This window comes from Mesorhizobium sp. M0048 (genome assembly GCF_040323405.1).
GTDB lineage: Bacteria > Pseudomonadota > Alphaproteobacteria > Rhizobiales > Rhizobiaceae > Mesorhizobium.
The window spans coordinates 53,419-111,089 of record NZ_JAMYUV010000003.1 but is presented as its reverse complement, the minus strand read 5'-3'; the positions used below and the strand labels follow the sequence as shown (position 1 = coordinate 111,089).

Sequence of the window (57,671 nt, the reverse complement as noted above, 5' to 3'; positions counted from 1 at the left end):
CGTCGACGCCGATCGCGCTGCGCAGGTTCTGCAGCAGGGAGGTCGAGCCGCCGATGCCGGCCAGTTGTCCGGCAGCCTCGGCAAGCTGAGCGATCTGCAGCGGCGACAGGTTCGACATCGAACGGCCGAAGATCAGCTGCGCCAGCACCTCGTCCTCCGGCAGCGCCGGTACCGAGGAGAAGGTGAATTTCGGGTTGGTCGCCTCGCCCGACACCACGATGGTCACGGTGGCGCTGGTCGTCTTCGATTGCGCCGTGAGATTGAGGTAGGGCACCAGAGAGCCGGAAAAGCCGACCGTGCCTTCGGTGAAGGTCAGCCGCTTGGCAAGGATCGTCAGCCGACCGCGCCGCAAGGTGAAGGTGCCGACCGCCTGGGGTGACGATGCCGGGCCGGTCAGCCGCAACGACCCGCCGAGTTCGGCGTCGACGCCCCTGCCCTGGATGAAGATCTGGCTCGGCGCATTGACCGTGACGTCGAGAATGAGGCCGCTGCCGCCGCCACCGCTGCTTGCAGCGGCCGGGCGCAACGCCTTGTCCTGCGCACGCACGGCGGCCGGCGCATTCTTGTGCTTGACGTTGAGCTCGGCCAGCGAGCCGGGCAGTTTTTCGGGTACGGTGATGACGGTCTTGGCCAGGTTGACGGTACCGGAAATCATCGGCGCGGAGGTGAGCGGCCCCTTAACGGTCAGGTCGCCGCCAAGATTGGCGGTGACTACCTTGCCGTCGGTATAGCGGCCGTCGACAAGCTTGATCGACAGATCGGCCGGAAAACCCTTAGCCGGATCGATGCCGACGGTGCCGCTGGCCGAAAGGCTGCCGCGCGTCGACAGCGTGCCGGTCAGTCGATTGATCCTTGCCACGCCGCCACCGACGGCGACATCGGCAGTGATGTCGTTGATCGCAAGCCCCGAACGCGCGTCGAGCAGGCGGGCGCCTGACGTGCGGACCGTGCCTGAGATCACCGGCGACGTCGCCGGGCCGCGTACCTGTATATCGACGTCGGCCGTGCCGCTCAGGGACAAGCCTTGCGCGGCGAGTGTCCTGGTGAGGAATGCGAACGGCACCTTGCCGGAAAAGTTGAGATCAAGGGTGGGCGCGCCTGATGTCGTCATCGTGCCGCCGCCCTTGAGACCGAGGCCGGCGGCATCGCTCATGTTGGCGTCGAAGGTCAGTCTGTTGCCCGAATACGTACCTGAGGATAAAACGCCCATGGCGCCGAAGCCTGCACCACGGGTCTGCGACGTCTGAACGCCTGCTGCATCGATCTTGAAAGCAACGGCCGGATTGGCCGGCGCACCCGTCACCTTCACCGTGCCCGAGATGGAACCGGCGGCATCGAGGCCCGGCGAAAAACTGTTGGCTATCGAGATCGGGACGCGGGCCAGCGTCGCGTTGAGGTCGAGCGCCTGCCCAGCTTTGCCCGTGACCGTCGCCGTGCCGCCGCCGAGGTTGAGCACCAGCCTGTCGAGGCTGGGCACTCCATTCGCGATGTTGATGGTCGAGGCCTGGGCGATAGCCGCCTTGATGCCGCGGATGGTCGCCTCGCCGGAGGCAAGTTCGACCGTCGTCGTGCCGTTGACCGCCTTGACCCGCCCACCGGCTTTCAGCGGAATATCCTTGACGGTGGCGCCACCGGAAAAACCGGTCCATTCGCCGTCGCGCTTGAGATCGACGTCGACGCCACGGATAACCGTGCCGCCGGAGGTCACGCTGTCGGCACGGATTTTGCCCGAGATCACCGGTGCCGCCAGATAGTTGGCGATCAGCGCATCGATGCTCACGGCCTTGGCCGAGACATCGCCGCGCGAGATCGAGCCCGTCATCGCCTTGACGGCGACCTGCGGCACGGCGCCCGCCTTGGAGAAGGCGATCGTGCCGCGCACATCGCCGTCGGCCTTTTCCAGTGCCAGGGCAGCAAGCGGACCGATATCGGGCAGGTCGAGCGCTACCGTGCCGACCGGGACGAAGGCATCGTCGAGCGCCAGGTCGCCGGAAATACGGTTCTTGCCCAGCGACAGCAAAAGCCCATTGATGGCGCGTTTGCCGTCCGATGTCGCCAGCACGGCGCTGCCCTGCAGCGGTTGACCCGCGACGTTTCCGGTGAGTTGCACATTCGCAGCCGGGTTGGCGGCATCAGCCTTGCCGGTGGCAGTGAGCTTCAGGCCAGTGATCTCGCGCGCCGCGACCGAAAGCCTGTCGCTGTTGACAGTCAGGGACAGATCCGGCGCAGTGCTGGCGCCTTGCGCATTCAGCGCGAAAGAGATGGCGCCTTTGGCGTCCTTGGATACCAGCGAGACGTCGCCCAGCGCGCCTTTGACGTCGGCGCTGAGCTTGTTGGCGGCAAGGCTCGCCTGCCCGTCTGCCGTTAGCGAACCGGACGACAGCCTGACGGCGTTGGCGGTGACATTGCCGTTGGCGTCTCGCTTCAGCGCGGCACTGAGTTGTGTTCGCGCGGCGAGCACGCCACGTACCGCCGCCGGCAGCGCCGCCGACGCGGCATCCGCCTTGAGATTTAGATCGATGGCGCCGTCGGCCAGCGAGACCCGCCCGTTGAAGCCGCTGTTCAACGCGTCGCTGGTCACTGTGCCGCTATCGATGATGACAGCGTCGGCGGCAAGGCTGCCGGCGAGTTTGGCAGTGACCTTGCCGGCGATCAGCGGTGCGACTGTCGGATTGTCGATGCCGATTTTTTCAGCGGTCACGGTGCCGGAGATCGGCCCGCTCCGGGCTTTCACGTCGAAGCGATCGGAGTGCAGCGCCAGCGTGATGCCCTCGACCTTAGCCAGATTGGTGGCGGCCGATGGCAGCGTCGCGGAGATGTCGAGCTTCGGCTGCGTGCCCTGCCCGGCCGCCTTTAGCGATATCGCCTGCAGCTCGAGCTTGATCGGACTTGCCTTGCTGCCGAACGACAGCGGCAGGCTCGGACCGGTCGAGGCGAGGTCGAGCGAGAAATCGCTGGCGCCGTTCGGATTGATGGTGCCGGCTGCCTTGCCGGAGATTTTCTCGCCGGCAAGCGTCGCCTGCTCGATGGCCAGGCCGCTGACCGAGGAGAAGCGGCCTGCCGCATCGAGATCGAGCGGCCCGAGCCCGGCCCGCCGGGTCTGGTTGGTTTCGGCGCCGCTGAGCCGGGCGTTGAAACGGACGTCGGGGGCAGCCGACGATCCCGTGACCTGCGCGGTGCCGCTGAGCGCGCCCACGGCATCGAGACCCGGTGAAAAATCATTGGCAAGCGCTGCCGGCACCGCCGACAAGGTGGCAGCGAGATCGAGCGTCTGGCCAGCCGTACCCGACACGGCAACCGAACCGCCGCCGACACCGAGCGCCAGGTTCTCAATGCTCACCATGCCATTGGCGATTGTCAGCGCCGACGGCTGTGCGATCGCTGCCTTGATGCCGCGGATGATTGCCTCGCCCGAGGCAAGCTCGATGCTGGTGATGCCGTTCGCGATCCTGACCCGCCCGGCCGCGCTGGCCGGAATGCCGGCGACCGTGGCGCCGCCGCTAAAGCCGGTCCAGTCGCCGTTGCGCTTCAGGTCGACATCGATGCCGCTGATCACCGTGGTTCCGGAAGTGATCATGTCGGCCTTGACTTTGCCGGCGATCGCCGGGGCTTTGAGATAATTGGCGACCAGCGCGTTGACGGCGATTGTCTTGGCCGCCAGTTCGCCGCGCGAAATCGCGGTGCTCGTCGCATCGATCGCGACCGTCGGTGCTCCATTGTCGTTGGCGAAGCGGATCGTGCCACGCACGTCGCCGGCTAGCGTTTGGCCGGCAAGTCTGGCCAGCGGGGCAATATCGGCGGCATCGAGGGCCAACGTGCCGAGCGGCAGCAGGTTGTCGTCGAGCCCGAGGTCGCCGGAGACCTTGTTGTCGGCCAGCGAGACGGCAAGTCCATTGATGGAGCGCTTTCCGTCGGTCGTGACCAGCGATGCCTTGAGGTCGAGCGGCTGGTCGTCGACCGAGCCGGTCAGCGAGACATCGGCGGCGGGACTGGCGATATCGGCCTTGCCGCGCGCGCTCAGCTTGATCTGCTTCACCGCATGGCCGGACGCCGTCAGGCTGTCGCTGCTGGCCGAAACCGAGAAGTCCGGCGCGGTGCGCGCACCGCTTGCGGTCAGCGCGAAATCGACTGCGCCGCCGACCTTCGCGCCAACCAGCGGCGACAGCACCGACACGTCGCCGAGCGTTCCTTTGATATCGGCTCGGATATCGGTGCCCTGCGCGCTGGCGGTGCCGCTGGCGTTGAGCGTGCCGGAGGTGAGCTGCAGTGCATTGGCGGCAAACGCACCGTCCGGGTCGCGGGTCGCGGTTGCGGAAAACTGCACGCGCTGGCCGAGAACCGAACTGATCTGCGGCGGCAGCGCCGTCGAAGCCGCGTCGGCATTCATCTTGAGCGTCATCGACAGATCGGCCAGCACCACGGTGGCCGTTACGGACGCATTGAGCGCGTCGCTGCGCAGCGTGCCTTGGTCGACGACGACCTGGTCCTTGCTGACGGAGCCGGCGAGACCGGCGCTGACCCTGCCCGTTATCAGCGGCGCCAACGTCGCAACGTCGGTGTTCAGGCCGGCCGCCGTCAGCTTGATGGTGACAGGCCCGCTACGGTTCTGGATGTCGAAACCATCCGAATGCACTTGCCCGATCAGGTCGTCCACCCGCGTGCCGCCCGCCACCACCGAGACCAGCGACGCGCCGATATCGACCATCGGCGCCTTGCCATCGCCGAAAGCGCGGGCCGTGGCGTCCTTGATCGCCACGGTTATCGGCTGCGCCTCGCTGCCGAGACTAAGCACGATCGGCGGCCCCTTTGCGGCGAGCTTAACGGAAAGATCGCTGGCACCGTTCGGATCGACAGTGCCGGCGGCCGTCGCGTGCACGGCATCGCTGTCGATATTGGCGCGCTCCACGTCGACGCCGCCGGCCGCGGTCGCTGTGCCGGCGAGGTCGAAGCTGGTCTTGCCGGCAAACAGCGGCTTCAGATTTTCGGGCAGGAAGCGCTCGAACTCGCCGTCACCCTTGGCCTCGACATAATGACCCTTGTTCGTGAGCTGATGACGACCGGTAAGCTGGGTGACGATCCGGCGATCGACGACAAAGGTCCCGATGCCATTCCAGTTGGCGAGCGGTCCGGTGCCGGAAACGACAATCTCGACCGGCGGCGCGCCCGGCAGCTTGAGCAGGTTGGCGATGATGCCGCCGGCCGGCTCGGATGCCCTCAAGTCGAGGTCGAGCTTGTTGTCGGCCGGCGCGAATTGGGCTTTGGCGTCGACCGTGCCTTGCTTGCCGTCATGGCGAACGATGTTGAGATTGGTCTCGATAGCCAACGGCGAGGCATCCGCCTTGAGCGCTCCCTTGGCTGCGAGCTCGGCAACACCGCTGCCGGCCAGAGCCTGCCCGAGTGCGATTTCGGGAAGGTCGAGCTGCTTGACATCGATGGAAACCGGCAGCGTGGTCGCCCCGCTTTGGCGCGGCTGTGTATTGGCCATCGGCAGCCTTGCCAACTCGATACGCTCGGCCCCAATGCGATCGGCGCTGAAGCTCTTCGACAGGAGTGCCAGCGGCGACCAGTCGACGGCCACCTTGCGCGCCACCATCCAGGCGCCTTCGCGATCCTCCAGAACGACATGATCGACCCTCAGCGCGCCCGACCAGATACCGTCGATGCCGACGACAGTGACCTTGCGATCACTGGTCGAGGCCATGGTCGAGATGATGCCGGCAAGGTTTTCGCGGCCGCGCTCGGTCTTGGTCAGCACGACGAGCGCCCCCACCGCCGCTGCCACGACGATGAGCAGCGTGTAGAAAAGGATACGAAGGATGCGCCTGAATATTGCCATCAGAATGCCTGGCCGATGCCGGCATAAATGCCGAAATGAGGATCGTCGGGGCCGCGGTTGAGCGGCACTGCCGCGTCGATGCGGAGCGGCCCGAACGCCGTCAGATAGCGCAAGCCTACACCCGCGCCGACCTTCATGTCCGAAAAATCGGGAACCTGCCTCGTCGACACCGTGCCGGCATCGACGAACGGCACAACGCCGATCTTGTCGGTGACGGCGATGCGCATCTCGACCGAGGTCTCGAAGAAGGAAAGCCCTCCGATCGGCTCTCCATTGCTGTCCTTCGGGCCGATGCCTTGATAAGCATAGCCGCGCACCGAACCGCCGCCGCCTGAGTAGAAGCGGCGATCTGCCGGAACATCTTGAAGACTGGCGCCGATGATAGAGCCGATGGCGACACGTTCGGCGAAAACGAATTTCGAGGCCGAATCGAGCGACTGGTAGGCCGACCCCTCGCCCTTCAGCTTGACAAAGGCAGCCCCGCTCAAAATGTCGTAGCTCGGCTCGGCATAGGCCAGCACCCTGAAGCCCCGGGTCGGATTGAGCTTGCTGTCGCGATTGTCGTAGACATATTGCAGTGGAATGCTGGCGATCAGATAGGTGTGCTTGCCGAAAGCGTCGTGGATCCTCGAATAATCCAGCGCGACTTGCGCGGAAACCGTCTGCTTCTTGTCGAGTTCGTAGGATAGGCCGGTACTGCCCTTGACCGAGAAATGGTCATAGGCGTCGGGGTGCTCCAGCACAGCATTGACGCTGGCAATGAATTTCGACGCCGGCCCGACCACGCCCGGCTTTTCGAACATGACGCCGGCATTGTAATTGAGCTGGGTCAAGTCGTTGCTGCCGATGCCGCTGATCTTGCCGTCGATGCGCAGCTTTTCGGCGCGGCCAAACAGATTGCGATGCCCCCAATAGCCTTCGAGGCCCAGCCCTTCGGTGTTTGAGAAGCTGCCGCCAATGCCGAAATAGCGCGGCTTGCGTTCGCTGACCTGGACACCGATCGGGACATTGCCCTCGGCGTCGAGGGCGTCGGCTTCCTTCACCGTCACGCTGTTGAAGACCTCGAGGCCGAGCAGCCGGTCGCGTGCATCGTCGATCTCATCGGGCGAATACTGGCGGCCACGCTTCAGACCGGTCATATATTCGGTGAAGTCGCGGTCGACCTTTTCGGTACCCTCGACAGTGGTGTCGCCATAGCCGGCGACCGGGCCGGCCGCGACGGTGAGCGTCACGTCGAGCGTCGAACCGGTGTGCTCGGCGACGATCTCGCGGCCCGTCACCTTGGCCAGCGGCCTGCCTTCTTGCTTGAGTGCCCGCACGATCGCCGCCTCGGCCTTGAGCACGGCGCCCGAACTGGCGTCACCGCCGGCGATCAGACCGAAATCGGCACTTGCCAGCCCCGCTGCATCGCCTTTCAGTCTGATGTTGCCAAGCGTGAATTTCGGCCCGGCCGCTATGCTTATCACCACCGGAATCGGCTGCGGGCCGGAAAACTCGGCATCGGGCGGCAGATCGTCGAGCGGCTTGCCCTGAATAGTGATGGTGACGACCCCCTCGTAGCGGGCGTCCGCGTAGAGCGCGGCGACAAGTTGCTCACGGTCGCTGCGCGCCTTGGCCAAAAGACCCAGCGAACCTGATACCGGGTGTTCCTCGTCGGCTTTCAGCGCCGAGGCGTTTTCGAGCTTCTCGGCGAGATCCTTGTCGGCGTCGGGCGTCTCGATCGTCACGGCATAACGCAGCGGGTCAACGATGTCGGCATCTTCGTCCTTCGACGATCCCCATAGCTTGATGCCGAAAATCTCGAAGGCTGCCGCATTTCCGGTCTCGACAATAAGTACCGCCGAGCACAGCAAGGCGAAAAGCAGGGCGCGCGAAAGCGCGCGCCGTTGCGCGGTTCCTCCCGACATCTGCCTTTCATACGCCGGCATTACGCTCCTAGCCTAGCTCGCAAACCTAAAATTGGAATGAAGTTCTGAAGCACTCGTAAAGGGGCCACAATCCAATTGCTGAAATAGACAGGGCTTGGAACTCACACCTTCTGCGTCGCCGCAAGAAAGCGTGATCCCCTGTCCTATGGAGCTACTACCGGTCATCGGCCGGAAAGCAAACCGTTGGCAGGCGGATCCTGCCGCGTCCTGATGTTGACAAGCGCCACTGAAGCTTGAAGATTTCTGGACGTCAGCACTTGTCTGGAGGGGTTTATGGCAATGCGCGCGGCTCGTGGTCTATCGATTCTTTTCCTTCTCTTTTTTGCCTGGAGCGGTGTCGCGCAAGCGGCCGAAGCCCGGCGGGTGGTGACATCGGACAATTCCGACTATTTCGGTTTCGATCTCAGATCCGACCAGAATGTCAGCCTCGACCAGTGCAAGACCACCTGCCTCGGCGACCCGGCCTGCCGCGCCTTCACCTACAACCTCAAGGCCAAATGGTGCTTTCTTAAATCCGATTACAACTCGTTGAAACCCTTCAGCGGCGCCGTCGCCGGCAAGGTCGTCAACATCGATGGCGATCCCGACATCGGCGCGCCACCCGAACTCGCCTTCTTCCCGAACTGGATGGCAGACCAGGCCCAGCAATACCGCAACAAGCTCACTGGCCCGACCTACACCAAGCCGACCGAGGGGCTGACGGCGCTGAGGGCCGCCGCCGAACAGTCGGCGCTGACGGGCGATCATCGCGCGGCCATGCACAAATACGAGGCGGCGGTTTCGGCGTTGCCTGATGACGGCCAGCTCTGGCTCGAGCTGGCGCGCGAAACGCTTGCCGTCCATCCGACCGCCAACAGTTCGGAGCCGTCGACGCTGCCGGCGAACGCCACTTCCGCCGCCTTCAATGCCTACAAATTGCTGCGCACCACCAGGACGCGCGCCGACGTGCTGGCGCTGCTCGGGGACGGCCTTGATCGCCGCGATCTCTACAGGCCGGCCCTGCAGGCCTACGAGGCGAGCCTCGCTCTCGTCAATTCGCCGGCAGTCAGGGCCGCCTACCAGGATCTCAAGGCCCGCAAGGGCTTCCGCGTCATCGATCATACCGTCGATGCCGACACCAGCGCGCCACGCATCTGCGCGCAGTTCTCCGAGGAGCTGGTCAAGACCGGCGTCGACTACTCGCAGTTCGTTACTGTCGACAACGCCGCTCCCAAGGGCGTCGAAGCCAAGGACAAGCAGATCTGCGTCGAAGGGCTCGAGCACGGCCAACATTATGACGTGACCTTCCGCGCCGGCCTGCCGGCCGCCATTGGCGAGGTCACCGCGGCACCGGTGGTTCTATCGATATATGTGCAGGACCGCGCGCCTTCGGCCCGCTTCACCGGCGACAGCTTCGTGCTGCCCGCCGGCGCACGCCGCGGCATACCGGTCGTCACCGTCAACATGAATGCCGCCGAAATGAAGCTCTTCCGCATCGGCGACCGCTCGCTGGCCCAACTTCTGTCGGGATATCAGTTCCTGCGCCAGCTTGACGGCTACGACATTTCGAACATCTCCGAACAGATGGGCGAGCCGGTCTGGCAGGGCCAGCTCGACATCGCCAACGACCTCAACAAGGAAGTCACCACCTCCTTCCCAATCGATGAGGCGTTGCCGAAGCGCAAGCCCGGCGTCTATGTGCTGACCGCACAAGCCGTCGACGATCGCAGCGACGACTATGATTCGCACGCCACGCAATGGTTCGTCGTCTCCGATATCGGCCTGTCGACCTATACCGGACAGGATGGACTGAACGTCTTTGCGCGTTCGCTCGCAACCGCCAAGCCGATTGCCGGCGCCGAGCTGACGCTGCTGGCCAGGAACAATGAAATCCTCGGCACCGCGACCACCGACGCGGAAGGGCGGGCGGTGTTCAATCCCGGCCTGACGCGCGGCGACAGCGGCATGGCGCCGGCCGTGCTGATGGCCAAACAGGGCGACGACGATTTCGTCTTCCTCGATATGGGCCGCGCCGGCTTCGACCTGTCCGACCGTGGCGTCGCCGGACGGCCGGCACCTGGCGCGCTCGACGTCTATGCCTGGACCGAGCGCGGCATCTACCGCGCCGGCGAAGATGTCCATGTCGCGGCTCTTGCCCGCGACAGTGCCGCCAAGGCGGTCGAGAACCTGCCGCTGACCTTCATCTTCTCGCGGCCCGACGGCGTCGAGGACCGCCGCATCGTCAGCGACGGCGCGTCGGCCGGTGGTCACGCGGTCGACCTGCCGCTGGAACCCAACGCCATGCGCGGCACCTGGACGGTGGCGATCCATACCGATCCCAAGCAGGCGGCGGTTGCCAGCCAGATGTTCCTGGTCGAGGACTTCGTACCGGACCGCATCGAGTTCGACCTGTCCTCCGACAAGCAGGAGATCGCCCAGGGCGAGACCGCCAACATTACCGTCGACGGCCGCTTTCTCTACGGCGCGCCGGCCGCGGGCCTCGCGCTCGAAGGCGAATTGACGCTGTCGACCGCCCGCGATTGGGACCGCTTCAAAGGCTATTCCTTCGGTCTCGCCGACGAACAGTCGGCTGAACCGACAGTGACGCCCTTCACTGGCCTGCCGGTGGTCGGCGAGGACGGCAAGGCGACCTTCCCGGTCTCCGTCGATCAATTGCCATCCACCACCAAGCTGGTCGATGCCAAGATCACGGTCAGGATGCGTGAAACCGGCGGCCGTGCCGTCGAGCGCTCGCTGAATATCGGCATCCGCCCGCAGGGCCACATGATCGGCATCCGCCCGGATTTCGACGGAGACGAGGTGCCGCAAGGCGGCACGGCCAAGTTCAGCCTGGTCGCCGTCGACCCAGACGGCAAGCGTGAGGCGCTGAAGGGCGCACAGTGGTCGTTGGTCAAGGTCGAGCGCAGCTACCAGTGGTATCGCTCGAGCAACTCCTGGAACTATGAGCCGGTCACCTTCACCAAGGCGGTGGCCAACGGCCAGGTCGACCTGAGCGCCGATGGCGAGGCTACGGTGTCGCTGCCGGTCGACTGGGGCCGCTACCGGCTCGAGATCGAGACAGCGGATCCGGAAGGCCCGGCCACCAGCTATGAGTTCGACGCCGGCTGGTATGTCAGTTCCACCACCACCGAAACGCCCGACGGCCTCGAGATCGCCCTCGACAAGGATACCTATGCGGCGGGTGAAGTGGCCAAGCTCAAAGTGTCGCCGCACTTTGCCGGCGAGTTGCTCGTCACCATCGGCGCCGACAAGCTCCTGAAGACCGTCACCGCCAGCGTGCCGGCCGGCGGCAGCACTGTCGACATCCCGGTCGGCGACGACTGGGGCGCCGGCGCCTACGTCACGGCAACGCTATTCAGGCCGGGCGATGCGCAAGAGACACGCATGCCGGCGCGCGCCATCGGCGTCAAATGGCTGAAGCTCGATCCCGGCTCGCGGAAGCTTGCGGTCAGCTTGGCGACGCCGGGCAAGACCATGCCGCGCCAGCAGCTGTCGATCCCGGTCGCCGTTGCCGGCGTGCAGCCCGGCACCAACGCCTATGTCATGGTCGCGGCCGTCGACGTCGGCATCCTCAACCTGACCAACTACAAGGTACCGGATCCGGAGAACTGGTTCTTCGGGCAGCGCATGCTCGGTCTCGAGGTTCGCGACATCTATGGCCGGCTGATCGACGGCTCGCTGGGCACAACCGGTAAGCTGCGCACCGGCGGCGACGGCGCCAACATGCAATCGCAAGGCAGTCCGCCGACCGAAAAGCTGGTCGCCTTCTTCTCCGGCCCGGTCCAGCTCGACGCCGACGGCAAGGCGCGGATCGACTTCGACATTCCGCAGTTCAACGGCACCGTGCGCGTCATGGCCGTCGCCTGGACCAAGGAAGCGGTCGGCCATGCCCAGTCCGACGTCATCGTGCGTGATCCGGTGGTAATCACCGCCGGCCTGCCGCGCTTCCTGGCGCCCGGCGATTCCGCCCTCATGCGGCTCGACGTCGCCGACACCGACGGCCCCGCAGGCGACTACAAGCTGACCGTCAACACGACAGGCGACCTGTCAACCGGCAATGCCGCCTTGCCTGAAAAGCTGACGCTCGCCAAAGGCAAGCGGCAGACACTGACCGTGCCGTTGATTGCGCAGACCGCAGGCAACGCCTCGATCACCATCAGGCTTGCGCATGCCGACGGCACCGCCGTCGAGCAGACGCTCTATGTGCCGGTGCGCCCGGCGCAACTGCCGGTGACCACCCGCATGGTCGTCGACCTCAAGGGCAATGGCGGCGCGCTGCGCGTCGAGAAGGAACTGCTGGCGGCAAGCCTGCTCGATGGCGCTTCGGTCAGCGTCGGCGTTTCGCAGGCGGCTGCCTTCGACGTGCCGTCGCTGCTGATGACGCTCGACCGCTATCCCTATGGTTGCGCCGAACAGACCACCAGCCGCGCCATGCCGCTTCTCTACGTCAACGACATGGCTTCCGGCATCGGCATGGCCAGCGACCCCGATCTGCATGGCCGCGTCCAGGACGCCATCTACAAGGTGCTGAGCTACCAGGCATCGGCCGGCAGCTTCGGCCTGTGGGGTCCGGGTTCCGGCGATCTGTGGCTCGACGCCTATGTCACCGATTTCCTGACCCGGGCGCGCGAGCAGAAATACGACGTGCCGGCCTTGGCGATGAACCAGGCGCTGAGCAATCTGCAGAACGCGATCGGCTACGATCAGGACGTCCAGGATCGTGGCAGCGAGATCGCCTACGCGCTCTATGTGCTTGCCCGCAACAAGAAGGCCTCGGTCGGCGATCTGCGTTATTATGCCGACACCCAGCTCGAGGCCTTTACCAGCCCGATGGCCGTCGCCCAGCTGGCGGCGTCTCTCGCGCTCTACGGTGACACGCAGCGCTCGGAGGCAACCTTCCAGGCCGCGCTGCAACTGGCCAAGTCGACACCCGAATATGACTATTACCGATCCGACTATGGCTCGCCGCTGCGTGACGGCGCGGCGATCCTGGCGCTTGCCGCGGAAAGCAAGCCGGTTCCGACCATCGTGCCGGCGCTGATCCAGTTGGTGACCAGGGAACGCGCCGACGCTAGGTGGACCAGCACGCAGGACGAGTCCTGGATGCTGCTGGCGGCCCGGGCGCTGAAGGCCGGCAATGATTCGATCGCGCTGACCGTCAACGGCGCACCGCATGCCGGCGGCTATTCGGACCAGATCGCCGGTGGCGACCTGGCCGACAGTCCGCTGACCATCGTTAATACCGGCAGAAATCCGCTGCAGGCGGTCGTCACCACTGTGGCCTCCCCGATCCAGCCTCTGCCGGCCGGCGGCAACGGCTTTACCATCAGCCGTACCTACTACAAGCTCGACGGCACAGAGGCCAACGTGACGGAGGTCAAGCAGAACGAACGCTATGTCGTCGTGCTCAAGGTTTACGAGCAGAACACCTGGCCTTCGCGGCTGCTGATCACCGACCTGTTGCCGGCCGGCTTCGAGATCGACAATCCGGGCCTGGTCTCCAGCGCTCAGTTGACGAACTTCTCCTGGCTGGCTCAGACCGATGCCGCCCATCTCGAATTCCGCGACGACCGTTTCGTCGCGGCGTTCAATCCCAACGACGGCGACGGCGACCGCAACATCACGCTCGCCTACGTCGTGCGCGCGGTGACGCCGGGCACCTATGCCCACCCGGCGGCAACGATCCAGGACATGTACCGGCCGCAATATTCGGCCCGCACCGCCACCGGCATGATGGAGGTCAAGGCGCCGTAAGGCAAAAAAGGGCGGATAGGAATATGGCGATGGCACCGTCGCAAAGGATTTCGCCAATCTTCAGCGTTGCAGAAAGGGAGCCGAGGTCGCGGCCGGCTCTCCCTTCTCCCCTTGTGGGAGAAGGTGGCCTCGCGAAGCGAGGTCGGATGAGGGGTGTTCCAGCTTGGCACCAATAGCGCTCTGGCCAGCACTCCTCAACCGTCTCGGCGCTGCGCGCCAATCCACGTTCTCCCACAAGGGGAGAAGGGAGAAGGGCGGTGCCGTGCTCTCCAGAAGATTCCTCCGCCGAACTGCCATCACCGCCGCCGCTTGCGCCGGCCTCGTGGCCATTTCCGCCGTCGCCCTCTGGCAGCTCGACCGCGCATTTCCGCCGCCGCTGCCGGCTGCTTTGACGGTCTCGACCGAGGTGCAGGACCGAGACGGCCAACTGCTGCGCGCCTTCGCCACGCCGGACGGCTACTGGCGGCTCGCTACCAGCCTGGACCAGATCGACAAGCAGTTCGTCGACATGCTGGTCACCTATGAGGACAAGCGTTTCTGGGGTCACCAAGGCATAGATGTGCTGGCACTGGCGCGTGCCGCCGGCCAGTTCGCGACCAGCGGCCATATCGTCTCCGGCGGTTCGACGCTCTCGATGCAGCTCGCCCGCCTGATCGAACCACGCGACAGCCGCAGCCTCGGCTCGAAGATCAAGCAGATGCTGCGCGCCCTGCAAATCGAACGGCGGCTTTCCAAACGCGAGATCCTCGAACGCTATCTGACGCTGGCGCCCTATGGCGGCAATCTCGAAGGTGTGCGCGCCGCTTCGCTCGCCTATTTCGGCAAGGAGCCGAAACGGCTGACGGTCTCGGAGGCCGCCCTGCTCGTCGCCTTGCCGCAATTGCCGGAAAAGCGACGCCCTGATCGCAATCTCGAGATTGCCCACGCTGCCCGCGACAGGGTGCTGACCCGCATGGTCTCGGCAGGCCTGCTCGGCGAACGTGAGGCCGCGCGTGCCGCGCTCGAGGATGTGTCGGGGCTGCGGCGCACCTTGCCTGCGCTCGCTGCCCATGCGGCCTATGCAATGCTGCCCAAGGCCATCCCCGGCCAGAAGCTGCAACTGACGATCCGCAAGAGTGTCCAGGAAGGGCTGGAGCAGGTGGCGAAAGATGCAGCCGCCAGGCTCGGCCCTCGCCTCTCGGTGGCCATGGTGCTGGCCGATGCCCGCACCGGCGATATCCTTGGCGAGGTCGGCTCTGCCGATTTCTTCGATGCCACCCGTTCGGGCTGGATCGACATGACCAAAGTCGTCCGCTCGCCTGGCTCGACGCTGAAGCCGTTCATCTACGGCCTCGCCTTCGAGCAAGGCCTTGTGGCGCAGGAGATGCTGATCGAGGACAGCCCAACCGATTTCTCCGGCTACCGGCCGAAGAACTTCGACATGGGCTATCAGGGCGATGTCAGCATCAGGCAGGCGCTGCAATTGTCGCTCAACGTTCCGGCAATCCGCGTGCTCGACGCGGTCGGCCCGGCCCGGCTGATGGCGCGCTTTCGCCAGGCCGATGTGATCCCTGTACTGCCCGTCAACGAGGCGCCTGGCCTGGCAATCGGCCTCGGTGGCGTCGGGATGACACTGCGCGACCTGGTTCAGCTCTATGCCGGCCTTGCCAATGGCGGCAAGGCACACACGCTGCGTGACGGCACCGAGCCGGAGAATGCCGAACGCTCGACCACAACCATTCTCGACGGACAGGCGACCTGGCAGATCACCGACATCCTGTCAGGCGTCAAGCCGCCTCAGGGTGCCGCCCAACGCGGCATCGCTTACAAGACCGGCACCTCCTACGGCTATCGCGACGCCTGGTCGGTCGGCTTTGACGGCCGCTATGTGCTCGGCGTATGGGTCGGCCGCCCCGACGCCGGCGCGGTGCCCGGCCTGTCCGGCTACATCTCGGCGGCGCCCATCCTGTTCGAAGGCTTTGTCCGTTCCGGCCTGGCCGCCGTACCACTGCCAAGCCAGCCGTCCGGCGTCCGGCGTCCGAAACGCGAGGAGCTGCCGGTGACGCTGACGCGCTTCGGCGCCGGCACCGATGGGCTGGTGCAGGCGACGCCGACCGAGCCTGCGCCAACCATCATCTTTCCGCCAGACGGCGCCCGCGTCGACCTCGGCACTTCCTCGGCCGACGCCTCGCCGCTGGTTCTCAAGCTGCAGGGCGGCCGCGCACCGTTCCGCTGGCTGGCCAACGGCAAGCCGCTGGTCGGCATCGACCGGCGGCGCACCGCAACCTGGCAGCCGGACGGCGCCGGCTATTCGACCCTGACCGTGATCGACGCGGCGGGACGCGCGGCCAGCGTAAAGGTTTTTGTCGAGTGAAAATTTCCCTTGAATAGATTCCGGCAGGTGATTCAAGGGATTGGGGTTTACGCCTTGCTTTCCGCCGCCGGTATTTCCTCGGCCTTTGCTGACACCCTCCCCGCCGGCTTTGTTCGGCTGGCCGACATCGATCCCAGTATCCGGCAGGATATCCGCTATGCCGGCCTCGAAAATTTCCTGCATCGCAAGGTAAGCGGCTACGATGCGCCGGTATGCGTCCTCACCAGGCAAGCGGCGCAAGCGCTTTCGGCAGTGCAGAAAGCGATTGCTGCCGAAGGGCTGACGCTGGTCGTGTTCGACTGCTACCGCCCTGCGCGGGCTGTCTCCGACATGAGTGAATGGACAAAAACGGGCGGGCCACCGGACCCGCAATGGTATCCAAAGGTCAAGCGCAAGGATCTCATCGCCAAGGGTTATATCGGCGAACTGTCCACCCATTCGCGCGGATCGACGGTCGATGTCGCGATCGCCCGGGTCAACCATAAAAAACAGGCCGGCCGCACGAGCGCTCCGAAACCGGCCTGCGGCGCGACCGATGCCGACACGCTCGATTTCGGCACCGGTTTCGACTGTTTCGATCCGGCGAGCGAAACGGCTCACCGAGCGATAGACGATGAAGCCGCGGCTAACCGCAAAAGACTTGTCGAGGCGATGCGCGCCGGCGGCTTCAAGAATTACCCACGCGAATGGTGGCACTTCACGCTGGAAAACGAGCCGTTTCCAAGAGAGCGCTTCAACTTTCCCGTTACCGGCGAATAAGCTGCCGAAACCTCGTTCGGACGAGACGCAGCCATTGCCGAAGAGCTGGCCGTCTCTAGTTAATCGCGTCGGGAGCGCGATCATGGTCCATGCGGGAAAATAGTTCCTCGCATCGCCGAAACCAGGCGAAAAATTGCTTCAATGAGCCAAAAAAGGCAACATTGATTGCATCTAAATTCTATCAATTCGGTAGATTTGGCGCGAGTTCAACGGAGGCGGAAATGACCAAACCTCATTTCAGGAAACTGCTCGGCGCACTGGTCGCCACATCCGTCCAGTTCGGCACGCTCGGTTTCGCGTTTGCCGACACCACCATTCTCAACGTGTCCTATGATCCGACGCGTGAGCTCTATAAGCAATTCGATGAGGCCTTCATTGCCCACTGGAAGGCAGAGACAGGCGAGACGGTCACCGTCCAGCAGTCACATGGCGGATCCGGCGCGCAGGCTCGCGCCGTGATCGACGGCCTCGACGCCGACGTGGTGACGCTGGCGCTCGAAGGCGATATCAACGCCATCGTTTCGAAAGCGAAGAAGATCAATCCAGACTGGCGGACGAAATTCGAAAACAATTCGGCGCCCTACACCTCGACCATCATCTTTCTCGTCCGCAAGGGAAACCCCAAGGGCATCCATGACTGGGGCGATCTGGTCAAGGACGACGTCCAAGTGATCACGCCGAATCCCAAGACCTCCGGTGGCGCGCGCTGGAACTACCTCGCCGCCTGGGCCTATGCCAGCTCCAAGGATGGCGGCGACGAGGCCAAGACCAAGGAATTCGTCGGCAATCTCTATGCGCATGTCCCGGTTCTCGACACCGGTGCGCGCGGCGCCACCGTGACCTTCGCGCAAAAAGGGCTGGGCGACGTGCTGCTCGCCTGGGAAAACGAGGCCTATCTGGCGCTCGATGAGTTCGGCGCCGACAATTTCGATATCGTCTACCCGCCGACCTCGATCCTGGCCGAGCCGCCGGTCGCCGTGGTCGACGCCAATGTCGACGCCAAAGGCACACGCAAAGTTGCCGAAGCCTATCTGAGCTATCTCTATTCCAAGGAAGGCCAGACGCTCATCGCCAAGAACCATTATCGCCCTTCGAAGCCCGACCTGGTGCCGGCGGAGGACTTGGCCAAGCTGCCTGAGATCAAGCTGATCACCATCGACGACCCGCTTTTTGGCGGCTGGAAGAAGGCACAGCCTTATCATTTCGGCGATGGTGGTATATTCGACCAGATCTACAAGCCGGCCCAGTAGCATTTAGATCAGGACGACATGACCACAGCACCCGCCAAGGCGGGGTGGCGGTTCAGACAGCCGAGCGTCATTCCGGGTTTCGGATTGACGCTCGGCTTCTCGCTTGCCTACCTCACCCTCATCATCCTCATTCCCCTGTCCGGGCTGATCTGGCGCTCGGCGGCGCTCGGCTGGACCGACTTTTGGGCGATCGTCACCGACCGCCGCACCATCAACGCGCTTGAGATCAGCTTCGGCACCGCCTTCATTGCCGCCGCTGTCAACGTCGTCTTCGGCACGATCGTCGCGTGGGTACTGGTGCGCTACAGCTTTCCCGGCCGCCGCATCGTCGATGCCATGGTCGACCTGCCCTTCGCGCTGCCGACAGCGGTCGCCGGCATTGCGCTGACCACGCTCTACGCACCGAACGGCTGGATCGGAAGCCTTCTGACGCCGCTCGGCATCAAGGTCGCCTACACGCCGCTTGGCATCGTAATTGCGCTGATCTTCATCGGCCTGCCCTTCGTCGTCCGCACCGTGCAGCCGATCATGGAGGAGATCGACAAGGAGGTAGAGGAAGTGGCCGCCACGCTCGGCGCCAATCGCTTCCAGATCATCAGCCGCGTTCTGCTTCCCGGACTGGCGCCGGCCATCGTCACCGGTTTCGCGCTGGCCTTCGCGCGCGGCGTCGGCGAGTACGGTTCCGTCATCTTCATCGCCGGCAATCTGCCCTATAAATCTGAAATCGCACCGCTTCTGATCGTCATCCGGCTGGAGGAATATAATTACGCGGCGGCGACCGCGATCGCGGCGATCATGCTGGCACTGTCCTTCGTCATGCTGCTGGTCATCAACCTGGTGCAGACCTGGAGCCGCAAGCGCTATGGCTGACCCGGAGATCAAATCCTACGCGCCGCACCATGAAAGCCAGTCGCCGGCGGTGACCGAAAGCCGCACGGCGAGAACCGTGCTGATGGCCGTAACGTTTGCGTTCCTTGCCATCTTCCTGCTCTTGCCGCTGATCATCGTCTTCAAGGAAGCTTTCGCCAAGGGCATCGAGGCCTACACACAGGCGCTAGGCGAACCGGATACGCGCTCGGCGATCCGCCTGACGCTTCTGGTCGCGGCGATCTCGGTGCCGCTCAACATCGTCTTCGGCATTTCCGCCGCCTGGGCCATCGCCAAGTTCGAATTCAAGGGCAAGGCGTTCCTGACCACGCTGATCGACCTGCCCTTTTCCGTCTCGCCGGTCATTTCGGGGCTTGTCTACGTGCTCTTGTTCGGCGCGCAAGGCCTGCTCGGCGCCTGGCTCAAGGCGCATGGCATCGTCATCCTGTTTGCGGTGCCGGGCATCGTGCTGGCCACGATCTTCGTCACCTTCCCCTTCGTCGCCCGAGAATTGATCCCGCTGATGCAGGAACAGGGCAATGGCGACGAGGAGGCTGCCCTGTCGCTCGGGGCCAATGGCTGGCAGGCGTTCTGGTACGTGACGTTGCCCAACGTCAAGTGGGGATTGCTCTACGGCGTGTTGCTGTGCAATGCCCGCGCCATGGGTGAGTTCGGCGCGGTTTCGGTGGTGTCCGGCCACATACGCGGGCTGACCAACACCATGCCGCTGCATGTCGAAATCCTTTATAACGAGTACAATGCCGCCGCCGCCTTTGCCGTCGCTTCGCTGCTTGCCGGCCTGGCGCTCGTCACGCTGGTCTTGAAAACACTTCTCGAGATGCGCTACGGCGCCGAGATCGCCGCGACGCGCGGACACTGACAAATGCATGTCGCCCAAAAGTGTGTAGCGGTTTTTGGACAACGACATGCATAAAACAAAGATTTGATGTCGCCCAAAAGTGGGAACCTGTTTTGGGATAACGGCATGCATCAACTACAAAAGGGATTTGCATGGAAGTTCGCGTTGCCAACGTGCGCAAGGAGTTTGAGCGGTTTCCGGCCCTCCGCGACGTTTCGCTCGACATCAAGTCGGGAGAACTGATCGCCCTGCTGGGACCTTCCGGTTCCGGCAAGACGACGCTGCTCAGGCTGATTGCCGGCTTGGAGCGGCCGACCCGCGGAAAGATCTTCTTCGGCGAAGAGGATGCCTCTCAAAAGTCGATTCAGGAGCGCAATGTCGGCTTCGTCTTCCAGCACTACGCGCTGTTTCGCCATATGACGGTCGCCGACAATATCGGCTTCGGACTCAAGGTCCGGCACGGGCCGTCACGCCCGTCGGCGAAGGAAATCCGCCGCCGCGCCTCGGAACTCCTCAACCTCGTTCAGCTTTCCGGTCTGGAAAAACGCTATCCGGCACAGCTTTCGGGCGGCCAGCGCCAGCGCGTGGCGCTGGCCCGCGCCATGGCGATCGAACCGGCCGTGCTCTTGCTCGACGAGCCGTTCGGCGCGCTCGATGCGCAGGTGCGCCGCGAACTGCGCCGCTGGCTGCGCGAGATCCACGACGCCACCGGCCACACCACGGTCTTCGTCACCCATGACCAGGAAGAGGCGCTGGAGCTTGCCGACCGCGTCGTAGTGATGAGCCAGGGCCGCATCGAGCAGGTCGGCACCGCCGACGAAATCTACGACACTCCGAACTCGCCCTTCGTCTACGGCTTCATCGGCGAATCGAGTTCGATTCCGGTCAAGGTCGAGGACGGCCAGGTCTGGATCGCCGACCGGCCGATCGGGCTTTCCGCGCCGCACGCACCGCAAGGCGAAGCGACGCTGTTCTTTCGCCCGCACGACGTCGATCTGGTGGAAGAATGCAACGGCTGCATCGCCGGCACGGTCGCCGCCAGCCGCCGCGTCGCCGGCACCAGGCGGGTCGAGCTCGAAATCGGCGGCGAACGTCAGCGGGTCGAGATCGAATTGCCCGTCGATCATCCGGCGGCGCAGAAAAGTCGAGTGGCTTTTAGGCCGCGGCGCTGGAAGCTTTTTCCGGCTGCTTGATCCTCTATCAGGCGCTACACCAGCCAGTTCTCGACCTTCAGGCCTTTGATCCGGTTGAACTCCCCGGTGTTGGCGGTCACCAGGGTAGTTCCAAGCGCACGGGCGTGGGCAGCAATAAAAAGGTCATTTTGGCCGATGGTCTGGCCCCTGCCTTCCAGTTCTGCGCGAATCGCGCCGTACTCGGCATCCACCGGCACATCGAGCGGCAAGACGGGAATCTCAGCCAGCAATTCCTCGACCTTCTTGTGCAACTTGGCTGATCTTTTCTTGACGCAACGCCGACGGCATCGGCGCCGCTGCCAAGCTGTCCTGAGACTCTGCTTGAAAGAAAAAACTAGAAATCGCCCACAGCGGGAATATTTCTTCTATCGACAACGTGGAGCGGCCGCTCTGCGTGCCTCGTCGCGCACGATGCCTTGCCGCTATGGTCCGGCATTAAGCTCATGGCATTGGAGCCTGTTTTCATGAAGCGATTTTTGCTTGGCGTCGCCACATTGGCCGGCCTGGTCCTCGCATCCTCCCAAGCCTGGCCGGCCGACAGATTGCTGAACGCCTCTTACGATGTCGGTCGCGAACTGTTTGCGCAGGTCAACAAGGCGTTCGTCGCCGGCCACCCTGGCGTCACCATCGATCAGTCGCATGCCGGAACCTCGGCACAAGCACGCGCCATCGCCGAAGGCCTCGGCGCCGACGTGGTCACGTTCAACCAGGTCATCGACATCGACTTCCTGGTCAAGAAGGGTCTTATCTCCGCCGACTGGCAGAAGGACTTTCCCGACAACGCCTCGCCTTTCTATTCGCTGCCCTCCTTCCTGGTGCGCGCCGGCAATCCGAAGCACATCAAGGATTGGAACGATCTCGTCCGCGACGACGTCCAGGTGATCTTCCCCAATCCGAAAACCTCCGGCAATGCGCGCTACACCTATCTCGCGGCCACCGCCTACGCCAAGGAAGCCTTCAAGGGCGACGATGCCAAGGTGAAGGAGTTTGTGACGAAGCTGTTCAACAACGTGCCGATCTTCGACACCGGCGGACGCGCCGCGACCACCACTTTCGTGCAGCGCGAAATCGGCGACGTGCTGATCACCTTCGAGTCGGAAACGCGCGGCGTCCGAAAGGAGTATGGCGAGGACAAGTTCGAACAGGTGACGCCTTCGGTCAGCCTGTTGGCCGAATTCCCGGTGGCGATCGTCGACACCGTTGCAGACGAGCATGGCACGCGCGATCTCGCCAAGACCTATCTCGACTTCCTCTATACGCCGGAGGGCCAGGACATCGCCGCCCGCAACGGCCTGCGGGCCCGGGACGCGGCGGTCGCCGCCAAATACAAGGCTGAGTTTCCCGACGTCCGCCTGCTGACGGTGGAGGACGTCTTCGGCGGCTGGGCCAAGGTCCAGGCCGAGCACTTTGCAGCGGGCGGCCTGCTCGACCAGACTTATGGCAGCCGCTGAGGCGATCTTCCAACTTTGACAGAAGCCGGCTTTGCCGGCTTCTTTGCTTTCGCGCCGCGAACGGTGATTTCTGGCACTTTCCGGGCGCATTCCGTCCAAAACGTTACAAAGAATCAACGCGTTTGTGCCTACCGTGAGAACGGACGGCTTGTTTTCGCGAACGGCTTCGCGTGATCAAACCGTCATGATTTGCACACAAACAACCGCCAGACGCGGGTGGTTGGGGCTTTATGGGTTGGTTCGGGCATGCTTACCAAAAAAGGCAAATACGGCCTCAAGGCCCTCGTGCATCTGTCGGGCCTGCCGGTTGGCCAGCTCGCATTCGTCAATGACATTGCGGTCGCCAACAACATCCCGAAGAAATTCCTCGATGCCATCCTGGGCGAGTTGCGCAACGCCGGCTTCGTCCAGAGCCGCAAGGGCAAGGAAGGCGGCTACCGCCTCGCCGGGCCGGCTTCCGAGATCAAGATCGGCCATGTCGTGCGCGTCCTCGACGGGCCGCTGGCGCCGATCCCCTGCGCCAGCCGCACGCAATACCAGCGTTGCGAGGATTGCGACGAGGCGACCTGCCAGGTCCGGCACATGATGCTGGAGGTGCGCCAGGCGATCGCGGAGGTGCTGGACAACCGTAGCCTCGCCGCCATGCGCGATGCCGACAATGACGATTTCCCGGTCGAACTGACGTCGCAGATCTAGCGCGCGAGCAGGCTCAAGGCGGTCCCCACGGTATCGGCGACCGGACGCGTGCCATCCAAGGTCATTGCCGCCTCGTCCGCCGCTGGCGCCTCAAGCGTGGCGAACTGGCTGTCGACCAGGCTTGCCGGCATGAAATGACCCTTGCGATTGCCGACGCGCTTTTTTGCCGTTGCCGGGTCGATCTCTAAATAGACGAAAACGATATCAGGGCAAAAGCCGCGCAGTCGATCGCGATAGCTGCGCTTCAGCGCCGAGCAGGCGGCGACTACACCTTGCCCGCTTGCGACCGACGCGGCCATGCGCTGGCCGATCGCGTCCAGCCAGCCCTCGCGCAGCGCGTCGGTAAGCGGCTGCCCGCTCGCCATGCGCGCGACGTTTTCGGGCGGATGCAGCCTGTCGCCTTCGATAAAGAGGGCGCCCAATGCCGCTGCAAGCGCTTCGCCGACGACCGACTTGCCGCAGCCGGCAACGCCCATCACCACGATGGCGGGTGTCGCTCGTCCAGTGCTCGCCGGCTTATATGCCACGTCCTTCCCAGTCATGCAGGTCAGCGGCTTGCCGGCGCGCGGCCATAGAGCAGCAGCATGGCGACGATGACGACGCCATAGATGATCTGCCGTCCCGCCTCCGGCATCTGCATGACGGAAAGAATGGATTGCAAAAGCGTGATCAGGATCACGCCAGCGACGGTGCCGAGATAGGAACCGCGCCCACCGAGGATCGAGGTGCCGCCGAGCACCACCGCTGCTATCGACGGCAGAAGATAGGCGTCGCCCATCGACTGTGCCGCCTTGGAGGCATAGCCGGCCAAAAGCACGCCGCCGAAGGCGGAGAGCCCGCCCGAAACCGCAAAGGCGATCATTACCACGCGCCTTGTGTCGATGCCGGAAAGATAGGCGGCACGCTCGCGATTGCCGATGCCATAGACGGTGCGGCCGAAGCCGGTGCGGGTCAGCACGAACACCATTGCGGCGCCGATCAGTGCCCAGATGAGCACGGCGTTGGGCACGCCAGGAACGGCAAAGCCGGTCGCCAGATAGCGCATCGCACCGGTCGCCGAATCCTGCGGCGAGAAACCGCCCGTGTAGACCACCATCAGCCCCTGCGCGACGGCGTTGGTGGCAAGCGTGATGATCATCGAGGGAATGCGCAGATAGGCGACGCCGATGCCGTTGACGATGCCGATCAGAACACCGCAGAAGATGCCGAACGGAATGGCAAGCGCCACACCGACCGGCCCATAAGCGGCCGCGGCGCAGGCCATCATCGCGCCGGCCGCCACCGACCAGGGTACCGACAGGTCGATCTGGCCGAGCAGGATGACCAGCATCATGCCGGTGGCGATGACGCCGAGAAACGACGCCACCTTGAGCTGCTGCAAAAGGTATTCAGGCGACAGGAAGCTGCGCGAATAGAGGCTGCCGAGGAACAGCAGCAGCACGATACAGGCGAACGCCGTCAGCACCGCAGGGTCGGCGCGGCGGAGGAATTTCGGCATGCGGCCGGCGAGACCACTCACAGTCGTTTCGCTCACAGGAACCACTCCAGCCGGTTGCGGACCCGAAACAGGGCGAACGCGCCGAGGCTGACCGCGATCAGCAGAATGACGCCCTGGAACAGGGGCTGCCAGAGCGGATCGAAATCGAAGACGAACAGCAGGTCGCCGATGGTGCGGAAGGCAAGCGCGCCGAAGATCGCGCCGATGGCGCTGCCCTTGCCGCCGAACAGCGACACGCCGCCAAGCACAACCGCGGCAATCGAAAACAGCGTATAGGCGTTGCCGCTGGCATAGGCCGCATCACCGGTATAGGTGAAGAACGTCAGGAACAGCCCGCCGATCGCGGCAAGCAGACCGGCAAGCGCATAGGCGGCGAACTTTCCACGCCGGATCGGCACGCCGGACATGTAGGCCGCCATCTCCGAGGAGCCGGCTGCATAAGCGGCGCGGCCTAGCACCGACCGGCTGAACGGCACCCAGACCACGAGCACGACCGCCAGCAGCGTCACCAGACTCGCCGGCACAAAACCAAACAGGCGCCCGGTCAGCGCATCGGCGAGCCCTTCATTGACCGAGCCGCCGGGAAACGGCCGAAGCAGCAGCGCGATGCCGAAATAGACCGCGCCGGTGGCGATGGTGGCGACGATCGGCTGCAGGCGTCCATAGATGACGATGGCGCCGTTGATTGCCCCGCACAGCAGCCCGGTGCCGAGCACGGCGAGGACGCCGAAGGCGGTCTCGATGCCGGTGCCGACGACCAGCCACGAGGCCAGGCAGTTGGTCAGCGTGAAGATCATGCCGACCGAGAGATCGATGCCGGCGGTGATCACCACCAGCGTTTGCGCCATGGCGACGAAGGCGAGCAGCACGCCCTTGTTCGAGGCCGTCTGTACGACGTTGGCGGTGAAGCCCGCCGGATGGTTCGAGGTGTAGATGACGAACATGACAACGAAGATGCCGAACGCCAGCAGCGTTCCGCGCTGTTCGGCAAGCCAGTAGCGCCAATCCTTCACGCGTCCGCTCCTTGCCTTGGCATCTCTTCGTGAATGTTGAGCGCGCTGGCGATCAGCGCCCGCTCGGTGATTTCGGCGCCGACCAGTTCACGCTTGACCGCGCCGTCATAGAGCACCAGCACGCGGTCGCAGCAGCCGATCAGCTCGTCATAATCGGTCGAATAGAAGAGGATCGCCGCACCCTGCTCGGCAAGCTTGCGCATCAACTGGTAAAGCTCCTGCTTGGTGCCGACATCGATGCCCCGCGTCGGGTCGTTGAGCAGGATGATGCGCGGCTGCCGCATCAGCCATTTGGCGATGACGACCTTCTGCTGGTTGCCGCCGGATAGCGCGCCGACCGGAATGTCGAGCCCGGCGGTCTTGATCGCCAGGAGACCGACCATATCGTCGATCAGCCGCTGCTCGGCGGCGCGATCGATGATGCCGGCCCTGGACAGCCGGTCAAGGGCGGCGAAGGAGAGGTTTTCGCGCACCGTCATCGGCAGCATCAACCCTTCGGTCTTGCGGTCCTCCGGGATCAGCGCCATGCCGATCCGGTCATCGCGCGCCGCAGCCGGACTGGCGATCGCCACCGGCCTGCCGTCGATCAGTATCTGGCCTGACAGGCCGCGCAGCACACCGAAGAAGGCGAGCAGCAATTCGCGCTGGCCCTGGCCGTCGAGGCCGCCAAGCCCGACCACCTCGCCCGCCCCGACCGACAGCGAGACATCGTGCAGCCGATCCGTCCATGACAGGCTGCGCGCCTCGAGAACCGGCGTGGCTGCGGCAGCCGCCCGCGCGGGCTTGGGCGGAAAGATGTGGCTGTATTCGCGCCCGATCATCAGCTCGACAACTTCATTGTCGCTCTTGGTGCCGGCGGCGTAGCTGGCGACATTGCGGCCATTGCGGAACACCGTGCACTGGTCGGCCAGCTCGGCGATCTCGTTCATGCGGTGCGAGATGTAGAGCAGCGCCAGCCCTTCCGAACGCAACCGCTTCAACACGGCAAAAACCCTGGCGACGTCAGCCGCGGTCAGCGCCGAGGTCGCCTCGTCGAGGATCAGGATGCGCGGCTTGCGCGCCAGTGCCTTGGCGATCTCGACCATCTGCCTTCTTGAAAGAGGAAGATCCTTGACCAGCGCCAGCGGATGGATATCGGAAGCGCCGGCGCGAGCCAGGGCTTCTTCGGCGATGCGGCGCTGCGCCTTGCGGTCGATCATGCCGAAACGCTTCGGCGGATCGGAAATGACGATGTTGTCGGCGACGCTGAGTTCGGGGACGAGCGACAGTTCCTGGAAGATGCAGACGATGCCGGCCTGGTTGGCAGCGGCCGGCGAAGCGAAGGTAACTTCGCTTCCGTCCAGCATCATGCGGCCCTCGTCGGGCGCAACGACCCCCGCCATGACCTTGATCAGCGTCGATTTGCCGGCGCCGTTCTCGCCGAGAATGGCGTGGATGCTGCCTGGAGTGACCGACAGTTCGGCCTTCTCCAGCGCCCGCACGCCGCCATAGCGCTTGGATATGCCTTCCATGCGGAAGAGCGGAACCGCACCGTCCATCGGCCCTCCCCAGGCGCTTGGCAATCAGGATGTCGAGCGCCGACGCCGCGGGATTCCCGCGGCGTCGGGCTGTCGGAGTTTACTGGTTTTCCTTGCTCTGGCCCATGATTTCCTGCGCCGTGAAATTGATGCCGCAGGTCGGGAAGGAATTGCCGACGAAGAAATTGTCGGACTGATCGGGGAAGAAATCCTGGCCTGCCTTGAAGTTCGGATCCTCGACGATCGCCAGCGGCAGCTTGACCGCTTGCGGCACGACCTGGCCTTCAAGTGCTGCAATCGCCGTCTTGATGGCGACCGCGACCTGAGCCGGGCCGGTGCCGGCCGACGAGCATTTCAGGCCGTCAGCGGCGAACTTGGCGCAGAATTTGCGGAAGCCGTTCTCCGTCTCGCCGCCGAACGGCACGAACGGATGCTTGGCATCGATCATCGCCTGCACGATGCCGGTATCGCCGCCCTGTCCGGTAATGCCGTCGAAGGGGCCGTTGGTGGCAATGGCATCGGCCGTAGCCTTTTGAGCAACGCCGTCATCCCACTTGCCGACGACCTCGGTGACATCCCATTTCTTGCCGGAAGCGTCGAGAACCTCGTGGATGCCGTTATGGCGATCGGTGTCGACGGACGTGCCGGCGACGCCGCGCACTTCCAGCACCTTGCCGCCGTTCGGCACGTGCTTGACCAGCCAGTTGGCCCACAATTCGCCAAGGCCTTTCTGGTCGACATTGACGTTGATGGCATCCTTGGTGTCGAGGATGTTGTCGAAGGCGACCAGCACCACGCCGGCTTCCTTGGCCCGCTTGATGACCGGACCGAATGCGGTCGGGTTCTGGGCGTTGACGACAATCGCGTCATAGCCGGAATCGATGAAATTGTTGATTGCCGAAATCTGGGCCGGCACGTCCTCGCCGGTCGAGACCACCTTGAATTCCTTGAGCTTGGCCGCGACCTCCGGCTGCGCTGCATAGGCCTTTGCCGTCTGCACCATCTGGATGCGCCATGTGTTGGCGATATAGCCGTTGGCCAGAGCGATGCGGTACGGGCCGTCTTTCTTGGGGAACTTGAAGAACTGCGTATCGGCCGACCAGGGCGCGAAGCAGTCAGGCTCGGCCGATGGCCCCTTGACGATTTCAGGATCGGCGATCGCCGACGAGCTCAGCATGACGAAAGCAGTGGCGGCAACGATTCCGCCAACGAGTGACTTGATCATCGATATTCCTCCCAGTTGCAGTTTTGTTTGTTGTTACGCCGATGAATTTGCGCGTTTCCGGCCCGGCACCTCCCGCCGTATCCGTCGCGCGTTCAGGTGGCCGAATGCCGACCCGATCCCCTCCTTTGCTGCCCGGCTAGTCCCGCAAAAACTATCATATTATACATAATAAACAAGCATGAGCTGTCGCTTATGTATAATAAACAGCCTCCCATCGTCGGGGCGAAGTACCGCCCGGCGATAACTGGTAGCGCTACCATGACGTAGTGTAAAGCGCCATTGCGTCGAAGCTCGCTTCAGCGCGCCGTGCTCTCACGTCGCTTGAGTTCGAAGCCAAGGTCGACGACCCGCTGCTCTGGCCTGTTGCCTTCGATCGCCGCAAGCGCCATGGCGACCGCCCGCCGGCCGATCTCGTAGCGGTAGGTCCGAACGCTGGTGACCGACGGAAAGGCCACCTCCATCATGTCGAGATCGTTGAAGCCAACGATGCCGATCGTCTTCGGCACGGCGATCGAAGCGCGGTGGCATTCGAACAGCACGCCAAGGGCGATATCGTCATTGTTACAGAACACCCCATCGAGGCTCGGCACCTTGGCCAGCGCGTCGCGGAACAATTCGCGGCCGAGGGTGACGCTGGAGGGCACCGGCGTCGTGGTGGTGAGCCTCGGATCGAACAGGCCGGCCGCCTCCATCGCCGCGCGATAGCCGGCAAGCCGCCGCTGCGAACGCGGATCCATGCGCGCACCGATGAAGCCGATCCGGCGATAGCCTGCCTCGATCAGATGTTCCGCAGCCGCCTTGCCGCCCTCGAAATGCGAGAAGCCGACCATCATGTCGACCGGATCGGGCCCGGTCTCCATCACCTGCACCACCGGACAGCCTGCCGTTTCCAGCAGTTTTCGCGAGGCCAGCGTCTGGTCGATGCCGGCCACGATCAGCGCCGCCGGGCGTTGCGGGCCAAACACCTGCAGCAGCCGCTCTTCCTCGAGGCCGGAATAGTGGGTGTTGCCTAGCTGAATCCGGAAAGGGCCGTCCGACAGGCTGTCGTAGATGCCGCGCACCACTTCGGCAAAGACGTTGTTGGTAAGCGACGGCACCAGAACGCCAAAGACCTCGGCGCGCGCCGAAGCCAGCGCCCGCGCATTCGGGTCGGGCACATAGCCGAGTTCGTTCACGGCCGACTCGATCTGGCGGCGCAGATCTTCCGAGACACGCCCCGGCTCACGCAGGGCGCGCGACACGGTAATGGCGCCGACGCCGGCCTTGCGGGCGACATCGGCGATGGTCGGGCGGCCGCCGCCGCGGCGCGAGCGCGGCTTGATCACCGTACTGGTCCCGAAGCCGGGCAACCGCCCAGACGCGACCGTGAGACGATGTTCAGGGTCTTTGCCACTGCTGCCTTGCCAACCTGGCCCGTTGCCACACCTTGTCTGGCGTCGCGCAGCCTTCGGCTATTGTCAAGCGACGGCCGGAGAGACTGTATCCGTACCGCTGTGCTTCAGGCCGCCACAGCAGCGCTGCGCCGGGCCTTCCACAGCAGCAGCACCATGGCCAAAATATTCAGCAGGTTCCAGGCAATGCCGTTGAGGAACGCGGCGGCATAGGAGCCGGTCAGATCGTAGATCCAGCCCGACATCCAGCCGCCGATCGCCATGCCGAAGATGGTCGCCATCATGACGATGCCGACGCGCTGGCCAGCCTCCTTGGCTGGCATATATTCGCGCACGATGATCGCATAACAGGGCACGATGCCGCCTTGCGACAGGCCGAAGACCAGCGAGACGACATAAAGCGAGGCAAGCCCGTCGAACGGGATATAGAACAACAGCGACAGGCATTGCAGCACCGAGCCGATCAGCAGGGTTTTCACGCCGCCGATGCGATCGGCAAGGAAACCCGAGCCAAGCCGGCTGACGACGCCCGCCGCCAGCATGATCGACAGCATATCGGCGCCATGCGCCACGCCGTAGCCGAGATCCATGCAATAGGCGACGATATGGACTTGCGGCATCGACATCGCCACGCAGCAGCCGAGCCCGGCCACGATGAGCAGCGCCTGCAAGGCCGCCGGCGACAGGGAGATCGGCTGGACCACGCGGCTGCCCGGCGATCCCGGAGCCGCCTGGGGCGGTGCGCCGCGCCGGAGCAGCAGGATCAAGGGCACCATGGTGACCAGGCAGACGACGCCGATCGCGGCATAGGTGAAGCGCCAGCCTTCGGTCTGCATGACATAGGGCATCGCCGTCGGCCAGATCGCTCCGGCGAGATAGTTGCCGGACGCGGCAGCCGTCACCGCGACGCCGCGGCGACGGTTAAACCAATGCGAGATATCGGCGATCAAAGGGCCGAAGATCGCCGACGAGCCGACGCCGATCAACAGGCCCTGGACGAGGGTGAACTGCAGGATCGAACTGGTCAACGACGCCAGCATGAAGCCGGCGCCAAGTGTAATCGCGGCAATCAGCGCCGGGATCCAATACCCCATGCGGTCGATGGCGCGGCCGAACAGCACATTGCCCGCGGCAAAGCCGACCATGGTCGCGGTGTAGGGCATCGAGGCAGCGGCGCGATCGACGCCGAATTCTGCCTGCACGGCAGGCAGCACCACGACCACCGCCCACATGCCGACCCCGCCGATCGTTGCCAGCAGCATCGAGACGCCGAGCCGTATCCAGGCATAGGCACTGTCGATGCCGGAACTTCCTGCCTGGCTTGAGACGATTGGGGTCAAGAGCGTTTCCTGTCCGCAGTTCTTGAATCGGCGGTTCTGACCACTATCGGCGCATTCGCATCGCCGAGCAGCGCCACGACAGGCAAATCCGTGGCTCCAGCGATTCGGGCCGAAGTGGAACAGGGGTGCGCCATAAGGCGTTTTCCGGCAACGACCTAGTGGAAGGAGTTTGCCATGACCGCGCAACGGAAATGGTCCGCCGACGTCACCGAGCACAGTGACGCGCTGGACCTCGAGGAACATATCTTCGAATCCCACGATCCAAGGAAAATCGCCGCCTCGTTGAAGCGATCGGCCGAGCACAGCGACCGACGCAAGGCAGGGCCGTTTCAATCCGCCATGTCGATGCTGAATTTCTACATCAACCGCGCCGGCAAGAACCTGCCGGCGGCGCAGAAGGAAGTGCTGGAGGACGCAAAGGATGAACTGCGCGTCCTTTTTGGCCGCCCAAAGGAAGACTAGAATCGGTCACCATTAATTGGTTCTGCCAAATTCGGCTGAACTGGACCTAGTGACAGGGCCTCTTTGTCGCCAGTCTGCAGGCTCGGCTTGTCTTCCCAAGCCCGCAAAAGCCTGGCGTCATGACGGTCAAGATCGGCATCAATCCCATCACCTGGAGCAATGACGACGTTCCGGCGCTTGGCGGGGATACGTCCTTGGAGACTTGCCTGTCGGAAACGGCGCTGGCCGGCTACCGCGGCACCGAACTCGGCGGCAAATTTCCGCGCCAGGCTGAAGTGCTTGGGCCGCTCCTGTCTTCCTATGGCCTGGAACTCGTTTCCGGCTGGTATGATGGCCGCATTCTCGACCGCACGGTCGACGAGGAATTCGCGGCGATCACCCCACATCTTCAGCTGTTGCGCGACCTTGGCGCCAGGATCGTCGTCTACGCCGACACCTCGCGCGGTCGCCATGACGGCATTTTCGCACCGATCTCCGAGCGTCCGCGCCTCGCCGACAGGGACTGGCCGTCCTATGGCAAGAAACTGACCGCCCTCGCCGACCGCATGGCTGCATTCGGGGTCGGCATGGCCTTCCACCACCACATGGGCACCATCGTCGAGACGGACGATGAAGTCGACAGGCTGATGGCGGCGACGGGCCGAAGCGTCGGCCTTTTGTTCGATACCGGCCACTGCCTGTTTTCGGGCGGCGACCCGCAATCGCTGCTGCAACGGCATCTCGACCGTATCGTGCATTTCCATTGCAAGGACGTTCGCAGGGCGGTGCTGGAACGGGCACGCCGCGAGGACATGAGCTTCATGGCGGCGGTAATGGACGGCATTTTTACCGTGCCCGGCGACGGCTCGGTCGATTTCCTGTCATTGCTGAAACCCCTCGCTGCGCGCGGCTATGAAGGCTGGCTCGTTGTCGAAGCCGAGCAGGATCCGGCCAAGGCGCATCCGCTGACCTATGCCAGCAAAGGCTATTTCTCGCTGCTCGCCACCGCCCGCGAGGCCGGCTTCGAAGTGGCGACTCGGAAGGCAGGCTGACCGGCCCGCATTGCGAGCCGGAGGAACATAATGGGCGCGCGCCTCGATGGGGTTAGCGACGCGAAAGCGCCCGGCGATCCGCGCCGCCTTGCTCCCTGCGCGGCGCGGATCGCAGAATCCCGGCTCTGGATTAAAACCCCGACTTTCAAGCTTGAGGCCGGCCGGAAGCCGTGCCTTGATGCAACCGAGGAGGAGCGACATGGCTTTCGAAGCTGCGCTTGGCATGGAACGGCTTTGCACCATCCGGGAGATTGCCGAGAAGGCGGAACTTGGCGCCGCCACCGTGCATCGCGCGCTGAAGAACAGCCGCGAGATCCGCCCCGAAACCAGGCGACTGGTGCTCGACACTGTCTGCCGGCTCAACGAGGAAAAGATCGCCCGCGCCGCCCGGTCCGTCGGGGGATAGTGCCGTGGCCGACCACATGCGCCTTTCCCTCGACATCATGTCGGTCGACCGTGCTTCGGAAGAACCGATGCATCGTCAGATCTACGGCGCCTTGCGACGCTTCATCCTTGACGGCCAGATCCCGCAGAACACGCTGCTGCCGTCGACGCGCTCGCTGGCCGAAGATCTGAAGGTCGGGCGCAACACGGTCATCGCCGCCTATGACCAGCTCCTTGCCGAAGGTTTTATCGAGGCGCGTGCCGGATCGGGCACCTGGGTGGCGCCGATCCAGCAGAACCGCCCCTTGGCATCCCTGCGCGCCGGACTGGCAGCGCCGCAAAAGCTGTCGCGGCGCGGTCAGACCATCGTCAACGGCCCGCAACCGCCGCGTAATGCCGGCGTCATCAATTTCCATCCGGGCGTGCCTGAAACGGCATCGTTTCCGTTCACCATCTGGTCAAGCCTTCTGGTGCGCAATGCACGCAGCCGCGACGAGAGCCTGCTTGGTTATCTCTCCTTTGCCGGCCACCCCGGCCTGCGTCAGGCCATTGCCTCGACCATCGGCCTGTCGCGCGGCATCAGCTGCACCGCCGACCAGGTGATCATCGTCACCGGTGCGCAAGCAGCACTCGATCTCGTCTCGCGCGTGCTGATGGACGAAGGCGACCATGTCTGGATGGAGGAGCCCGGCTATCTCGGCGCCAAGAGCGCCTTTCTCGCCAGCGGCGCCAGGCTGGCACCGTTGAAGGTCGACCGGCGCGGCTGGCATCTTGCCGATCCGGAGCTGCCGCCGCCGCGGCTGATCTATGTGACGCCATCCTGCCAGTGGCCGTTCGGCACCATCATGCGCATCGAGGAGCGATTGCAGTTGCTCGACATCGCCGAACGCAACGGCGCCTGGATCGTCGAGGATGACTATGACGGCGAATACCGGTTCCGCGGCCGGCCGGTGCCGGCGCTGCGCGGGCTCGATCATGCCGACCGCGTCGTCTATATCGGCAGCTTCGGCAAGACGCTGATCCCGGCGCTGCGCATCGGTTATCTGATCGTGCCGCGCGAATTGTCGGTGCCCTTCGACCGGGCGGTGAGCATCACCGGTCAGTTCGCGCCGCTGATCCTGCAGGCAACGGTCAACGACTTCATCACCCAGGGCTATTTCGCCACGCATCTCAAACGCATGCGCCGGCTCTATGCGCGCCGGCAGGCGAACTTCGTCAAGCTATGCCAGGAGCATCTGGCCGAATGGCTGACCGTCACGGAAAACGATTCCGGCATGCAGCTGCTGGCGAGCTTCGTCAGGCCCTATAAGGACAGCGACGTGGTTGCCGCGGCCGTCAAGGAAGGGCTCGACGTCCAGGGCATCTCGATCAACTACCATTCCACAGAACCCGAGCACGGCCTGTTGCTCGGCTATGCAGCGATGGACGAACGCCAGATCCTGCGCGCCGTGCTGGCGCTGCGCGCCGCGTTTCTAAGATTGGACAGAAGCTAGAGCCGGCTCTCCATCTCGTTCACCGCGGGGTTGAGTCAATCGCCCGCAGTGATTAGGAAGGTGGGGCGTCGGTCCTTGTTTTTCGGCGTTCGCGCAAAGCGCGCTTCCCAAGGCCGAACCACCCCGAAAACCAGAAGCATGCCCACCGCCGGTACGGCGGGCACGCATTCATCTGAACCATGAGGATTGCCATGAGAACCGCATCCTGTGCCTGTGGGCAACTGAGTATCTCCTGTAACGGAGAGCCGCAACTGGTCGCACAGTGCCACTGCCTCGACTGCCAGAAACGGACCGGCAGCACATACGGCGTCGCCGCCTTCTTTGCGCGCGACAAGGTAGAAGCCGAAGGCGACGCCAGTACCTACAGGCGATCGGCTCGGAGCGGCCATCACGTCATTTTCCATTTCTGCCCGGGCTGCGGCTCGAGCGTCTTCTGGGAGCCCGAGCGAAAGCCTGAATGGATCGCCGTCGCGGTCGGCTGCTTCGCCGATCCCGCCTTTCCGGCCCCGGCGCATGTTGGGTGGGAAGAACGGCGTCATCCCTGGGTTTCCGGTTAGCGACGCCAACCCGCCAGGGCAGCGCTTTATCTTACTGGTTGATCTCGGGTTCAACGAGCTTCGCCAGATTTCGCAGCGACTCCTGCCAGCCGAGATAGCAGGCCTCAACCGGGATGGCGTCTGGAATACCTGCCTGCGTGATATTCACTTCGGTGCCGACCGACACTTTCTTCAATGTCACGGTCACCTCGATCTCGCCGGCCAGGTTGGGGTCGTCGAAGCGGTCGGTGTAGCGCAGCTGCTCATTGGGGACGAGCTCGACATATTCGCCGCCGAACGAGTGGCTGTCGCCGGTGGTGAAGTTGCGGAAGGACATTTTGAACGTACCGCCGACTTTCGCCTCGAAGTGATGAACCGTGCAGGTGAAGCCGTCCGGCGGAAGCCATTTCGCAAGTGCATCTGCTTCGAGGAACGCGCGGTAGACTTTCTCCGGGCTTGTTGTCAGAACGCGGTGCAGCCGTACGGTGCCGGGCATATCGTTAATCCTCCGTGTTGGTGATCGATGCCCCCTAGGACGAGCGGAGCCCGGCCTATCCGACACGGGCCTGCGGATTTTTTGGCGACCGGTAATGCCGGCCGGAATCCTCGCCCGGCCACCGGACAAGGAACTCGACCGCAGGGGAGCAAACCGCGCCGGAACTGGTCTAGTTCACACTGTCGAACTTCTGCAGGTCAACCGGTGCCGCCTTGCGCAATTCGATATCATCGAGCGAAGCATTCTCCAGCGCCACCCGCGCCGCCGCGTCGATGTTGTGGATCATGTCCTGAATGTCGGTATCGCTGTGCGCCGGGTTCATGGCGACCATCACGGTGCGGTTGAGGATGTCGAGCGAGCGCTTGCCGAGGTCGTCGGAATAATCCAGCCGCAGGCCTTGGTTCTCGGGCAGTGCGTAAGGATTGAGCGCCGGATGATGCGCGCCTTCATGCATCAGCACCTGGTCCCACTGAGTAAAATTGTGACGGCCGGTCTTGCCGGCGATGACGCTCGGAATGGTTTTCGAAAAAGTCTGCGCCGCCTGCTCGCTCGGCAGCAGGTACATCACCTGTGCGGCACAATCGTCGTCCGCGCTGTTCATCGGCGACGTCGTCAGCCCAAGATTGCTAAGGTGGCGGGTACCGGCCAGCACCGTCTTCTTCTCGGCTCGCATCGCCTCGATGATGCCGTCCAGCCGGTCGAGTTGGACGTTGAGCATCGCCCCCATCAGTTCGGAAGCACGCGCGCCGATGCCGGCGAAGGGTTTGATGCTGTCGCTTCTGCCCTGCCAGTAGAAATGGCAAGGGTCGATTGCGCAGCGCGCCCGTTCCGCCACTTTCGGGTCGCTGGTGGCGATGCCGCCGCCCTCACCCGAGGTCATGTTCTTGAAATAGTTGAAGGAATAGGCGCCGGCATGGCCGATCGAGCCGAGCTTGCGGCCCTCATAGCCGCCGCCGATGCCTTGGCAGACATCCTCCAGCACCAGCAAGCCGCGCTTGGCAGCAATGTCCATGATCGCATTCATGTTGCAGGCCGCGCCCCACATATGCACCGGGATGATCGCCCTGGTGCGCGGCCCGATGGCGTCGCGCAAAGCGATGGGATCGATGGTCAGGCTCTCGTCGATATCGACGATGACGGGAATGGCCCCGACCGACAGCACCGCGGTCGCTGTCGCCATATAGGTGTGCGCGGGAACCAGCACTTCGTCCCCCGGGCCGATGCCGAGCCCGATCAGGCCGGCGGCGAGCCCATAGGTGCCGCTGGCGGCCAGTGCGAAATGCTCGACGCCAAGATGCTGCGCATAGCGGGCCTCGAAGCGGTCGCATTCGCTGTCCTTGCCGTAACGAAACAGCGCGCCCGAGCGGATCACCCTGGCAATGGCTTCGATTTCCTCTTCGCCGGCGGTGTACATGACAGGCCTCCAAGGCTCTTGATAATGTGGTCGCTTGATGGTGTGGACAGCTGTAGGCTTGTCGGCACAGTTTGAAAGAACCACTCCGCCGCTATTCGACCAAGCCATCTGCGCCCGGAAGACGGTTCCTATGACTGGTTTTGAACCGTGATTGGGGAAATCGGTAGCTAAGTGTCTCAGCCGGCAGGCAAATCGTACCCATCCGAATTCGCCAAAGTGGCCCTGTCGGAAACCCAACTTTCGGCGTTCCATTCCGGCCAGTTGGGCAAACGGTTGGTTCCATGAAATACGGGACACACTTTGGAAGACCCTCGAAACCGGCGCGCCGGCGGGAAGGCGGCCGGTCGTGAACGCCGCCGGCTCCAGCAAACGGATCGTGCTCCACGAGGACGATGTCGGCATGTGCCACGGCGCCAACAGCGCCTTCCTCGAATTGAGCGGGCTGGGTGTCTGCAGTTCCGGCGCGGTGATGGTGCCATGCCCGTGGTTCCTCGAAATGGCCGAGAGCGCCGTCGCCAAACCTGCCCCTGACCTTGGCGTTCACCTGACGCTGAACAGCGAGAAGCAGCATTACAAATGGCGGCCGTTGACCGCGCCGTCGCGGGCGGCCGGCCTGACCGACGAGTTCGGCTTCTTCTGGCCCGACGTGGCGACCACGCGCCGCAAGGCGGTGCCGCAGGCGGTCGAGGCCGAGCTTCGCGCCCAGATCGACACCGCCTATCGCGCCGGCATCGACGTCACCCATCTCGACGCGCATATGGGCGCGGCATTGTCGCCGGAATTTTGCGACATCTACATCAAGCTCGGGCTCGAATATCAGCTGCCCGTGCTGTTGACCAAGACCCTGTCCGCCTATTCCCCCAACGACAATCTGGTCGGCGTCACCGAGGAGGCGTTCCAGCGCGGCGTGGCGCTGGCCCGTGCCGGCGGCTTTGCCATTTTCGACGCCGCCATCCAGACGACCTGGGGCCGGCCGCGTTCCAGGCCGATCGAGCCGGCTTACAAAGCGCTCATCGAGGGTGTGCGCGAGGGCCTGACCTTCTTTTGCCTGCATTGCAACGCGCCCGGTGAACTCGAGCTGATCGAGCCGCGCTCCGCCTATATCCGCACCGAAGAGTACGAGCTGTTCCGCGACCAGGGCTTTCGCGACTGGCTCGCCGCACAGCCGATCGACGTCATCGGCATGAAGCCGTTGCGCGAGGAGCTTCGCGCCGCACTCTCGGCCGGGCGATTATCAACGACAGCCCGCGGCAACACCGCGGGCGAACAGCGATTGGCATCGGCAAAGGCCCGCAAAGCGGCCACCCGATCCGCGACGTGAGCCGATCGTCGCGGCCGGAAAACGGCGCCAGAGGGATTGGAACTGCAACGACAAATGGGAGAATAAGATGAAAACTCTTCTGAAAGTGGCATTGGGCGCCTTCGTCTCGGCGGGCCTGATGACAGGCATTGCGCATGCCGCGGGGCTCAAGGATCCGAAGGACGTGCGCATCACCTTCGTGGTGCATGGGTCGGCGTCCGATCCCTATTGGTCGGTGGTCAAGCGCGGCGTCGATGACGCGGCCGCCCTTACCGGCGCCAAGGTCGAATATTACGCGCCGCAGGTCTTCGACGTGGTCGAGCAGGCCCGGCTTCTCGACGCCGCCATCGCCACCAAGCCGGACGGTATCGCCGTCTCCATCGCCGACGCCAATGCGCTCGGCAAATCGGTCAAATCCGGGCTTGCCGCCAATATTCCCATGGTGGTTCTGGATTCCGGCGAAAAGGAAGGCGCCGAGCTCGGCACGACGCTCTATGTCGGCACCGTTTCCGAATATGATTCCGGCAAGAAGGCCGGCGAGCGGCTGGCCAAGGAAGGCACGCTGAAGGTCGTTTGCATCAATCACGAAGTCGGCAATGTCAGCCTCGACCAGCGCTGCCAGGGCCTCAATGACGGGCTGAAGCCATCCGGCGGCGGCACCGAGGTTCTGGCCGTAGCGCCCGATCCCGCAGACATTCAGCGCCGCACGGAAGCCTATCTGTCGGCACATCCCGACACGCAGGCCGTCTTCGCGCTTGGCGCCACTGCCGCCAATCCGCTGATCCCGATGTTCCGCGACAAGGAACTGTTCGGCAAGCTCAAGCTCTATACCTTCGACATCAGCCCGGAGGTTCTCGACTCTGTCGTCGCTGGCGAAATGGGCTTCGGCATGGACGCCCAGCAATATCTGATGGGCTATCTGCCGGTGATCTATCTGGTCGAGCAGGCGACGCACGGCTTCTGGCCGCAGAACAACGCCTATACCGGACCGCTGTTCATCGACTCGCCGGAAAAAGCCAAGGCGATCCTGGCGCTCGCCAAAGAGGGCATCCGCTAAAGCAGTCGCGCAAAAGTGTGCAGCGGTTTTGCGGTAATGACATGCATCAAAATTTAGGCGAGCGCTCCGACGGAACGGGAGAATGCGCCAAGCGCTCTCCCGTTCGTTCGAAGATTGCGATTTGAGCGATTGGAGAGCCTAATGGCAGTCGTGGAAGACAAGGCGATATCTCCTGGTGAACTGAAGGCGACCGACCGCTTCGGCATGACGTCGAAGCGGGCCGCCGGCGCCGACGAACGGTTGGCCAGCACCGACAAGCTGACCCAGTGGCTGCGCCGGCCGGAAGCCGGTGCCGCCGGTGGGCTGCTTGCGACGATCATCATCTTTGCGCTGCTGCCGGGCGCGGCGAACCTCTATTCGCTGCAGGGGTCAATGACCTTCCTGACGCTGTCGGCGGAGCTCGGCATCGTCGCCACCGCGGCAGCACTCCTCATCATCGCCGGCGAGTTCGATCTTTCGGTCGGCTCCATGGTCGGCTTCGCCGGTGTTGTCATCGGGCTGACGGTGAAGTACTGGGGACTGCCGCTATGGGGCGGCATCGCCTGCGCCTTCGCCGTTGCCATCCTCACCGGCTATCTCAATGGCCTGATCGTGGTGAAGACGCGCCTGCCCTCCTTCATCGTCACGCTGGCCACGCTCTATATCCTGCGCGGACTGTCGATCGGCATCACCCGCGCCGTCACCGGCCGCACCCAGATCCCCTACATACTCGAGGGCGCACCGGATCCGGCGACGGCCGGCATTTTCAACGGCCATCTGCTCACCGGCCTGTTCCACTGGATGGGCGCGCAAGGCTGGATCGCCACCCGTAGCGACGGCATCCCGTTCGTCGCCGGCATTCCGATGTCGATCGTCTGGTGGCTTGGCCTGACGGCGCTGGCCGGCTACGTGCTGACCCAGACGAAATACGGCAACTGGATCTTCGCCACTGGCGGCGACCTGATCGCAGCCCGCAACGTTGGCGTGCCGGTCGATCGCGTCAAGATCAGCCTGTTCATCTACACCGCCTGCGCGGCGACGCTGCTTGCCACCATCCAGGTGATGGAGGCGGGCTCCGCCGACACCACGCGCGGCCTGCTCAAGGAATTCGAGGCGATCATCGCCGCCGTCATCGGCGGCGTGCTGCTCACCGGCGGCTACGGCACCGTCTATGGCGTGCTGTTCGGCGCGCTGATCTTCGGGCTGGTGCAGATGGGCATCTTCTACACCGGCATCGACACTGACTGGTTCAAGGTCTTCCTCGGCATCGTCATCCTGATGGCCGTGCTGGTCAACAACTACATCAGGCTGAAGGCGCTCGGCCGCGGAGGTGGCAAATGACCGAGCCGGCCCAAATGACCGCGCCAGCAATGGAACTGCGCGGCGTCAGCGTCAATTTCGGTTCGGTGCGCGCCCTCCAGGACATCGACATCAAGGTCTATCCGGGCGAGGTCCACTGCCTGCTTGGCGATAACGGCGCCGGCAAGTCGACACTGATCAAGGTTCTGTCCGGCGTCTACCGGCCGACCAAGGGCGAAATCCTGGTCGACGGCAAGCCGGTCACCTTCCGCAGCCCGCGCGACGCGCAGGAGCTCGGCGTGGCAACGGTGTTCCAGGATCTCGGCATGATCTCGCTGATGTCGATCACCCGTAACTTCTTCCTCGGCCGCGAGCCGACCAAAAGCAGCCTGCCCTTCTCGCGCATCGACAAGGAGCGCGCCAACACCATCGCCAGGCAGGCGATGGCCGATATCGGCATCGACGTGCGCGATCCGACGCAAGCCGTCGGCACGCTGTCGGGCGGCGAGCGCCAGTCAGTGGCGATCGCCCGCGCCGTGCATTTTGGTGCGCGCGTGCTGATCCTCGACGAGCCGACCTCCGCACTCGGCGTCCACCAGGCGGCGATGGTGCTGAAATTCATCATCGAAGCGCGCATGCGGGGCCTGGCCGTCATTTTCATCAGCCACAACATCCACCATGCCTATCCGGTCGGCGACACCTTCACCCTGCTCAACCGCGGCCGCAATCGCGGTACCTACGCCAAGTCGGAGATCTCGCGCGACGAGGTCATCTCGATCATGTCGGGCGGCGAGGATCTGAAGGCGGTCGAGGCGGAGATTGCCGGCCTGCTCGCCCAGATCGGCAACCGGCCGCCTGCGGCGCCTTGAGCTGACATCAGGACATTGCGGGGAATGATCCAATGAGCAGGATACGCGTCGGGGTCGTCGGCGCCGGCATGATCTCGCAGCTCGAGCATATTCCCAATCTGCTGCGCCTCAGTGAATTGTTCGAGCTGGTCGGGGTCGCCGATCCCTCCAGGATCTCGCGGCAGTTCGTCACCGACACGCATGGCATTGCCAATTTCGAAACGATCGACCAGCTCTTCGACCAAAGCCTCGACGCGGTGGTGATCGGCTCGCCGGACCCGCTACATCACGAACAGGTGCTGGCGGCGCTGGCGGTTGGCCTGCATGTCTTTTGCGAAAAGCCGCTTTGCTATTCGCTGGCGGAAATCGCCGGGATCGTCGCCGCGCGCGACGCCGCCAGGAAAATCGTTCAGGTCGGCTATATGAAGCGCTTCGACCCGAATTACCGGCTGGCGCTCGCTTCGCTGCCTGGAACATCGAGCACGCTGCGCGCGGTCTCGGTGGAGGTAAACGATCCCGACGCCTGGCCGTTCATCACCCACCAGCCCTACAGGCGCGGCACCGATATCCCCAACGACCTGATCGCCGCTGTCGCCGCCAAGCAGAAGCGCCAGGTCGAATACGCCATCGGTATCCCTGTGACGAAGCTCGCTTTCCGTGGATTTATCGGCGCTTACAGCTCGGCCTTGATTCACGACGTCAACGCCGTCCACGGCCTGCTCGACGCGCTCGGCGTGCCGGACGGCGAGGTCGTCGGCGCGCAGATCTTTGCCAATGGCGACGGCGGCCAGGGCGCAGTCAAGTTGCTGGACGGGCAGGCGCTGTGGACCATGACCCATCTCACCGTGCCCAAGCTCGCCGATTACAAGGAGCGGATCACGCTGTTCTTCGACGATACCAGCCTCGAGCTCGAATTCCCCTCGCCCTGGCTCAACCATCATCCAACCCGGCTGACGGTGACGACCTCGGACGGTCACATACTGTCGAAGCGTGATTTGCGCGCCGGCTACGCAGAAGCCTTCGTCGAGGAGATGCGTGGCTTCCGGGCGGCCATCGTCAATGGCGACCCCGTCGTCAACCCGCCCGAACACGCCGCCCGCGACCAGGAGCTGCTGCTCGGCCTGACATGGCAGCATCTGGCGACCGCACCCTTCGACTGAGCGCTCAACCTGTAGCCGAACGGCCGCTACCTGGACTTGATGACGCTGTCGGTATTGGCCAGCAGCTTGCGCACCGCATTGCGCGCCGCGTCTGGCCGCTGCAGGCGGATGCTCTTCTCGATTGCCTCGTGCAGCCTCTGGGCATGCTGCAAATCGTCGAGTTCCCGCGTCGTAAAAGCGAACAGATGATCGAACGCCGATTCGATCAGCACGCCGAGCGGCACCAGCAGATCGTTGCCCGAGGCGCGCAGGATGGCGAGGTGAAACCGCGTGTCGGCGCGCGTGCGCTCCTGCAGATTGGTCGCCTCGCCCATCTCGCGGCAGGCCTGGCTGATCTCGGCCATCTGCTCGTCGGTGCGCCGCATGGCGGCAAAGGCGCTGGCCTCCGGCTCGATGATGTGGCGGAATTCCTGCACGGTCCTGAGGAACACCTCGCGATCCGGCGAGGTCGCGTACCAGGCCAGCACGTCGCGATCGAGCAGGTTCCAGCGCTCCTTCGGCTCGACCCAGCTGCCGATTTTGGGACGTGACGACAGCAGGCTCTTGGCCATCAGCATTTTTATGGCTTCGCGCACCGCCGAGCGGCTGACGTCGAAGGTCTCGGACCATTTGGCTTCGTTGGGCAGGATGGTTCCCGGCGGATAGTCGCCGCGCACGATCCTCAGCCCGATTTCGTTGGCCAGCGACGCGTGAACGCTCGACCCGGGTATGCGCGCCGCATCGGCCCGGCGAATACCGCTCGTGCGTTCGGCGAACGCCTCGGCCGCTGTCTTTCCCTTGTTCGGCTTCGCGTCCTGCATAGCTCCACAAAGTCCGGATTTGGAGGCGTGTCAAGGAGATGAAATCGACGGCAATATCTCAGTTTGGTTTTCCGCCTCAGTCCCCTCCCCGACACCGCGCTTCGCCGAGCGCTCACGCCGGAGCGGCACAAACAGCTTCTCTTTGTTCCGATTGAATTCCTCGATCAGGAAATCTAGGAAGACGCGGATTTTCGGGGCAAGATGCTGCCGTGCCGGATAGACCGCGTAGAGCGTGGTTTCGACCTTTTCCCAGTCATCCAGAGCCGATTGCAGCCGGCCTGCTTTCAGGTCGCTCTCGACATAGGGATAAGGGATCAGGCTGACGCCGAAGCCGGCGCGCAGCGCATCGCGCACCGCAAGGCTTGACGAGACCGTGTATCGTCCGTCGATGGCGATCCGCTCGATGCGGCCGTCCTTGCGGAATTCCCATATGTCCGCATGCCCCGAGAGGCTGAACCGGATGCAATTGGCCGCCTTCAAATCGGCAGGCGTCTTGGGCCGGCCATGCTCCTCGAAATAGGACGGAGCTGCGCAAAGCACGTGTGGCATGACCGCAAGCTTTCTCGCGACCAGGCTGGAATCCTCGAGATTGTCGCTGCCGCGAATGGCCAGGTCAAATCCCTCCCGCACGATATCGACGCGCCTGTCGTCAAGATGCAGATCGAGTTTCAAATCGGGATAGCGCGATAGGAACGCGGGGATGGCAGCCGAAAGCCGCGTCAACGTGACAGTCATCGGCGCGCTGACCCGCAACGTGCCGCTCGGCGCCGTCTTGACCGGGGCGAGGACCTGGTCGGCCCTGGCCAGCGCATCGAGCCCCTGCGTGACATGCTCCAGATAGATTCTGCCTTCTTCGGTCAGGGCCATGCGCCGCGTTGTCCGGTTGATAAGCCGCACCCCCAGATGCGCCTCCAATTCGGCGATGTTCTTGCTGACCGCGGGAGGAGAGAGACCGAGCCGCCGTCCGGCTTCGGCAAAGCTGTTCAGTTCCGCCACATGGCGGAAAACCTGCAACGCCGTCAGGCGATCCATCTCATCATTCTCTTCTAGTAAACAATGTCTTTCAATTATCGCGTATTATCGCTCGTTGGTAAATTCTCTATCTGCTATCCGAACGGCTTGCTCAATTCGGAACGACATGATGACCAACCCCACAATCTCCCTGATCGAGCGGCGCATGTCGGCCAATCGGTTCGATGCCTCGCACGCATTGACGGATGCCGAGGTCGAGGAACTGGCACGCCTCGCAACGCGCGCGCCAAGCGCCTACAACCTTCAGAATTGGCGGTTCATCGCCGTGCGGACGCCGGAAGCAAAGGCGCGGTTGCGCAGCGTGGCCCATGGCCAGGCCAAGGTGCAGGAAGCAGCGGTCACCTTCATCGTCTGCGGCGTACTGCCCGACCACGCTGCCCTCAATGCCAGGCTGCGTCCTTTCGTCGAAGCCGGCTTCATGCCGGCGGATATGGCTTCGGGCTGGCGGGAGGGCGCCCGCGCCCAATATGCCGATCCTCTAGCGGCCCGCGACGAGGCGGTGCGCTCGGCAACGCTCGGCGCTGCAACGCTGATTTTCGCGGCCGAAGCGCTGGGGCTCGTCTCCGGTCCGATGGCCGGCTTCGATGCCGAAGGCGTGGCGCGCGAGTTTGGCCTTGGGCGCAATGAAGTGCCGGTGATGCTCATCGCAGTCGGCCGCGCCGCGCCCGGAAACTGGCCGCAAAAGCCGCGTCGCCCCCTTGCCGAAGTACTGGAAATCTTATGAAAACGCACCGTTCCGATCTGTTGCTTACAGCCCTTGCACCCGCAATATGGGGCAGCACCTACATCGTCACCACGCAGTTCCTGCCGAACTTTTCGCCGATGACGGTTGCAATGCTGCGAGCCTTGCCCGCCGGATTGCTGCTGCTCGCGATCGTTCGGCAACTGCCGACGGGCATCTGGTGGCTACGCAGTTTCCTGCTCGGAGCCCTCAACATCTCGATCTTCCTGAGCCTGTTGTTTGTCGCCGCCTACCGGCTTCCGGGCGGGGTCGCCGCGACCGTGCTGTCGGTCCAGCCGTTGATCGTGATTTTCCTTGCTGCTGCCCTGCTTGACAGCCCTGTCCGCCGGTTGGCGATCGTCGCCGCCCTTGTCGGGATCGCAGGTGTCGCGTTGCTGGTGCTGACCCCGAACGCGACGCTCGATGCGGCCGGCGTTGCCGCCGGCGTCGCCGGGGCGGCCTCCATGGCCTTCGGAAGCGTATTGGCCCGTAAGTGGCAACCGCCAGTATCGCTGCTTACCTTCACGGCATGGCAGCTGACCGCCGGCGGTCTGCTTCTCGTTCCAGTGGCTCTGCTTTTCGAATCGTCCATCCCGCTCCCGACCGGCCCCAACCTGCTTGGACTGGCGTGGCTCGGGCTGATCGGTGCGGCGCTGACCTATGTCCTCTGGTTCCGGGGCATTGCGCGACTAGAATCCGCAGTGGTGTCATCGCTGCTTTTCCTCAGCCCGGTGACCGCCGTGCTGCTTGGATGGGTATTCCTGGATCAGACGCTGACCTTGCCTCAAATCGCCGGCGTCGTTTTCGTCATCGGCAGCATCTGGCTGGCTCAACGGCCCAATCGGAACGAGGCTTGAGCCTGAGCGGGAAGTTGGTCAGTTTGAAATTTGGCCGCCGGCTTGGTCGATGACGGAAATGAGCTGTTTCGCGAGCATTGCGCGAATCATATTCTCCATCTCACTGATGTCCTCTTCACCATTGCTAGCAGCCTCATCGGCCATTTCGAGAGCCTCAATGTAATGGCTATTATCGGTCTCGATTTGTTGAGGGATTGTTGGGGACCCCGGCAACACGTAACCCAATTTAGTGCTCAACAATAAGTAGGATAATGCTCGAGAGGTGCGGCCATTTCCGTCAGCAAACGGGTGAATCCAATTCAGCCGCCACATGGCATACGCTGATAGATAAAACGCAGTTCGCTCGTGCCAATTGTCGTTTATGTAATCACAAAATTCGGTTAGGTGCGTTGTCACCAAATGAGGCGGCGGCGGCGAGTGCTTACTCTTGTGGATGCCGGCGGGGTTTTTGCGTATTTCCCCGGGCTCGGCTTCTATTCCCTGAACAGCCTCTCGCTGCAGGTCCAAAATTAAAGGAACCCGAAGGGCGAACGGCCGATCGGGTTCCAAATAGTAACGAATGACATCTAGCGTTAGGTCGTACTGGCGAAATCCATTTTCAATCTCAAGCCGTGTGTTGTGATCGACCGCCACGCTTTACTCTCTACCGGCCGTGGACAGCTTCTCTCGGCACACGATGCGAGATTTCTTCCACCAGTTCACGCGTCACATTGCTATTTTCGATCTTCGTGTTTCCGTACACGAAGCTGTTGCGCTGTTCGTTGCGCTGCTCGTCGTTCATGTGAACGCCCTTTGCTAGCTCAACGAGTCTAGAAAGGTTGTGGTCGCCCATTCGTGCCTCCTGCTGATTTGTCACTAGAACATAGTGCGTACGCAAGAGGTTGCCAATGCGCTAATCGCCACCGGTACGCTTTGTATGGCCCGCGCTTTCCCGCCTTCGGTGCCATCGCTGGTCGGGGCGCGTGAAACTGACTCACTACCGCCCAGGCTGCTGACTTGTGTCGGGGGATTGTTCGGCACTATGGTCAAGCGGCGGAGGATCTGCCGATGCCACAACGGCCCTATGATGAGCGTTTGCTCCGTCAGGCGTTCGAAGTCGCGCGCCGAGCCCGCGATGCTGGCGAACATCCCTTTGGTTCGCTCCTCGCCGACAAGGACGGCAATGTGTTGCGCGAGCAGCCCAACGGTTACAAAGCCGGCGGCGGCGACCGCACCGCTCACGCCGAAAGGCTGCTGGCCTCGTGGGCGGCGATGAATGTCAGTCTCGAAAAGCTGGCTTCCTGCACCCTCTACACCTCGGCCGAACCTTGCGCGATGTGCTCTGGGACAATCTATTGGGCGGGCATCGGACGGGTCGTCTTTGGGCAGAGCGAACATGACCTCAAGCGGGTAACGGGTGCACATGTCGAGAATCCCACGCTCGACCTGCCCTGCAGGATCGTCTTCGAAGCCGGGCAGCGTCCGACTGAAGTCGTCGGCCCGCTGCTTGCCGACGAAGCGGCGCAGCTCCAGGCCGAATTCTGGAAAGACAAGTAGCTCGATTGCCCGCGCGCGGCAAACGCGCGAGCCTAGCCTCGTGACGAAAAATCGGGGCTGGCCCAGTGCCGGCTCCGCGTCAGCTGCGCGCCAGTCAGCTCGCCTTGACGTATTTCCGCCAGCTGTGCTCAGGCCGGAAGCCGAGCATGTCGCGCGCCTTGCGGTTGGAGAGCAGCGTCTCGTATTCGCCAAGATCGCCCTTGACGGGCACGTCGGGATAAAACCGCTTCAAAAGTTCGGCCGTCGGCAGGTCGGACGAGGTGTCGTCATTGGCGGCGTTAAACACCTGATAGCCGAGCCCGTCCTTCTCGATGGCGCGCAGCGTGATCTGGCCGAGGTCGCGCGCGTCGATATAGCTCCAGGCGATGCGCTTGCGGAAACCCGGATCGGCGAACCATTTCGGAAACAGCGAATATTCATGCGGCTCGATGACGTTGCCGATGCGCAGGGCATAGATGTCGCTGCCATCGCGTTGTGCAAACGCCCGCGCGGTCTTCTCGTTGACGACCTTAGACAGCGCATAGCTGTCCATCGGATCGACGTCGTATTCCTCGTCGAGCGGAAAATGCGTCGGATCGCGCGGTTCGTTGGCGAAGACCAGGCCGTAGGTGGTTTCGCTGGAGGCGATCACCACCTTGCGGATGCCGAGCTTCACCGCAGCCTCGATGACGTTGTAGGTGCCGAGCGCGTTGATGCGGAACACCTCGTTGTCGGGCGTGATCATGATGCGCGGGATCGCCGCGAAATGCACCACGGCATCGACCGGCTGCGAACGCAGCGAAGGATCGAATTCATGCAGGCCCATATAGCTCGACAGCGCATTGAACACCTGCCCGCTGTCGGTGATGTCGGTGATCAGCGTGCGCACCTTGGGATTGTCGAGCGGCTTGGTGTCGATGTTGAGCACCTGGCAGCCCTGCTCGACCAGATACTGCACGACGTGGCGCCCGGCCTTGCCGCTGCCGCCGGTGAACATGATCCGCTTCGTCATTTTGCTCTCCTAAGATTCATGTGTATTGTCAGACAATACCGAACTCTGCAATCGCCTGCCACGGCATGCGGCAAAAACCCGCTTCAACAATTCGCCGGCAAGCTGCAGCGCCGTCATCCATCATTGCAAAATAGGACGAAACGACATGAACACTACCGCCGCGAGCGAAAAGATCGGCTTCATCGGGCTTGGCCTGATGGGACACGGGATCGCGAAGAACATCGTCGACAAGGGCTATCCGCTGACGTTTCTCGGCCGCAAGAACCGCGCGCCGGCGCAAGACCTGCTCGGCCGCGGCGCCAGGGAGGCGACGACCTCGCGCGACGTGGCAGCGGCATCCGACATCGTCTTCATTTGCGTCACCGGCTCGCGCGAGGTGGAAGCCATCATCCGCGGCCCAGGCGGCCTCAAGGAAGGCCTGAAGCAGGGATCGGTTATCGTCGACTGCTCGACCTCGGATCCTGTCTCGACGGTGGCGCTGGCCGCCGAGCTCAAGGGGCTCGGCGTCGATTATGTCGATGCCCCGCTCAGCCGCACGCCGAAGGAGGCTTGGGAAGGCACGCTAGACACCATGGTCGGCGCGCCCGATGCAGTCTTTGCCCGGCTGAGGCCGGTGCTCGAAACCTGGGCCGGGCGCATCGTCCATATCGGCGACACCGGCGACGGCCACCGCATGAAGCTGCTCAACAACTTCATTTCGCTCGGCTACGCCGCGATCTATTCCGAAGCGCTGGCGCTGGCGCAGAAGGTCGGCATCTCGCCGCCGCGCTTCGACAGCGTCATCCGCAACGGCCGCATGGACTGCGGCTTCTACCAGACCTTCATGCGCTGGACGCTGGAAGGCGACCGCGACGCCCACAAATTCACCATCGCCAACGCCTTCAAGGATCTCACCTATCTCGAATCGATGGCGGGTGCCGCCGGTATCGCCAACCCGCTCGGCAACGCCACCAAGAACGCCTTCGCAGGCGCCTTCGCGGCCGGCCCCGCCGACCAGTACGTGCCGATGCTGGCCACGCATATCGGCAAGGTCAACGGCGTCGACCTGATGCCGACCAGGGACGGCAAGAAGCAGACGATCTGAGAACGTTGGGATTAACGCCTGGGAGTGGTCGCAACTGTAGACGTTCGCTGCCGACCAGCTACAGCCGCCAATCTCCAACGCTGGCGATTAGCCACATGACACCACACCTTCGTCATCCAAGGGCGGAGCAGGAGCGAAGCGACGTCGCGCAGACCCTGGGATCCATGCCGTGACATCAGCCGAAGAATGCAGCGGCTCAGAACGGCGCTTGTATCCGCCATTGCGCTCGTTGCCCTTCCACCATGATCGCGAGCCAGAAGCTGCTGAAGCGCTGGTTCCGCCAATGGACGACCGAATTGATCGAGACGACCAGTCCCAGAGTGCTTCGAGCTTTTTCGCAGGACGGGGGTGGCAGCGTTTGGTTCTGGTCCGCTGGAGCACTGCCGCAAGGTAACGGCATGGATCCCAGGGTCTGCGCCGCGTCGCTTCGCTCCTTGCTCCGCCCAGGGATGACGAAGGGAGGGGATGACGAAGGGAGGGTTTCGGCTAATCTCCTAAATTTGCGATTTGCGACTGACGGGAACGATCGACCTTCGTTGCTGGTTGACCCGACTTACACGCAGTTGGCCGAGAAACGATCGAATCAGCGCCGAAACCGGCCGATAACGTCGTCGGTATTGGCGAGAAGTCTGTGCACCAAAGCACGCGCACTTCCGATCGGAAGAAGCCAAAAACAAAAACCCGCCTCGGTGGGCGGGTCGTCGGCGCCAATTCGCACCATACCCAAATTAGTAGCATAGCTGCCGGCACAAATCAAGAACAAAGTACATTGCGACGATAAAAACCGAATTCCTGTCCCACCCGAGTTCGCCAGCCCTGTGCAACCATCACCGCCGCGACCGGCCGATAACGTCGTCGGTGTTGGCGAGAAGTCTGTGCACCGCGGCACGGGCTGCAGCCGGTCGCTGCAGGCGGATGTTCTTCTCGATCGCCTCGTGTAGTGCCTGCGCCCGCCGCTGATCGCTGGTCTCGCGGGTGACGAACTGGAACAAATGGTCGAGCGCCGATTCGATCAGCACGCCGAGCGGCACCAGCAGATCGTTGCCCGAGGCGCGCAGGATGGCGAGGTGAAACCGCGTGTCGGCGCGCGTGCGCTCCTGCAGGTTGGTCGCCTCGCCCATCTCGCGGCAAGCCTGGCTGATCTCGGCCATCTGCTCGTCGGTGCGTCGCATCGCGGCAAAGGCGCTGGCCTCCGGCTCGATGATGTGGCGGAATTCCTGCACGGTCCTGAGGAACACTTCGCGGTCCGGCGAGGTCGCATACCAGGCCAGCACGTCGCGATCGAGCAGGTTCCAGCGCTCCTTCGGCTCGACCCAGCTGCCGATCTTCGGGCGTGACGCCAATAGGCTCTTCGCCATCAGCATTTTTATGGCTTCGCGCACCGCCGAGCGGCTGACGTCGAAGGTCTCGGACCATTTGGCTTCGTTGGGCAGGATGGTTCCCGGCGGATAGTCGCCGCGCACGATCCTCAGCCCGATTTCGTTGGCCAGCGACGCATGCACACTCGAGCCGGGAAAGTGTGCGGCATCGGCACGCCGAACGACGGCCGGCCGCCCAGGCTCTGCCTTGAATTTGGCGGGTCGCTTTTTTGATGTCGCGTCCGGCATTGGTATTCCCCGGCAACTGCTTGTCGAAAGCCTGAACTCAGGGCACGGCAAAGCAGCGGCCTACGCTCCAAAGCAGCGTCGCCTCGTGCGTTTGTATGGACGATGTGTAACGGGGCGCCCGTCGAAGGGCGCCCCGAAATTGCCGACCTACTTCTGGATGCAGGTGTCGACCGTGTCCTTGGTGCATTCGTCGAGGCCGGTGAACACCGGATCGGCGACCGGCTTGCCGTCGACCAGGTCGATCATCACCGAGGGCGCCTTGTAGCCCATCTCGAACGGCCGCTGGCCAACCAGCGCGGTCACCAGCCCGTCACGAGCAATCGCCACCTCGTCGCCGATCGTGTCGGCGGCGCCGATGACGAAGGCGTTGCTGGCGATCTTGTCGGCCATCGGCTTGAACAGGTCGCGGTAGGGCTGCGGAGCGCCGAACAGCGGCCAGCCGCCCATGATGCCGAAGGCGTCGAGATCGGGATTGGCGGCGAGGATGTCGGTCATCGCCTGCACGCCCTTGGCGCCGTCGTCATTGGTGAACACCGGGCAACCCGCAACTTCCGTCCAGCCGCCTTCGCCCGCCAGCGCCGCGAGGCCGTCCTTGCCCGAAAGCGCGTCACGCATGCCCTGCGCGCGGCGCAGGATGTTGTCGGCGGCCGGATTGCCTTCGATGGTGCAGATCTTGCCGCCATTCGGCTTGGCCTTCTTGATGTATTCGCCGATCTTGTGACCCATCAGGTAGTTGTCGGTGCCGAGGTAGGTCTTGCGCAGCGCCGCGTCTTCCTTGCTGAGGTCGGCGTCGAGGGTCATGATCGGGATCGACGGATTGGCGCTTTTGATCGTCTGCGCGATCAATGGCGCGTTCGACGGCGAAATCGCCATCGCCACCGTGTCGGGCTTGCTCAGCATGTCCTGGACGATCTGGGCTTCACCGGCCTCATCCGAGGTCGATGCCGGTCCGGTGTAGAAGCACTCATATTCCGAGCTGGCGTTTTCCTTGTTCCATTTCTCGCAACCCTGGTGGATGGCCTCGAAGAATGGATTGTCGAGACCCTTCACGACGATGACGAGCTGTTTCTTGGCCATAGCCGGCCCGGCACCCAGCGCCATGACGGCGGCGGCAGCGAGCAATAGTGATTTCCTCATGTCAGTCCTCCCTTTGAAACAAACGGACACGGCGTGCCCGCCACACACAGACCGACCCGGAGCAAGATGACAGAGGACGTCGCACTCGTGTCGCCAAGCCAGGTCGATAAGCATTTTCATATTCAGTCTCAGACCGGCACCGACAGATATCGCTGGTTACCAAATCCCTGACCGACAAACCCTCACCGATTCCTTCCGGCAACCCGGTGGCTCGGCGCAAGCTCCTCCGACACTTAGCTAATATCGCCTTGTCATCGACGTCAATGCTATTTGTCCTACAAAACTGATTTTTCGAAAGAAGCCGTGGTTGACGCCAAGGAGGCTTATGCGTAAATGGGCAAAATCGCTGCTTCCGGGAGGAACTGGGGAGAGCGAATGGCCGCGGCAGAACCGCAGGCCGCAAAGCACGGGGAGGCAAGAAGGCTGGTGGCGGTTCTCGAACTCACCAACATCTCGAAGCATTTTGGCGCCATCCAGGCGGTCAACGACGTTTCGTTGTCGATCGAGGCCGGACAGGTTGTCGGCCTGATGGGCGACAACGGCGCCGGCAAGTCGACGCTGGTCAAGATGATCGCCGGCAATTTCCCGCCGAGCCATGGCACGATGCAGATGGACGGCAAGGAGCTGATCCTGCACAAGCCGGTCGAGGCGCGCCAGCACGGCATCGAAATCGTCCATCAGGACCTGGCACTGTGCAACAATCTGACGGCCGCCGCCAACGTCTATCTCGGCCGTGAATTGCGCCGCGGCCTCGGGCCGCTTCGCATCCTCGACTATGCCGCGATGTACAAGCGTGCCGGCCAGATCTTCGCCGAGCTGAAATCCGAAACCCGCCCGCGCGACCTGGTCAAACAAATGTCGGGCGGCCAGCGGCAAGCGGTGGCGATCGCCCGCACCATGCTTTCGCAGGCCAAGATCGTGCTGATGGACGAGCCGACGGCGGCGATCTCGGTCCGCCAGGTCGCCGAGGTATTGAACCTGATCCGCCATTTGCGCGACCAGGGCATCGCCGTCGTGCTGATCAGCCACCGCATGCCCGACGTCTTTGACGTCGCCGACCGCGTCATCGTCATGCGGCGCGGCCGCAAGGTCGCCGACAAGACGATCGCATCGAGTTCGCCGGAAGAAGTCACCGGGCTCATCACCGGCGCCATCGAACAGGTATGATTGACCCCTCAACCATGAGTAAAAAAGGTCGATAATGGCAGTCACCCTTGATCAGACGATCGCGCACAAGCAGCACACCTTGCTGAGCAAGGTGTTTGCCAGCCAGACCTTCTGGGTGGTGATCGCGGTCATCCTCGCCTGCCTGTTCCTGTCGGTGGCAACGGATTCCTTTGCCACGACCAAGAACCTCTACAACATCACCCGCAACGTCACCTTCGTCGCCATCGTGGCGCTTGGCATGACCTTCGTCATCATCACCGGCGGTATCGACCTGTCGGTCGGCTCGGTGCTTTGCCTGTGCTCGATGGTGCTGGCCGTGACCATGCATGCCGGCTACGGCATCGAGATCGGCATTGGCGCTGCGATCGCCACAGCGCTGATCATCGGCGCCTTCAACGGGGTTCTGATCGCCTATCTCGGCTTTCCGCCCTTCGTGGTGACGCTTGGCATGCTGTCGATTGCACGCAGCCTTGCCATGGTCGCCTCCAACAACACCGTCGTCTTCCAGTTCGGACCGGACCACGACAAGCTGCTGGCGCTGGGCGGCGGCGCCTGGGTGTTCGGCATTGCCAATCCGGTGCTTTACATGATCGTGCTGGCGTTGATCACCGGCTTTGTGCTGCGCTGGACGAAATTCGGCCGGCACATCTTCGCCATCGGCGGCAACGAGCATGCGGCAACGCTGACCGGCGTTCCGGTGCGCCAGATCAAGGTCGTCGTCTACATGATCTCGGCAATGGCGGCTGGCCTTGCCGGCATCATTCAGACCGGCTGGCTGGGCGCGGTCACCACCAATCTCGGCAACGGCATGGAGCTTCAGGTGATCGCCGCCACCGTCATCGGTGGCGCCAACCTGGCCGGCGGCATGGGCACAGCCTTCGGCGCGGTCGTCGGCGCGGCGCTGATCGAGGTCATCCGCAACAGCCTCGGCCTGCTCGGCATCAATGCCTTCTGGCAAGGCGTGTTCATCGGCGGCGCCATCCTGCTCGCCGTGCTGTTCGACCGCATCCGCAATTTCAGGCGCAACGACTGAATCTCGGCCGCATCCCGACGCTGAATCATAGACCGTTCGCCGGTTGAATTGCCGGCCTCGAGGCCTCGCCGGCGCTGGTCGCCGGCCGACCGCATCTGTCTTCCCATAGCGGCCTTGAAACGCTCGCCTTCCTCCTATCGCCGGGTCTGAAAATCCGCCGCTGCGGCGCATGGCCGGCGCCCGGACGTGCACATGCGTCTTGACGCAAGCCCAAACTGCGCCGCACAATCGCTCGCAGCAGGCGAAGGGAGGCCAGTCGCCTGCGGGAGGATATACCCATGACGGAAGCGATCAGGCTCTACTGGGGCCGGTTCGGACATGTTTCTGTCCTGAACGTCGCCAGCGACTTCGTCACCCATGCCCATGTCGAGGCGCATATCATCATCTGGCTGGAAGGCACCGCCGGCGAGATGACCATCGGCCGCGAGACGGTGCGGCTTGGACCTGGAACCGCCGCCGGCATCAATTCCTTCCAGCCGCATAGCCACGCTCTGTCCCGCGACGGCACGCCCGGCCTGTTCCTGGCCTTTTACATCGATCCGGACTGGGCCCGAAGGCGCCGCGAACTGCCTTCCTCCGCGCCGCTGTTCTCCGCCCCGGCGATCACGCTCGAGCCTTGGCTGCACAGGGCAGCGGGTAACCTTCTCGACCATCTCAGCGACAATGAGAGCATCGACGACATCGCCAATTACGAGATCGAGCGCTTCATCGACAGCGTACTCGACGCCGCCGACGCGTCCGCACCGCAGACGGTGCGCGCCCGCGTCAACACCATGCAGGACTTCCGCGTCCGCAAGGCGATCCAGCTGATGAAAGCCAATGTCTGCGAGCGCATCTGCTTCGACGACGTGGCGCGCAGCGTCGGCCTGTCGCGGCCGCATTTCTTCGCCCTGTTCAAGGAACAGACCAATCTGACGCCCAACGTCTATTGGAACACGCTGCGCATGGAGGAAGCCGTGCGGCAGCTGCAGTGGTCGCACGAGCCGCTGATCTCGGTCGCCTGCAATCTCGGCTTCACCACGCAGGGCAATTTCTCGCGCTTCTTCCGCGACCATGTCGGCGTCCCGCCGACACTCTATCGCGAGGCGGCACGGGCCATTTCCTGAACCATTTTCAGACTTATTGATAGGCGTTCAAGACGCATTGATAAGCGCGGTCGGGCTCGCCGCTCTACCCTTGCGACATAGATATCTGCGAGGGAACGATCATATGGCGAAAGTCACCATCTCCAGCGTCATCGACGCGCCTGTCGAAAAGGTTTGGGCGCGCATACGCGACTTCAACGGTCTGCCAAGCTGGCACCCGCGCATGGTCGAAAGCCATATCGAGGACGGCAAGGATGCCGGCACGATCGGCTGCGTGCGCAATTTCCAGCTCGCCAGCGGCGCCCGTCTCCGCGAAAAGCTGCTCGATTTCTCCGACGAGAATTTCCTCGTCAGCTACGCCATCCTGGAGACGCCGCAGCCGCTCAGCAACCACAAGGCGACACTGCAGTTGCGACGGGTGACCGACGGCGACCGCACCTATGCCGAATGGACCGCCAGCTTCGACGCGCCCCCAGAGGAAGCCGACAAGCTGGCCGAAGGCATGGGCGCAAACGTCTTCCAGGGCGGCTTCAACGCTCTGAAGGCCCATTTTGCCGGCCAAGGTTGAACTGGACTGTGCTGACAAACAGGAGCGTTCCATGACGCTTGCACTGCAGACTTTCCCGACGGTGAAGGACGCCGGCGCGGCGCTGAAAGCCGCTGGCGCCCGCTATCTCGGTGGCGGCACGCTGATCGTGCGCGCCGCCAATGAAGGCGATGTGTCGATCTCCGGTTTCGTCAGGTCGACCGAACCGGCGCTGTCGGTCATCCGCATTTCCGGCGGCGAGGTCCGCATTGGCGCTTCGGTGACCATGGCGGCGATCGCCCGCCATCCGGATCTCGCCCCCCTGGCCCACGCCGCGCGCGTCGTCGGCGGACCGGCGATCCGCAACATGGCGAGCGTCGGCGGCAATCTCTTCGCGCCGACACCTTACGGTGATTTCACCGTTGCGCTGCTGGCTCTGGACGCAACCGCCAGCACCGGTGACGGCGAGCTGCCGATTGAGACATTCCTCGCAAGGCGCGAGAGCAATGACGCCATCGTCACCGCGGTCGGCTTCACGCTTCCGAAGGAAGGCGGCTTTCGCTTCCTGAAAGTGTCGAGGGTCAAGCCAAAGGGCGTCTCGGTGCTGAGCATCGCCACCGTGCTGGAACAGGCGCCGGACGGAACCGTGTCGTCAGCGCGGATCGCGTTCGGCTGCATGGCCGATCGGCCGATCCGTGCCAGGGCGGCGGAGAAAGCCCTGATTGGCCGGAATCTCACCGCCGAAGGCATCGCACCGGCACTGGCTGTCGCGCGCGACGGCATCTCGCCGCCCACCGATCCGATCGCCAGTGCCTGGTATCGCAACGAAGTCCTGCCGGTCCATCTCGGCCGGCTGCTGCTCGCCTGAAAGACCGGGGCGCGTATGTCCGCCTGGCTGCGGCGCAAGGAGTAAAAAAGATGGCAAAGGTCCCGGTTCAGTTCACGCTCAATGGTGCCGAAAAGGCCGAATTCATCGACAGCGGCACGACGCTGCTTCATGCGCTGCGCGACAAGATCGGCGACACCTCGCCGAAGGGCGGCTGCCATCAGGGCACCTGCGGTGCGTGCTCCGTCATCATCGATGGCGAACTCCGGCTCTCCTGCCTGACGCTGGCCGAGGCCTGCAATGGTGCGACTATCACCACAACGTCAGGGCTTCCGGAAGGCGGCGTGCTGCATCCGCTGCAACGCGCTTTCCTCGATGCTTTCGCCACGCAATGCGGTTTCTGCACACCGGGCATGATCATGGCAGCCAAGGTGCTGCTCGATCACATACCGAACCCCAGCCGCGAGGACGTGGTCGAGGCGCTGTCGGGCAATATCTGCCGCTGTACCGGCTACGAGCCGATCATCCAGGCGGTGCTGACCGCCGCGCGGTCCAATTCGCAGAACGCGGCTTGAGGGGGTTAAGAAAATGGAACTCCGCAAGAGCTATTTCGCCGACCAGCGCAAGGACGATCTGCACGAGATCGGCCAGCCGCGGCCGCGTTCGGATTCACCCGGCCATGTCACCGGCAAGACCACCTATTTCGCCGACCGCAATTTTCCCGGCATGCTGCATTTGAAGATGGTGCGCAGCCCGCACCACCACGCCCGCATCCGCAGCATCGACATATCCGAAGCGGAAAAGCACCCAGGCGTCGTCAATGTGCTGACCGCCAAGGATGTGCCCCACAATGTCTACACCATCCTGATCCTGATCCAGA

48 protein-coding genes and 1 pseudogene (2 of these 49 only partly in view) are annotated in these 57,671 nt (G+C 63.5%); 30 read left to right on the top strand and 19 right to left on the bottom strand.

The window, feature by feature from the left end; genetic code table 11:
* Both NKJ84_RS04700 and NKJ84_RS04695 read right to left on the bottom strand, forming a co-directional pair.
* Positions 1-5,836 carry the 5' portion of a translocation/assembly module TamB domain-containing protein gene (locus NKJ84_RS04700; RefSeq protein WP_352505543.1) on the bottom strand. The gene continues 215 nt to the left of window position 1, outside the view, so 5,836 of the gene's 6,051 nt are visible here — the first part of the coding sequence; it begins with the start codon at positions 5,834-5,836; its stop codon lies off the left edge, out of view.
* Positions 5,836-7,764 carry an autotransporter assembly complex protein TamA gene (locus tag NKJ84_RS04695; protein WP_352505542.1) on the bottom strand — a complete coding sequence of 643 codons (1,929 nt, stop codon included), beginning with the start codon at positions 7,762-7,764 and terminating at the stop codon, positions 5,836-5,838. Before NKJ84_RS04695 ends, NKJ84_RS04700 begins: the two co-directional genes overlap by 1 nt.
* A gap of 273 nt (positions 7,765-8,037) precedes the next feature.
* On the opposite strand from NKJ84_RS04695, the gene NKJ84_RS04690 reads away from it, so the two are divergent.
* The 7 genes from NKJ84_RS04690 to NKJ84_RS04660 all read left to right on the top strand — a co-directional run bounded on the left by NKJ84_RS04690 (position 8,038) and on the right by NKJ84_RS04660 (position 20,799).
* Positions 8,038-13,518: an alpha-2-macroglobulin family protein gene (locus NKJ84_RS04690; RefSeq protein ID WP_352505541.1), complete on the top strand. Its 5,481-nt coding sequence runs from the start codon at positions 8,038-8,040 to the stop codon at positions 13,516-13,518.
* Between the two features lie 262 nt (positions 13,519-13,780).
* Positions 13,781-15,871 (top strand): penicillin-binding protein 1C, encoded by a 2,091-nt coding sequence (gene pbpC / locus NKJ84_RS04685; RefSeq protein WP_352505540.1) that lies wholly within the window; start codon positions 13,781-13,783, stop codon positions 15,869-15,871.
* A 54-nt stretch (positions 15,872-15,925) separates the two neighbouring features.
* Positions 15,926-16,630: a M15 family metallopeptidase gene (locus NKJ84_RS04680; protein WP_352505539.1), complete on the top strand. Its 705-nt coding sequence runs from the start codon at positions 15,926-15,928 to the stop codon at positions 16,628-16,630.
* Between the two features lie 221 nt (positions 16,631-16,851).
* Positions 16,852-17,880, top strand: coding sequence for a sulfate ABC transporter substrate-binding protein (locus tag NKJ84_RS04675; RefSeq protein ID WP_352505538.1), 1,029 nt, complete (start codon positions 16,852-16,854; stop codon positions 17,878-17,880).
* A gap of 18 nt (positions 17,881-17,898) precedes the next feature.
* The gene (gene cysT, locus NKJ84_RS04670; RefSeq protein ID WP_023720880.1) at positions 17,899-18,750 is read left to right on the top strand and encodes a sulfate ABC transporter permease subunit CysT; all 852 of its coding nucleotides are present in this window, start codon (positions 17,899-17,901) and stop codon (positions 18,748-18,750) included.
* On the top strand, positions 18,743-19,627 hold the full coding sequence (cysW, locus tag NKJ84_RS04665) for a sulfate ABC transporter permease subunit CysW (RefSeq protein WP_254819066.1): 885 nt from the start codon (positions 18,743-18,745) through the stop codon (positions 19,625-19,627). The genes cysT and cysW overlap by 8 nt, the downstream gene beginning before the upstream one ends.
* 131 nt (positions 19,628-19,758) lie before the next feature.
* Positions 19,759-20,799, top strand: coding sequence for a sulfate/molybdate ABC transporter ATP-binding protein (locus NKJ84_RS04660; RefSeq protein ID WP_352505537.1), 1,041 nt, complete (start codon positions 19,759-19,761; stop codon positions 20,797-20,799).
* A 14-nt stretch (positions 20,800-20,813) separates the two neighbouring features.
* Here NKJ84_RS04660 and NKJ84_RS04655 read toward each other — a convergent pair.
* Positions 20,814-21,083, bottom strand: a pseudogene (locus NKJ84_RS04655) (PIN domain-containing protein); the annotation flags it as partial.
* A gap of 180 nt (positions 21,084-21,263) precedes the next feature.
* Here NKJ84_RS04655 and NKJ84_RS04650 point away from each other — a divergent pair.
* Complete coding sequence (locus NKJ84_RS04650; protein WP_352505536.1) at positions 21,264-22,250, top strand: sulfate ABC transporter substrate-binding protein; 987 nt, start codon at positions 21,264-21,266, stop codon at positions 22,248-22,250.
* Between the two features lie 246 nt (positions 22,251-22,496).
* On the top strand, positions 22,497-22,946 hold the full coding sequence (locus tag NKJ84_RS04645; RefSeq protein ID WP_352505535.1) for an RrF2 family transcriptional regulator: 450 nt from the start codon (positions 22,497-22,499) through the stop codon (positions 22,944-22,946).
* On the opposite strand, the gene NKJ84_RS04640 is transcribed toward NKJ84_RS04645, so the two are convergent.
* The 7 genes from NKJ84_RS04640 to NKJ84_RS04610 form a co-directional block, all read right to left on the bottom strand.
* On the bottom strand, positions 22,943-23,422 hold the full coding sequence (locus NKJ84_RS04640) for a gluconokinase (protein WP_352505666.1): 480 nt from the start codon (positions 23,420-23,422) through the stop codon (positions 22,943-22,945). The two genes, NKJ84_RS04645 and NKJ84_RS04640, sit on opposite strands and share 4 nt — an antisense overlap.
* 71 nt (positions 23,423-23,493) lie before the next feature.
* A complete protein-coding gene (locus tag NKJ84_RS04635; RefSeq protein WP_292658927.1) occupies positions 23,494-24,480 on the bottom strand; it encodes an ABC transporter permease in 987 nt (328 codons plus the stop codon).
* On the bottom strand, positions 24,477-25,457 hold the full coding sequence (locus NKJ84_RS04630) for an ABC transporter permease (protein ID WP_023675830.1): 981 nt from the start codon (positions 25,455-25,457) through the stop codon (positions 24,477-24,479). The genes NKJ84_RS04635 and NKJ84_RS04630 overlap by 4 nt, the downstream gene beginning before the upstream one ends.
* Positions 25,454-26,995, bottom strand: a complete 1,542-nt coding sequence (locus tag NKJ84_RS04625; protein ID WP_352505534.1) for a sugar ABC transporter ATP-binding protein — start codon at positions 26,993-26,995, stop codon at positions 25,454-25,456. Before NKJ84_RS04625 ends, NKJ84_RS04630 begins: the two co-directional genes overlap by 4 nt.
* A 79-nt stretch (positions 26,996-27,074) precedes the next feature.
* Positions 27,075-28,199: a sugar ABC transporter substrate-binding protein gene (locus tag NKJ84_RS04620; protein WP_023675828.1), complete on the bottom strand. Its 1,125-nt coding sequence runs from the start codon at positions 28,197-28,199 to the stop codon at positions 27,075-27,077.
* 296 nt (positions 28,200-28,495) lie between these two features.
* Positions 28,496-29,524, bottom strand: a complete 1,029-nt coding sequence (gntR, locus tag NKJ84_RS04615; RefSeq protein ID WP_352453280.1) for an HTH-type transcriptional regulator GntR — start codon at positions 29,522-29,524, stop codon at positions 28,496-28,498.
* Positions 29,525-29,697: 173 nt separating this feature from the next.
* Positions 29,698-30,930 (bottom strand): MFS transporter, encoded by a 1,233-nt coding sequence (locus NKJ84_RS04610; RefSeq protein WP_023675826.1) that lies wholly within the window; start codon positions 30,928-30,930, stop codon positions 29,698-29,700.
* 174 nt (positions 30,931-31,104) lie between these two features.
* Between NKJ84_RS04610 and NKJ84_RS04605 the strand changes: the two genes are divergently transcribed.
* From NKJ84_RS04605 to NKJ84_RS04585, 5 genes are all read left to right on the top strand, one after another.
* Positions 31,105-31,392, top strand: a complete 288-nt coding sequence (locus NKJ84_RS04605) for a DUF3175 domain-containing protein (protein WP_352505533.1) — start codon at positions 31,105-31,107, stop codon at positions 31,390-31,392.
* A gap of 119 nt (positions 31,393-31,511) precedes the next feature.
* A complete protein-coding gene (gene iolE, locus NKJ84_RS04600) occupies positions 31,512-32,423 on the top strand; it encodes a myo-inosose-2 dehydratase (RefSeq protein WP_352505532.1) in 912 nt (303 codons plus the stop codon).
* 199 nt (positions 32,424-32,622) lie between these two features.
* Positions 32,623-32,829 (top strand): LacI family DNA-binding transcriptional regulator, encoded by a 207-nt coding sequence (locus tag NKJ84_RS04595; protein WP_023675823.1) that lies wholly within the window; start codon positions 32,623-32,625, stop codon positions 32,827-32,829.
* 4 nt (positions 32,830-32,833) lie between these two features.
* Positions 32,834-34,300 (top strand): rhizopine catabolism transcriptional regulator MocR, encoded by a 1,467-nt coding sequence (gene mocR, locus NKJ84_RS04590; protein ID WP_245274662.1) that lies wholly within the window; start codon positions 32,834-32,836, stop codon positions 34,298-34,300.
* A 179-nt stretch (positions 34,301-34,479) separates the two neighbouring features.
* Positions 34,480-34,857, top strand: coding sequence for a GFA family protein (locus tag NKJ84_RS04585; protein ID WP_352505531.1), 378 nt, complete (start codon positions 34,480-34,482; stop codon positions 34,855-34,857).
* A gap of 31 nt (positions 34,858-34,888) precedes the next feature.
* Here NKJ84_RS04585 and NKJ84_RS04580 read toward each other — a convergent pair whose 3' ends face one another.
* Together NKJ84_RS04580 and NKJ84_RS04575 are read right to left on the bottom strand one after the other, a co-directional pair.
* Positions 34,889-35,332, bottom strand: coding sequence for an SRPBCC family protein (locus NKJ84_RS04580; protein ID WP_352505530.1), 444 nt, complete (start codon positions 35,330-35,332; stop codon positions 34,889-34,891).
* Between the two features lie 169 nt (positions 35,333-35,501).
* Positions 35,502-36,746: a DegT/DnrJ/EryC1/StrS family aminotransferase gene (locus NKJ84_RS04575; RefSeq protein ID WP_352505529.1), complete on the bottom strand. Its 1,245-nt coding sequence runs from the start codon at positions 36,744-36,746 to the stop codon at positions 35,502-35,504.
* Positions 36,747-37,092: 346 nt separating this feature from the next.
* Here NKJ84_RS04575 and NKJ84_RS04570 point away from each other — a divergent pair, with 346 nt between their 5' ends.
* The 5 genes from NKJ84_RS04570 (at position 37,093) to NKJ84_RS04550 (ending at position 42,389) form a co-directional block, all read left to right on the top strand.
* Positions 37,093-38,067 carry a polysaccharide deacetylase family protein gene (locus NKJ84_RS04570; protein WP_352505528.1) on the top strand — a complete coding sequence of 325 codons (975 nt, stop codon included), beginning with the start codon at positions 37,093-37,095 and terminating at the stop codon, positions 38,065-38,067.
* A gap of 67 nt (positions 38,068-38,134) precedes the next feature.
* Positions 38,135-39,103 carry a rhizopine catabolism ABC transporter substrate-binding protein gene (locus tag NKJ84_RS04565; RefSeq protein WP_023675817.1) on the top strand — a complete coding sequence of 323 codons (969 nt, stop codon included), beginning with the start codon at positions 38,135-38,137 and terminating at the stop codon, positions 39,101-39,103.
* Between the two features lie 204 nt (positions 39,104-39,307).
* On the top strand, positions 39,308-40,423 hold the full coding sequence (locus NKJ84_RS04560; protein ID WP_352505665.1) for an ABC transporter permease: 1,116 nt from the start codon (positions 39,308-39,310) through the stop codon (positions 40,421-40,423).
* A 14-nt stretch (positions 40,424-40,437) separates the two neighbouring features.
* Positions 40,438-41,250, top strand: coding sequence for an ATP-binding cassette domain-containing protein (locus tag NKJ84_RS04555; RefSeq protein ID WP_254819104.1), 813 nt, complete (start codon positions 40,438-40,440; stop codon positions 41,248-41,250).
* 32 nt (positions 41,251-41,282) lie between these two features.
* Positions 41,283-42,389 carry a Gfo/Idh/MocA family protein gene (locus NKJ84_RS04550; protein ID WP_352505527.1) on the top strand — a complete coding sequence of 369 codons (1,107 nt, stop codon included), beginning with the start codon at positions 41,283-41,285 and terminating at the stop codon, positions 42,387-42,389.
* A 26-nt stretch (positions 42,390-42,415) separates the two neighbouring features.
* Here NKJ84_RS04550 and NKJ84_RS04545 read toward each other — a convergent pair whose 3' ends face one another.
* Together NKJ84_RS04545 and NKJ84_RS04540 are read right to left on the bottom strand one after the other, a co-directional pair.
* Positions 42,416-43,189: a FadR/GntR family transcriptional regulator gene (locus NKJ84_RS04545; RefSeq protein WP_254819087.1), complete on the bottom strand. Its 774-nt coding sequence runs from the start codon at positions 43,187-43,189 to the stop codon at positions 42,416-42,418.
* Positions 43,190-43,219: 30 nt separating this feature from the next.
* Positions 43,220-44,221 carry a LysR family transcriptional regulator gene (locus NKJ84_RS04540; protein WP_352505526.1) on the bottom strand — a complete coding sequence of 334 codons (1,002 nt, stop codon included), beginning with the start codon at positions 44,219-44,221 and terminating at the stop codon, positions 43,220-43,222.
* A gap of 109 nt (positions 44,222-44,330) precedes the next feature.
* Between NKJ84_RS04540 and NKJ84_RS04535 the strand changes: the two genes are divergently transcribed.
* The gene (locus tag NKJ84_RS04535) at positions 44,331-44,945 is read left to right on the top strand and encodes a nitroreductase family protein (protein ID WP_352475453.1); all 615 of its coding nucleotides are present in this window, start codon (positions 44,331-44,333) and stop codon (positions 44,943-44,945) included.
* On the top strand, positions 44,942-45,799 hold the full coding sequence (locus NKJ84_RS04530; protein ID WP_352505525.1) for an EamA family transporter: 858 nt from the start codon (positions 44,942-44,944) through the stop codon (positions 45,797-45,799). The genes NKJ84_RS04535 and NKJ84_RS04530 overlap by 4 nt, the downstream gene beginning before the upstream one ends.
* Positions 45,800-45,817: 18 nt before the next feature.
* On the opposite strand, the gene NKJ84_RS04525 is transcribed toward NKJ84_RS04530, so the two are convergent.
* The gene (locus tag NKJ84_RS04525) at positions 45,818-46,432 is read right to left on the bottom strand and encodes a Fic family protein (RefSeq protein WP_352475455.1); all 615 of its coding nucleotides are present in this window, start codon (positions 46,430-46,432) and stop codon (positions 45,818-45,820) included.
* Between the two features lie 10 nt (positions 46,433-46,442).
* Positions 46,443-46,631, bottom strand: coding sequence for a hypothetical protein (locus NKJ84_RS04520; RefSeq protein ID WP_352475456.1), 189 nt, complete (start codon positions 46,629-46,631; stop codon positions 46,443-46,445).
* Positions 46,632-46,846: 215 nt separating this feature from the next.
* Between NKJ84_RS04520 and NKJ84_RS04515 the strand changes: the two genes are divergently transcribed.
* A complete protein-coding gene (locus tag NKJ84_RS04515) occupies positions 46,847-47,335 on the top strand; it encodes a nucleoside deaminase (protein ID WP_352505524.1) in 489 nt (162 codons plus the stop codon).
* A 94-nt stretch (positions 47,336-47,429) separates the two neighbouring features.
* On the opposite strand, the gene NKJ84_RS04510 is transcribed toward NKJ84_RS04515, so the two are convergent.
* Positions 47,430-48,326 (bottom strand): NAD-dependent epimerase/dehydratase family protein, encoded by an 897-nt coding sequence (locus NKJ84_RS04510; protein WP_352505523.1) that lies wholly within the window; start codon positions 48,324-48,326, stop codon positions 47,430-47,432.
* A gap of 145 nt (positions 48,327-48,471) precedes the next feature.
* On the opposite strand from NKJ84_RS04510, the gene NKJ84_RS04505 reads away from it, so the two are divergent.
* Positions 48,472-49,410, top strand: a complete 939-nt coding sequence (locus NKJ84_RS04505; RefSeq protein ID WP_352505522.1) for an NAD(P)-dependent oxidoreductase — start codon at positions 48,472-48,474, stop codon at positions 49,408-49,410.
* A gap of 827 nt (positions 49,411-50,237) precedes the next feature.
* Here NKJ84_RS04505 and NKJ84_RS04500 read toward each other — a convergent pair.
* Positions 50,238-51,017 carry a FadR/GntR family transcriptional regulator gene (locus tag NKJ84_RS04500; RefSeq protein ID WP_023675806.1) on the bottom strand — a complete coding sequence of 260 codons (780 nt, stop codon included), beginning with the start codon at positions 51,015-51,017 and terminating at the stop codon, positions 50,238-50,240.
* A gap of 147 nt (positions 51,018-51,164) precedes the next feature.
* Entirely contained in the window at positions 51,165-52,154 is a 990-nt protein-coding gene (locus NKJ84_RS04495; RefSeq protein ID WP_023675805.1) for a sugar-binding protein, read from the bottom strand.
* Between the two features lie 426 nt (positions 52,155-52,580).
* On the opposite strand from NKJ84_RS04495, the gene NKJ84_RS04490 reads away from it, so the two are divergent.
* The 7 genes from NKJ84_RS04490 to NKJ84_RS04460 form a co-directional block, all read left to right on the top strand.
* On the top strand, positions 52,581-53,321 hold the full coding sequence (locus NKJ84_RS04490; protein WP_023675804.1) for an ATP-binding cassette domain-containing protein: 741 nt from the start codon (positions 52,581-52,583) through the stop codon (positions 53,319-53,321).
* Between the two features lie 34 nt (positions 53,322-53,355).
* Complete coding sequence (locus NKJ84_RS04485; RefSeq protein WP_352453761.1) at positions 53,356-54,354, top strand: ABC transporter permease; 999 nt, start codon at positions 53,356-53,358, stop codon at positions 54,352-54,354.
* Positions 54,355-54,632: 278 nt separating this feature from the next.
* A complete protein-coding gene (locus NKJ84_RS04480; protein WP_352505521.1) occupies positions 54,633-55,460 on the top strand; it encodes an AraC family transcriptional regulator in 828 nt (275 codons plus the stop codon).
* Between the two features lie 103 nt (positions 55,461-55,563).
* Positions 55,564-56,007, top strand: coding sequence for an SRPBCC family protein (locus NKJ84_RS04475; protein ID WP_352505520.1), 444 nt, complete (start codon positions 55,564-55,566; stop codon positions 56,005-56,007).
* A gap of 31 nt (positions 56,008-56,038) precedes the next feature.
* Positions 56,039-56,833 carry an FAD binding domain-containing protein gene (locus NKJ84_RS04470; protein WP_352505519.1) on the top strand — a complete coding sequence of 265 codons (795 nt, stop codon included), beginning with the start codon at positions 56,039-56,041 and terminating at the stop codon, positions 56,831-56,833.
* 50 nt (positions 56,834-56,883) lie between these two features.
* Positions 56,884-57,366 carry a (2Fe-2S)-binding protein gene (locus tag NKJ84_RS04465; RefSeq protein WP_352505518.1) on the top strand — a complete coding sequence of 161 codons (483 nt, stop codon included), beginning with the start codon at positions 56,884-56,886 and terminating at the stop codon, positions 57,364-57,366.
* Positions 57,367-57,379: 13 nt separating this feature from the next.
* Positions 57,380-57,671: the 5' portion of a xanthine dehydrogenase family protein molybdopterin-binding subunit gene (locus NKJ84_RS04460; protein ID WP_352505517.1), read on the top strand. Its footprint extends 1,076 nt past the window's final position; 292 of the gene's 1,368 nt are visible here — the first part of the coding sequence; the start codon lies at positions 57,380-57,382; its stop codon lies off the right edge, out of view.

Coding starts and splice junctions, on each gene's coding strand:
- NKJ84_RS04690 (WP_352505541.1), top strand. CDS start 8,038: ATGGCAATGCGCGCGGCTCGTGGTCTATCGATTCTTTTCCTTCTCTTT.
- NKJ84_RS04540 (WP_352505526.1), bottom strand. CDS start 44,221: ATGGATCGCCTGACGGCGTTGCAGGTTTTCCGCCATGTGGCGGAACTG.
- NKJ84_RS04555 (WP_254819104.1), top strand. CDS start 40,438: ATGACCGCGCCAGCAATGGAACTGCGCGGCGTCAGCGTCAATTTCGGT.
- NKJ84_RS04545 (WP_254819087.1), bottom strand. CDS start 43,189: ATGCAGGACGCGAAGCCGAACAAGGGAAAGACAGCGGCCGAGGCGTTC.
- cysW (WP_254819066.1), top strand. CDS start 18,743: ATGGCTGACCCGGAGATCAAATCCTACGCGCCGCACCATGAAAGCCAG.
- NKJ84_RS04575 (WP_352505529.1), bottom strand. CDS start 36,746: ATGTACACCGCCGGCGAAGAGGAAATCGAAGCCATTGCCAGGGTGATC.
- NKJ84_RS04465 (WP_352505518.1), top strand. CDS start 56,884: ATGGCAAAGGTCCCGGTTCAGTTCACGCTCAATGGTGCCGAAAAGGCC.
- NKJ84_RS04695 (WP_352505542.1), bottom strand. CDS start 7,764: ATGCCGGCGTATGAAAGGCAGATGTCGGGAGGAACCGCGCAACGGCGC.
- NKJ84_RS04640 (WP_352505666.1), bottom strand. CDS start 23,422: ATGGGCGTTGCCGGCTGCGGCAAGTCGGTCGTCGGCGAAGCGCTTGCA.
- NKJ84_RS04470 (WP_352505519.1), top strand. CDS start 56,039: ATGACGCTTGCACTGCAGACTTTCCCGACGGTGAAGGACGCCGGCGCG.
- NKJ84_RS04500 (WP_023675806.1), bottom strand. CDS start 51,017: ATGCCGGACGCGACATCAAAAAAGCGACCCGCCAAATTCAAGGCAGAG.
- NKJ84_RS04660 (WP_352505537.1), top strand. CDS start 19,759: ATGGAAGTTCGCGTTGCCAACGTGCGCAAGGAGTTTGAGCGGTTTCCG.
- NKJ84_RS04550 (WP_352505527.1), top strand. CDS start 41,283: ATGAGCAGGATACGCGTCGGGGTCGTCGGCGCCGGCATGATCTCGCAG.
- NKJ84_RS04480 (WP_352505521.1), top strand. CDS start 54,633: ATGACGGAAGCGATCAGGCTCTACTGGGGCCGGTTCGGACATGTTTCT.
- NKJ84_RS04485 (WP_352453761.1), top strand. CDS start 53,356: ATGGCAGTCACCCTTGATCAGACGATCGCGCACAAGCAGCACACCTTG.
- NKJ84_RS04530 (WP_352505525.1), top strand. CDS start 44,942: ATGAAAACGCACCGTTCCGATCTGTTGCTTACAGCCCTTGCACCCGCA.
- NKJ84_RS04560 (WP_352505665.1), top strand. CDS start 39,308: ATGACGTCGAAGCGGGCCGCCGGCGCCGACGAACGGTTGGCCAGCACC.
- NKJ84_RS04620 (WP_023675828.1), bottom strand. CDS start 28,199: ATGATCAAGTCACTCGTTGGCGGAATCGTTGCCGCCACTGCTTTCGTC.
- NKJ84_RS04650 (WP_352505536.1), top strand. CDS start 21,264: ATGAAGCGATTTTTGCTTGGCGTCGCCACATTGGCCGGCCTGGTCCTC.
- NKJ84_RS04580 (WP_352505530.1), bottom strand. CDS start 35,332: ATGCCCGGCACCGTACGGCTGCACCGCGTTCTGACAACAAGCCCGGAG.
- NKJ84_RS04645 (WP_352505535.1), top strand. CDS start 22,497: ATGCTTACCAAAAAAGGCAAATACGGCCTCAAGGCCCTCGTGCATCTG.
- NKJ84_RS04625 (WP_352505534.1), bottom strand. CDS start 26,995: ATGGACGGTGCGGTTCCGCTCTTCCGCATGGAAGGCATATCCAAGCGC.
- NKJ84_RS04675 (WP_352505538.1), top strand. CDS start 16,852: ATGACCAAACCTCATTTCAGGAAACTGCTCGGCGCACTGGTCGCCACA.
- NKJ84_RS04565 (WP_023675817.1), top strand. CDS start 38,135: ATGAAAACTCTTCTGAAAGTGGCATTGGGCGCCTTCGTCTCGGCGGGC.
- NKJ84_RS04475 (WP_352505520.1), top strand. CDS start 55,564: ATGGCGAAAGTCACCATCTCCAGCGTCATCGACGCGCCTGTCGAAAAG.
- NKJ84_RS04510 (WP_352505523.1), bottom strand. CDS start 48,326: ATGACGAAGCGGATCATGTTCACCGGCGGCAGCGGCAAGGCCGGGCGC.
- NKJ84_RS04505 (WP_352505522.1), top strand. CDS start 48,472: ATGAACACTACCGCCGCGAGCGAAAAGATCGGCTTCATCGGGCTTGGC.
- NKJ84_RS04495 (WP_023675805.1), bottom strand. CDS start 52,154: ATGAGGAAATCACTATTGCTCGCTGCCGCCGCCGTCATGGCGCTGGGT.
- NKJ84_RS04585 (WP_352505531.1), top strand. CDS start 34,480: ATGAGGATTGCCATGAGAACCGCATCCTGTGCCTGTGGGCAACTGAGT.
- NKJ84_RS04535 (WP_352475453.1), top strand. CDS start 44,331: ATGACCAACCCCACAATCTCCCTGATCGAGCGGCGCATGTCGGCCAAT.
- NKJ84_RS04515 (WP_352505524.1), top strand. CDS start 46,847: ATGCCACAACGGCCCTATGATGAGCGTTTGCTCCGTCAGGCGTTCGAA.
- NKJ84_RS04605 (WP_352505533.1), top strand. CDS start 31,105: ATGACCGCGCAACGGAAATGGTCCGCCGACGTCACCGAGCACAGTGAC.
- iolE (WP_352505532.1), top strand. CDS start 31,512: ATGACGGTCAAGATCGGCATCAATCCCATCACCTGGAGCAATGACGAC.
- NKJ84_RS04520 (WP_352475456.1), bottom strand. CDS start 46,631: ATGGGCGACCACAACCTTTCTAGACTCGTTGAGCTAGCAAAGGGCGTT.
- cysT (WP_023720880.1), top strand. CDS start 17,899: ATGACCACAGCACCCGCCAAGGCGGGGTGGCGGTTCAGACAGCCGAGC.
- NKJ84_RS04595 (WP_023675823.1), top strand. CDS start 32,623: ATGGCTTTCGAAGCTGCGCTTGGCATGGAACGGCTTTGCACCATCCGG.